This is a genomic window from Halomonas sp. 1513 (assembly GCA_001971685.1).
Taxonomy (GTDB): Bacteria; Pseudomonadota; Gammaproteobacteria; order Pseudomonadales; family Halomonadaceae; genus Franzmannia.
Window position 1 is genome coordinate 2,802,117 of the sequence record CP019326.1, and the last position, 57,433, is coordinate 2,859,549.

Sequence of the window (57,433 nt, forward strand, 5' to 3'; positions counted from 1 at the left end):
GTCATCCGACTGGTGGGTGCCTGCTATCTGATATGGCTGGGTATCCAGATACTGCTATCGGGCCCAGGCCTCGCAGTTGTCGACGCGATCCGGCCCCCCACTCCCTCGATGGAACTGAAAGCGGCTTGCAAGCGTGGACTGCTCACCAACCTGCTGAACCCCAAGTCGTTGCTCTTCTGTTCCGTCCTGTTGCCCCAGTTCCTGAACGCCGAGCGAAGCGACATTCTGCTGCAATTTCTGCTCCTCGGTTCACTCGTGGTTGGCGTTGGGATCCTATTCGACACGCTCTATGCCATGGCCGCTTCGCTGCTCAGAGAGTGGCTGACCAGCCATCCAATGATGCAGCGTCTACAGCGCGGGGTTTTCTCTGCTTTGCTCATCGGCTTCGGCGCACAGCTGATGGCTTCCTGAGCGAAGAACTCATGCACGGCATCACTGGTTAGAGCACTCAAACGCGGTTATCGACGAGAATCGCGGCAAGAGCCAGCCGTGGCAGGCGGCGTAGTCTTTCGAGGGCCGTATCACCTCGCCAGCAGGGCCGATCCCGGCGCAGCGTTAGGGCCCACCAGACAAGCCGTGCCAGCGATGAACGACACGACCTCAAGCTTAGTTTAGACATCCCTACTTGTCGTACGACTCTCCCTCCAGCCCATCGAGCAGCTTGCCGAGCAGTTGGCCGAGCGCTGCCTGCTCTTCACGGGTCAACGCCGCCAGCATGTTCGCCTCGTTCGCCACGTGTAGCGGGACGAGCCGGTTAATCAGCGCCAGTCCATCGTACGTCAACGACACCAGGGTGCCACGACGGTCGTCGGGATTGGGATTACGCCTGATCAGCCCCGCCCGCTCCAGGCGATCCAGCCGGTTGGTCATGCCCCCGGACGAGACCATCAGCGCGCCGAACAGCTGGGTCGGCGTCAGGGCATAGGGCGCCCCGGCGCGGCGCAGGGTCGCCAGCACGTCGAACTCTCCCGGCTGCAGGTCATGCGCCTTGAAGAAGGCCTCGAGCCGGTTGCGGGTATGCAACTGGCTGGTCTTCAGGTAGCCGACCACCTCCATCGGGAGCAGGTCAAGGTCAGGCATCTCGCGCTGCCACTGGGTGATCGCCGATTTCACTCTGTTCATTGCCAACCACCTATCTTGGTACTAAGATATTTTATCTCGATGACAAGATACTTTTTGAAGAGATACTTTATGTCGAGATTTAGGAGGAATGATGTCGAATGCACGACTGCCGCGCAAGGGTGCGGACCAAAACGGGCTCTACGCCCTGGGCTGCCTGCTGCTGGTGGGTACTTTCCTGGCGCTGTCGCTGGTAGTGGCCAAGCTGGCCGACGGTGCAGGAGCACCGCGGCTGACCTTCCTGATGGCCGCCATGACGGGTGCCGGCCTGGTGCTGAGCGTGATCGGAGCGATACAGCGTCAGACGATGAGGATCAATCTGCGCAACCTGGAGTATGCCGCCGTGGCGGGCGCCTTGTTCGCCGTACCCAACGCCTTGGCCTTCCTGGCGATACGCCACGTCGGGGCCGGGTTCATCTCGCTCAGCTTCGCCTTCCCGATCCTGATCACCTGGGTGCTGGCCGTTTGGCTGAGCCTGGAGCGCTTGCGCGCCCTACGCCTGCTGGGCGTGCTATTAGGGCTCTCCGGCGGGCTGGTGCTGGCCACGGCCAAGGCCGGTGGCGCAGGCGATGCCCAGGGCTGGGTGCTGCTGGTATTAGCCATGCCGCTACTGATCGCGCTGGGCAACATCTACCGCACCCTGCGTTGGCCGACAGGCACCTCGCCGGTGTTCCTGGCAGCCCTGATGATGTTTGGCGGCGCCACGACGCTGCTGCCCTTCGTGCTGCTGTTCGAGCCCGGCGAGTACCGGGCACTGCTGACAAGCGGGGCCGCGATGCGTCTGCTGCTGGTGGAAATCGCCGTATTCTCGGTGCTCTACCTCTTCTATTTCGTGCTGCAGAAACTCGCCGGCCCTGTCTACCTGAGCCAGATCGGCACGGTAGCGGCGCTGGTCGGCACGCTGATCGCGGTACTGGCGCTCGGCGAGGCGCCGCCCCCCAACCTGGGCCTGGCCGCGCTGCTGGTGGCGCTGGGCACCCTGCTCTTCCATCGCGGCGTCCGCGCCGCATCCATGTCGAGGGACGCAACGCCCACATGATGGCGTCACCCTCGCAATTCCCTACACGGAGTAACCCATGAACCTCATCGATGCCTTGAACTGGCGCTATGCCACCAAACGCATGAACGGCAAACAGGTGCCCCAGGCACAGCTCGACAGGATCCTCGAGGCAGTGCGCCTGGCGCCCTCCTCCTACGGCCTGCAGCCCTATTCCGTGCTGGTGATCGAGGACCAGGCGCTGCGCGAGCGGATCAGCCCGGTGGCCTTCGGCCAACCACAGATCATTGAGTCCTCGCACCTGCTGGTATTCGCCGCCTGGGAGCCCGTGGAGGAGGCCCACGTCGACGACTTGATCGAGCTCACCGCCGAGACGCGTGACCTCCCCGCCGAGGCGCTGACAGCGTACGCAGGCGCCATCAAGGAGACCGTCAACGGCTTTGCCTCTGATCAGGACAAGTTTCAGTGGGCCGCCAAGCAAGCCTATCTCGCCCTGGGCACGGCCCTGGCCGCAGCCGCCATGGAAGGTATCGACGCCTCGCCCATGGAGGGCTTCGACCCGGCGGCGCTGGATGATCTGCTGGGGCTCATGGAACGTAACCTGCGCAGCGTCGCACTGATGGCGCTAGGCTATCGTGACAGCGAAGCCGACCGCTACGCCGATCTTGCCAAGGTGCGCTGGCCGCGCGAGAAGCTGTTCATCCAGATGCCGCCAGCGGCACCATGAACCTCGTCTGCAAACGGCGAAACGGCTGATGCCATGGCGCCTCGATGCTAAGCTTTGGTCTTCTCGAAACCCTTGGCAAGGAAGTTCGCATGAAATATCTCGGTGCCCACGTCAGTGCCGCCGGCGGACCGGATCAAGCCGTGCTGCGTGCGGTGGAGATCGGCGCCGATGCCTTCGCACTGTTCACCAAGAACCAGCGCCAGTGGAAGGCCAAGCCGCTCACCGACGAAGCCATCGAGGCGTTCCGCAGCGCCTGCCGCGAACACGGCTTCGGGCCGGAGCAGATCCTCCCCCACGACAGCTACCTGATCAACCTCGGTCACCCGGATGCCGCCGGGCTCGACAAGTCGCGCGCCGCCTTCCTCGACGAGTTCCAGCGCTGCGAGCAGCTCGGCCTCTCGCTGCTCAATTTCCACCCCGGCAGCCACCTAAAGAAGATCAGCGAAAGCGAGTGCCTGACCCGCATCGCCGACTCCATCAACCATGTGCTGGCCGAGACCCGGGGCGTCACCGCCGTGATCGAGAACACCGCCGGCCAGGGCACCAACCTGGGCTGGCGCTTCGAGCACCTGGCCGAGATCATCGACCAGGTCGACGACAAGTCGCGGGTCGGGGTGTGCATCGATACCTGCCACGCGTTTGCTGCCGGCTACGACCTGCGCACGCCGGAGGCCTGCACCGCGACCCTCGATGAGCTCGGCAAGGTGGTCGGCTTCGAGTACCTGCGCGGCATGCACTTGAACGACGCCAAGAGCGCCTTCGCCAGCCGCGTCGACCGCCACCACAGCCTGGGCCAGGGCAACATCGGCCTCGATGCCTTCACCACCATCATGCGCGACCCGCGCATCGACGGTATCCCCCTGGTGCTGGAGACCATCGAGCCGGCGATCTGGGCCGAGGAGATCGCCTGGCTGCGCGCCCAGCAGCACTGATCGCCATGAAACTGATCCTAAGCCGCAAGGGCTTCGACTCCTCGGCCGGCGGCGTGCCCAGCCCCATCTTGCCGGATGGCCGGCTGCTCGCACTGCCGATCCCGGATGCTGCCTCGACGATTCACTATGCGGATATCAACTTCGACGGCGCGCCGCTAAGCCGGCTGGTCGAGCCGCTCACCCGCGGCAAGATCACGGCAGAGCATGGCGCCCACCTCGACCCCGACCTGATCCCCGAGATGCTGCCACGGTCGCCCGGCTGGCGACCGCTGTTCGGTCAGAGCGGCCAGGCCCAGGGGCATCTGCGCAACCACGGCGTCGGCCCGGGGGACCTGTTTCTCTTTTTCGGCCTGTTTCGGCGCGTCGAACGTCATGTCAGCGGCTGGCGTTGGGTGCCTGGTTCGAGGCCCCGGCATGTGATCTGGGGCTGGCTGCAGGTCGCGTCAGTGGTGCCGGTAAGCGCGGTGCGCACGGATGATTATCGCTGGGCGGCCTATCATCCCCATTTTCAGCGCCAGGACGCCCCCAACAACGTGCTCTATCTGGCCCGCGCCCAACCGGCCAGCGGAGGCCAGGAAGATGGCGTATCCCGCGCCGGGGTATTCTCCCATTTTGCGACTCAGCGACAGCTGACCGCAGCGCAGGCAACGCGGGTCTCCCAGTGGCGGCTGCCCCTGTGGTGCTACCCACACGCTGGCCGTACGCCCCTGACCTATCACGCCAACCACCAGCGCTGGCGCCAGCACGCCGACCACACCGAGCTCAACGCCGCGGCGCGCGGACAGGAGTTCATCCTGGATTGCGACGAGTATCCCGAGGCCCTTCCATGGGCAGGTGCACTGATGCAAGGCGGCCGGCCTGTCTAAATCAACGCCCGCGTATCTGCCTGTCCCCACGACGCTTGACCTCAAGTGAAGTCCAGGAACTAGCCTCGCTGACGAACGAGCCGACAACCGGCTCGCCGATATGCGAGGAGACAGCAGATGCGAATCATGATCGTGGGTGCGAGCCAGGGGCTGGGTCGAGCCTTCATCGAAGGGCTGTGCGACAGCGGCGATAGTCTGGTCGGCGTATCGCGCAGCGTGCCGACGAGGCTGATCGAGCGCGCCGGCATCGACATCGAGTGGATTGCCGCCGACCTGGCCTCGCCCGAGACGGCGGCCGCCAAGGTGGCCAAGGCGATGGCAGGGGGCAAGCTGGATGTGCTGATCTATAACCTGGGGCTGTGGGAAAGCCGAGCCTTCGAGCCCGACTACCGCTTCCTGGCAGACAGCCCCGCGGAGATCCAGCGCATGGTCACGGTGAACGTCAGCGGGGCCATCCTGCTGATCCAGGCGCTGCTTCCCGCGCTGCTGAGCTCCGCCGCCCCGCGCATCATCCTCACCGGCTCGACCTCCGCGCTACCCGGCCACGGCAGGCCGGAGGTCACCTTCAGCGCCACCAAGTTCGCCCTGCGCGGCATCGCCGAGGCGCTACGCGAGGGCTTTCGCGACCAGGGCCTGGCGGTCACCTGTTTGCAGCTCGGCTATCTCAATACCGAAGACGACCTTGCCGTGCCCCTCGATCGCGCAGCCCAACGCGACGAGGGCGCGTCCATTCCGCTTCACGACGTGGTCCATTTGGTTCGCACTTTGCTGGCGCTGTCGCCGAACACCTACCTCAGGGAAGTGGTGATGCCGGCCATCGGCGATACGCGCTTCTAGCGGTATTCAGCTCTATTAGTCAACCATATGGTTGACAAACCAGCATCCGCCGACTATTTAAACCATATGGTTGAATTTAATGAGACGCATCTGGACCGGATCTTCCACGCCCTGGCCGACCCCACCCGTCGCCGGCTTCTCGAGCGGCTGGCAGCCGGTGAGCGCAAGGTCGGCAAGCTGGCCGAGCCGTTCGCCATGTCACTGGCTGCCGTTTCCAAGCACGTGCGCGTGCTGGAGCAGGCAGGCCTGGTTGAGCGGCGCATCGAAGGACGCGCCCACTACTGCCGGCTGCAACCGGAGCCGTTGGCTGCGGCGGAACAGTGGCTAAGCTTCTACGAAGGCTTCTGGAGCCAGCGCCTGAATGCGCTGGAAGCGGCGATGAAGGCTGCACCGGATGGCAAGCCGTCAGAGGAGGGAAAGGCAGATGAACGACGCTAACCACGGCCGGCCAATCGCCGAGGACAGCATCCGCTTCGAGCGCCTGGAGGAGGAGTACCGATGCCGCATCATGTCACCCCGCAGCTGATGTTCGACGGCAACGCCGAGCAGGCCATCAGGTTCTATGTCTCGCTGTTCGACGATTCCGACATCGTCCGGCTCGAGCGCTACGGCCCAGAGGAACCGGGCAGGGAAGGCAGCATCAAGCAGGCCGAATTCACCCTGGCGGGCAGGCGCTACACCTGTATCGACAGCCCGGTAAAGCACGATTTCACGTTTACGCCTTCGATATCACTGTTCGTCGAGTGCGAAAGCGCCGGAGAGTTCGAGCGGCTTCTCGCGCAGCTGTCGGAACAGGGCCAGACGCTGATGCCACCCGACGACTACGGCTTCAGCACGCGCTTCACCTGGCTCAACGACCGCTTCGGCGTGTCGTGGCAGCTCAACCTGGCTTGAAGGAGCGGCACGATGACGACCTCGCCCCTGCCTCCGATCGTCTCCGAGAGCGAATGGCGCACCGCCCTGGAAGCGCAAATCGCCCGCGAGAAGGCTCACACAAGGGAACGCGACAGGCTCAATGCCGCCCGCCGCCGCCTGCCGATGGTCGAGGTGAGCGCCGACTACGTGTTCGATGGGCCACATGGTAACACCACCCTGATCGACCTGTTCGAGGGACGCCGCCAGCTGATCGTCTACCATTTCATGTTCGGCCCCGACTGGGAGGCCGGCTGCGACGGCTGCTCCTGGGTGGTGGACGCCATGACCCACCCCGCCCACCTGCACGCCCGCGACACCACCCTGGTGCTGGTCTCGCGGGCACCGAGGGAAAAGCTTCTACGCTATCAGGCACGCATGGGCTGGCAGCACCCGACGTGGTACTCGTCGCTCGGCAGCGACTTCAACCAGGACATGGGCGTGACGAGCTGCAATTGTCATGCTCCCGACACCGATCGCGGCGAGCGGCATGGCATCAGCGTCTTTGTGCGCGACGGCCAACGGGTGTTTCGCACCTACTTCAGCGGCAAACGCAGCGTGGAGTACCTCGGCAGCCTGTGGTCCTACCTGGACCTGACGCCCTACGGCCGCCAGGAGAACTGGGAGGACTCACCGGCGGGCTGGCCGCAGACACCGCCCTACGTGTGGAACCGTCGCCACGATGAGTACGAAACCTGAGCAAGCGGCCCAGCGAGTTAGCAGCTAAGGCCATTCACGCCGAGGAAGCGGTCAAATGGGCACTCGGCGATTAAGGAGTCCCCTGAACGACGCCCATTCGCTTCAGCTAGCCATTGATGAGCCGGTAAACCTGGCCGATTACAACCCTGACTAGCCGGCACGCTACGCCGCGCTCAAGCGCGAGCTCGCCGCCAGCCACCATGAAGATCGCGAAGCCTATACCAAGGCCAGGGGGGAGTTAATCTCCTCGGTGCTGGCAAGCTCCAGATAACCGTACCCTTGCCGCCAGGCTAGAGCGACAAGCAGATCTTGCCGAAATGACGCCCCGACTCTTCGTGACGGAAAGCATCGGCGATTTTTTCCAGCTCGAAGGTGCTGTCGATGATCGGGCGTACGCCAATGGCCTCGATGCCGCGCACCATCTCCTGCTGCTGGGCGCGGCTGCCGACGATCAGCCCCTGCAGGCGCGCCTGCTTGGCCATCAGCTTGATGGTCGGCACCTCGCCACCGCGGCCGGTCAGGATACCGATCAGCGCAATATGGCCGCCGATACGCACGGCATCGATGGACTGCGGCAGGGTGCCGGGTCCGCCGACCTCGATCACGTGATCCACGCCCCGCCCGTTGGTCAGTGCCTGTACCGTCTTGCCCCACTCCGGATCGGTCTTGTAGTTGATGGTGTGGTCGGCACCGAGCTCCTTGAGTTTCTCGATCTTCTCATCGGAAGAGGAGGTGGAGATCACCCGCGCGCCCATCGCCTTGGCGAACTGCAGGGCGAAGATCGAAACGCCGCCGGTGCCCAGGGTGAGCACGGTATCGCCGGCCTTGAGGTTGCCGTCCACCACCAGCGCACGCCAGGCGGTGAGTCCCGCCGTGGTCAGGGTAGCGGCCTCGGCGTGGCTGTAGCCCTTGGGCGCGTGGGTGAAGCAGGTGGCCGGGCGAATCACCTGCTGGCGGGCGTAACCCTCGACGCCGTCGCCGGGGGTGGTCTTGAAATCCGCCACCCGCGCCGGGCCGTCGAGCCAGTAGGGGAAGAAGGTGGAGACCACCGCATCGCCCACCGCGAACTCCTCGACGCCTTCGCCCACCGCCTCGACCAAGCCCGCCCCGTCGGACATGGGGATGCGGCCATCGTCGGTGGGGATCATGCCGGCGGCCACGGCATAGTCATGGAAGTTGAGGGAGCTTGCCTTCACCGCCACGCGGATCTCTCCTGGGCCCGGCTCGCCGGGCGCATCGCGCTCGACGACTTGCAACTGGTCCAGCCCACCGGGGCTGCGCAGTGTCACTACTTTCATGGCGTACTCCTTCTTGAACCTAAAAATGAGCGTGCTAAGAGACTAGCCCAACATGCCGGCGGCAGGTCAAGCAATGGTTCGCTGCATATAACCCGCCAAGGCTTCGACCTGCGACCTGCGCAGCGCCAAAGTCTGGCAGCAGGCCATAGCGACTATACTGGTTGCACCAGCGACAGCACTGGGGTGTGGTCCGTCGCCATATCCCCTCCTAGAGATGACCCAATGCGCCAGTTTTCGGGTATAGCCGCGTCCACCCTGCTTGTACTGATAGTGCCACTCGCCAGCGCCGATCCCATCGCCCAGTCCGCCATCGACAAGGCCGAGGTGCTGGAGCAGGTCATCGCTCCGGACGTGGAGGCCGCACCACCCGAGGCCCCTATCACACGGCCCGAAGCCCAGGCCGTGGATCCCGCCGGCCAGGCCGCGCTGGAAGACCCGCTTACCTGCCTCGCCCGTGCCCTCTACTGGGAGGCCAAGGGCACCCCCGAGGCCGCGAAAGTCGGTGTCGCCCACGTGGTCCTGAATCGGCTGGCGCATCCGGGATTCCCCAATACGGTATGCGAGGTCATCACCGATGGCGCCGAGCAGGGGCCTTGCCAATTCTCTTGGTGGTGTGACGGCCGTGCCAATGACGTGGTAGAAGACGATGCCTACGAGACCGCCAGGGAGATCGCCCGCCAGGCCCTCAACCAGACACTTCCCGATAGCACCGGCGGGGCACTCTATTTCCACGATCGCAGCGTGCAGCCGGGCTGGGCCGCGGTGTTCCCGCTGACCGCAGAGACCGACATCTTCCTGTTCTATCGCCCCAGCGACGGCGCCGCTCGCTAACCGTTGTCAGCAACTGCCACCAGCCGCCAACGGCCACGCTAGCCTCGCGAGCACCTTTATAGCGCCAGGAACCCTCTCGCCCCCAAAGGAGTCAGAGAGGAGGCTGAATCGATAAGGAGATCACATGCCAGAGCACCACAACGACCCCACCCTGCCCAGCCCGCACTTTCCCGGTAGTCATATCGTGATGGACGACCGCTACGCCTTCGTCTCCGGCCTGACCGCCGCGGATATCCACGGCACCGAGGGCGATATCGGCAATATCAAGGAGGAGACCCATCGCGTCATGCGCGAGCTACAGCGCATGCTGGAGATGGTCAACGTGCACATGAGCGACGTGGTGAGAGTCGATGTCCACCTCGCCGACCTCGATGAGATCCACGAGATGGACAGCATCTACGCGGAGTTCTTCGAGGGGCCGGACTATCCGGCGCGCACCTGCACCCAGTCCCCCAAGCTGTTCGGCGGCTGCCGCGTCGAAATCACGCTGATGGCGCGCCGGCCGGACTGATCGCCGTCTCGCCGTCGAGATCCACGCCCAGAAAGCCCCCCGACTGGCGCCGCCACAGCGCGGCATAGAGGCCATCCTCGGCCAACAGCTCGCGGTGAGTGCCGGTCTCGACGATACGGCCCTCGTCGATCACCACCAGCCGGTCGAGCATGGCGATGGTCGAGAGCCGATGGGCGATGGCGATCACCGTCTTGCCCTCCATCAGGGTGTAGAGCTGCTCCTGAATCGCCGCCTCGACCTCGGAGTCCAACGCCGAGGTCGCCTCGTCGAGCACCAGGATCGGCGCGTTCTTGAGCAGCACCCGGGCAATCGCGATACGCTGGCGCTGGCCGCCCGAGAGCTTGACCCCGCGCTCGCCGACGTGGGCATCCAGCCCGCGCCGGCCCTGCACGTCGACCAGGTCATCGATGAAGCTGTCGGCGTGGGCGCGGCGCACCGCCTCCAGCACCTGGGCCTCGCTGGCATGCGGGCTGCCGTAGCGAATGTTGTCGCGCAGCGAGCGGTGCAGCAGCGAGGTGTCCTGGGTCACCATGCCGATCTGCTGGCGCAGCGAGGTCTGGGTGACCTCGCCGATATCCTGATCGTCGATCAGGATGCGGCCCCCCTCCAGGTCGTAGAAGCGCAGCAGCAGGTTGGCCAGGGTCGACTTGCCGGCACCCGAGCGGCCGATCACCCCGACCTTCTCCCCCGGCGCAATGGTCAGGCTCATGCCGTCGAAGACCCGCTGGGCCTCACCGTCCGGCCGCGCATAGCCGAAGCGAAGGTCGTCGAAGCGGATTTCGCCCCGCGACACCTCGAGCGGCCGGGCGCCGGGCGCGTCCTTGACCTTGGGCTCGCGGGCGATGGTATTGATGCCGTCCTGCACCGTGCCGATGTTCTCGAACAGCCCCGCGACTTCCCATAGGATCCAGTTGGACATGAAGCGGATGCGCATCACCAGCGCGATGGCCACCGCGATCACCCCCAGCGACACCGCCTCCAGGTACCAGGCGCCGATGGCGATTGCCGCGACCCCGGCCAGCAGCAGCGAGTTGAGCAGCGTCAGGCTCACCGTCAGCTTGGTGGCCAGGCGCATCTGGCGGTGCACCGTGGCCATGAAGCCCTCCATGGCATCGCGGGCGTAGTGCTGCTCGCGTTGGGTATCGGCAAACAGCTTGATGGTCTGGATATTGCTATAGCTGTCGACGATGCGACCGGTCATCCGCGCCCGGGCGTCAGCCTGCTCCATGGAGACCTGGCGCAGGCGCGGCACGAATACCTTCATGATCGCGATATAGCCGACCAGCCAGGCCACCAGCGGCAGCATCAGCCACGGCTCGGCGCTGCCCATCAGCAGCATGGCGCCGATGAAGTAGACGATCACATAGACCAGCAGGTCCATCAGCTTCATCACCGTCTCGCGAATCGCCAGCGCCGTCTGCATCACCTTCTGCGAGACCCGGCCGGCGAACTCGTCCTGATAGAAAGCCATGCTCTGGCCGAGCATATGGCGATGCGCCAGCCAGCGGCCGATCATCGGGTAGTTGCCGAAGATGCTCTGGTGGGTGATCAGCGACTGCAGTAGCGTCAGCAGCGGCAGGCCGACCACCACCAGCGCCGCCATGCCGGCCAGGCGCCAGCCATACTCGGCGAAGAAGCCCTCGCGCTCGGCGGCCGCCAGCCAGTCGACCAGGTCGCCCATATAGCTGAAGAACAGCACCTCGACCGCCGACACCAGCGCGGTGAGTAGCGACATCACGATCAGCAGCGGCAGCACCGGCCGCGAGAAGTGCAGGATGAAGGCGCCCAGCCCACGGGGCGGCGTCTCGGGCACGCCAGGCGGATAGGGATTCACCAGGTTTTCGAAGAAACGGAACATGTCATCACCTTGTGTGGAGGCGATTAGCAGGGTAAAACCTCAAGTAAACTACAGGTCAAGGAAAATCTCATGTCCCGTAGCATCCCACGCGAACTCAGTGTCGGGGAGGTCGCGGCGCGCAGCGGTGTGGCGGTCTCCGCCATTCACTTCTACGAAGCCAAGGGGCTGATCGCCAGCCGCCGCAACGCCGGCAACCAGCGGCGCTTCACCCGCGACGTGCTGCGCCGGGTGGCGATCATCAAGGTGGCCCAGCGCACCGGCATCTCACTGGCCGAGGTGGGTGAGGCCTTCGCCACCCTGCCCGACCACCGTGCCCCCAGCGCAGCAGACTGGCAGCGCCTCTCGGCCACCTGGCGAGAAACCCTCGATGAGCGCATTCGCTGCCTGACCCAGCTGCGCGACCAGCTCGACCACTGCATCGGCTGCGGCTGCCTGTCGATGGACGACTGCCCGCTGCGCAACCCGCGCGACACCCTCGCCGAGCAGGGCAGCGGGGCGCGCCTGTTGGAGCCGAACTGAATCCTCACAGCAGGCTGTCGAATCGACAAGGCCAGGTTCGACACACGGGGGTACCCACCAGCGAGGAGAGATCGCATGCGCTTCATGATCATCGTCAAGGCCAGCCAGGAGAGCGAGGCCGGCGCCATGCCGGAGGACAGCATGGTCGCCGCCATGGCCGAGTTCCACGAGCAGCTGGCCAACGCCGGCGCCCTGCTCGACGCCTCGGGCCTGCAGCCCAGCGCCAAGGGCTGGCGCATCGAGTACCGCGACGGCGAACAGCTGCTCACCGACGGCCCCTTCAGCGAGGCCAAGGAGCTGATTGCAGGCTACACCCTGATCAAGGTCGCCTCACGCGAGGAGGCGCTGGCGTGGACGCAGCGCTTCCCCAACCCCGGCGGCCCAGGGGGCAACGCCGAGATCGAGGTGCGCCAGCTGTTCGAACTGGAGGATTTCGCGCCCGGCGAAGGGATACAGCGCTTCCGGGCGCTGGGCACGGTTTAATCCGGTACCCTTACCCACCCCTCCATCAGCACCCGGGCGCTGCGGCTCATGGTGACCTGCTCGACCTGCCAGTCATCTCCCGCCCGGCTGGCCTTGGCGCCGACCCGCAGCGTGCCCGAGGGGTGGCCGAAGCACACCGAGTCGCGCTCGGCGCCGCCGGCGGCCAGGTTGACCAGGGTGCCGGGGATCGCCGCGGCGGCGGCGATGGCCACCGCCGCGGTGCCCATCATGGCGTGGTGCAGCTTGCCCATGGAGAGCGCCCGCACCAGCAGGTCGATCTCCTCGGCGTCGACCCGCCGGCCGCTGGAGGCCGTATAGCCTGACGGCGGTGCCACGAAGGCCACCTTGGGCGTGTGCTGGCGGCTACCCGCCTCGCTGACGTCCTTGATCAGCCCCATGCGCAGCGCACCATGGGCGCGCAGCGTCTCGAAGCGCAACAGTGCCGCCGGGTCGCCGTTGATCGCCTCCTGCAGTTCGGTGCCGGTATAGCCGAGATCGGCGGCGTTGACGAAGATGGTCGGAATGCCGGCGTTGATCAGGGTCGCCTCGAGGCGCCCGCCCGCCACCACCTCGGACGGCACCTCCAGCTCATCGACCAGGTTGCCGGTGGGGAACAGCGCGCCCTCGCCGTCGGCGGGGTTCATGAAGGCCACCGGCACTTCCGCCGCCGGGAAGGTCACCCCGTCGAGCTCGAAGTCGCCGGTCTCCTGCACCTGGCCGTCGGTGACCGGCACCCGCGAGACGATGGTCTTCTCGATATTGGCCTGCCAGATGCGTACCTCGACCACCCCGTCGGCGGGAATCCGCGCCGGGTCGACCAGACCGTTGGCAATGGCGAAGGGCCCCACCGCGGCGGAGAGGTTGCCACAGTTGCCGCTCCAGTCGACGAAGGGCGCGTCGATGGAGACCTGGCCGAACAGGTAATCGACGTCGTGGTCGGGGCTCGCACTCGGCGACAGGATCACCGCCTTGCTGGTGCTGGAGGTCGCCCCGCCCATGCCGTCGACCTGCTTTTGATACGGGTCGGGGCTGCCCAGCACCCGCAGCAGCAGCGCATCGCGGGCCGGCCCGGGCGCCTGGGCCGCGGCCGGCAGATCGGCGAGGCGAAAGAACACCCCCTTGCTGGTGCCGCCGCGCATATAGGTCGCGGCAATGCGGATCTGCGGCGTATGGCTCATGCGCTGGCCCCCGCGCTGGATTCGAGGAAGTCCTGGGCGAAGCGCTGTAGCACGCCGCCGGCGGTGTAGATGGTCAGCTCCTCCTCGGTGTCCAGGCGGCAGATCACCGGCACCCGCTGGGTCTCGCCGCTGGTGCGGTGGATCACCAGGGTCAGTGTCGCCTGCGGCGCCGCCGCGCCCTCGACGTCATACACCTCGGTGCCATCGAGCTCAAGGGTGTGGCGGGTGGTGCCCGGCTCGAACTGCAGCGGCATCACGCCCATGCCGACCAGGTTGGTGCGGTGGATGCGCTCGAAACCCTCGGCCACGATCGCCTCCACGCCGGCCAGCGCCACGCCCTTGGCCGCCCAGTCCCGCGACGAGCCCTGGCCGTAGTCGGCGCCGGCGATGATGATCAAGGGCTGGCTGCGCGCCATGTAGGTCTCGATGGCCTCCCACATGCGCGTTATCTTGCCCTCCGGCTCGATCCGCGCCAACGAGCCCTGGCGCACCTTGCCCGCGTCGTCGCGAACCATCTCGTTGAACAGCTTGGGGTTGGCCAGGGTGGCGCGCTGGGCGGTGAGGTGGTCGCCGCGGTGGGTGGCGTAGGAATTGAAGTCCTCCTCCGGCACGCCCATCTTGTCCAGGTACTCCCCCGCCGCGCTGTCGAGCTGGATGGCATTCGACGGCGACAGATGGTCGGTGGTGATGTTATCGGGCAGGATCGCCAGTGGCCGCATGCCCTTGAGGCTGCGCTCGGCGGACATCTTGCCCTCCCAGTAGGGCGGACGGCGGATGTAGGTGCTCTGCGGGCGCCAGGCATAGAGCGGCTCGGTCCTGGCCGCCGCGCTCTTGTCCAAGTCGAACATCGGGATATAGGTCTGGCGGAACTGCTCCGGCTTCACCGCCCGCTTGACGATGGCGTCGATCTCGGCGTCGTCGGGCCAGATATCCTTGAGCGTCACCGGATTGCCGTCGGCGTCGACGCCCAGGGCGTCCTTCTCGATATCGAAGCGGATGGTGCCGGCGATGGCGTAGGCGACCACCAGCGGCGGCGAGGCCAGGAAGGCCTGCTTGGCATAGGGGTGGATGCGGCCGTCGAAGTTGCGATTGCCCGACAGCACCGCCACCGAGTAGAGGTCGCGGTCGATGATCTCCTGCTGAATGACCGGATCCAGCGCGCCGGACATGCCGTTGCAGGTGGTACAGGCATAGCCCACCACGCCGAACCCCAGCGACTCCAGCTCGCCCATCAGGTCGGCCTCTTCGAGGTACATCTTGACCGTCTTGGAGCCCGGCGCCAGCGACGACTTCACCCACGGCTTGCGGATCAGGCCGAGGCGGTTGGCGTTGCGGGCGATCAGCCCCGCCGCCACCATGTTGCGCGGGTTGGAGGTGTTGGTGCAGCTGGTGATGGCGGCGATGATCACCGCGCCGTCCGGCAGCTTGCCGGCCTGCTCCTCGGCGCGGGCGGCGTCGAGCCCCACCGCCACACCGCGCTTGGCGAGCTCGCTGGTAGGCAGGTGGGCGTGGGGATTGGAGGGCCCGGCCAGGGTGCGGGTCACGCTGGAGAGATCGAAGCGCAGCACTCGCTCGTACTCGACCTCGGCGAGGCTATCGGCCCACAGCCCGGTGTGCCTGGCGTAGGTCTCGACCAGCGCCACCTGCTCGTCGTCGCGGCCGGTGAGGGTCAGGTAGTCGATGGTCTGGCCGTCGATGTAGAACATCGCCGCGGTGGCGCCATACTCCGGCGTCATGTTGGAGATGGTGGCACGGTCGCCGATGCTCAGCGCCTCGGCACCCTCGCCGTAGAACTCCAGGTAGGCACCCACCACCCGCTCGCGGCGCAGGAACTCGGTGATCGCCAGCACCATGTCGGTACCGGTCACGCCGGGCTGCAGCTTGCCGGTCAGCTCCACGCCGACGATGTCCGGCAGGCGCATCATCGAGGCGCGGCCGAGCATCACGCTCTCCGCCTCGAGGCCGCCGACGCCCACCGAGATCACCCCCAGGGCATCGGTCATCGGCGTGTGGCTGTCGGTACCCACGCAGGTATCTGGAAAGGCGACCTTCCGGCCGCTGGCATCGGGCTGGACCTGCACCACCGGCGACATCTTCTCCAGGTTGATCTGGTGCATGATGCCGTTGCCGGGCGGGATCACGTCGACGTTCTCGAACGCGGTCTTGGTCCAGTCGATGAAGTGGAAGCGGTCGTCGTTGCGGCGGTCCTCCACCTGGCGGTTCTTGTCGAAGGCGTCCGCCTCGAAGCCGGCGTGCTCCACCGCCAGCGAGTGGTCGACGATCAGCTGGGTGGGCACCACCGGGTTGACCTTGGCCGGGTCGCCGCCCTGCTCGGCGATGGCGTCGCGCAGGCCGGCCAGGTCGACCAGCGCGGTCTGGCCGAGGATGTCGTGGCACACCACCCGCGCCGGGTACCAGGGGAAGTCGAGGTCGCGCTTGCGCTCGATCAACTGGCGCAGCGCATCGCTGAGCAGCGCCGGGTCGCAGCGTCGTACCAGCTGCTCGGCCAGCACCCGCGAAGTGTAGGGCAGCCCGGCGTAGGCGCCGGGGGCGAGGTCCTCGACCGCGGCACGCGCATCGAAGTAGTCGAGCTCGGTGCCGGGAAGCGGTTTGCGGTAGTCGATATTCATGGTGTCACCCCGTGGTCGGTGAGCTCAGTCGCGCTGCTCGATAGGCAACCAGTCGCGGGCGTCGGGCCCCACATAGTCGGCGCTTGGGCGAATGATGCGATTGTTGTCGCGCTGCTCGAAGACGTGGGCGCACCAGCCGGTGACCCGCGAGCAGACGAAGATCGGCGTAAACAGCTTGGTCGGGATATCCATGAAGTGATAGGCGCTGGCGTGGAAGAAGTCGGCATTGCAGAACAGCTTCTTCTCGCGCCACATCACCGCCTCGACCCGCTCCGAGACCGGGTAGAGCACGCTGTCGCCGACGTCGTCCGCCAAGCGCTTTGACCACGCCTTGATGATCGCGTTGCGCGGGTCGGACTCGCGGTAGATGGCGTGGCCGAACCCCATGATCTTCTCTTTACGCTCGAGCATGCCGAGAATCTCGCGCTCGGCCTCGTCGGCGGAGCGCCAGTGCTCGATCATCGCCATCGCTGCCTCGTTGGCGCCGCCGTGCAGCGGGCCGCGCAGCGAGCCGATGGCACCGGTCACGCAGGAGTGCATGTCGGAGAGCGTCGAGGCGCACACCCGGGCGGTGAAGGTCGAGGCGTTGAACTCGTGCTCGGCGTAGAGGATCAGCGACACGCTCATGACCCGCGCGTGCAGCTCGCTGGGCACCTCGTCGCGCAGCAGATGCAGGAAGTGGCCGCCCACCGAATCGTCGTCGGTCTGGGTATCGATGCGCACGCCGTCGTGGGTGTAGCGATACCAGTAACAGATGATCGACGGCAGCACCGCCAGCAGGCGGTCGGCGGCGTCCTGCTGCTCTTCGAAGCGCTCCTCGGTCTCGAGGTTGCCGAGCATCGAGACGCCGGTGCGCATTACGTCCATCGGGTGGGCGTCGGGGGGAATCTGCTCGAGCACCGCGCGCAGCGGCGCCGGCAGGCCGCGCAGGCCCTTGATCTTGGTGATGTAGGCGTCGAGCTCGGCCTGGGTGGGCAGCTTGCCCTTGAGCAGCAGGTAGGCGACCTCCTCGAAGCGCGCCTTGTCGGCCAGCTCGGCGATGTCGTAGCCGCGGTAGGTCAGCCCCGAACCGCTCTGGCCCACGGTGCACAGCGCCGTGCTGCCGGCGCTCTGGCCACGCAGGCCGGCGCCTGCAAGGGGTTTATCAGCCATGACGTGTCTCCTTCTCCCGGGCCCCTGCGGGCCGGTGAATGTGGGATGTTGTTATGGAATCGGTAACGGTCAACTGCTGCGCACGCTAGGCGTTGTTCTCCTGCACGAACAGCGCATCGAGCTTGCGCTCGAAGTCGTGATAGTTGAGGAAGTCGTAGAGCTCGTCGCGGGTCTGCATCAGCTCGACCACGTCGCGCTGGTGGCCGTTGGCGTGGATGCTCTGGTAGACCTTGAGCGCCGCGGCGTTCATGGCGCGGAACGCCGAGAGCGGATACAGCACCATCTGGCAGCCCACCTCGGAGAGTTCCTGCTGGGTGAACAGCGGCGTGGCGCCGAACTCGGTGATATTGGCCAGGATCGGCGCATCGACCCGCTCGCAGAACGCCTGGTAGTCGTCGAGGCTGTGCACCGCCTCGGCGAAGATCGCATCGGCGCCGGCCTCGACGCAGGCATTGGCGCGCTCGATGGCGGCGTCCAGCCCCTCCATCTGGAAGGCGTCGGTGCGCGCGATGAGGAAGAATTCCGGGTCGATGCGCGCGTCGGCGGCGGCCTTGATGCGGTCGACCATCTCGGCCTGGCTGACGATCGCCTTGTTGGGGCGATGCCCGCAGCGCTTCTGGGCCACCTGGTCCTCGAGGTGCACGGCGGCCACCCCGGCGCGCTGCATCTCCTTGACCGTGCGCGAGATATTGAAGGCGCCGCCCCAGCCGGTGTCGATATCCACCAGCAGCGGCACGTCGGTGGCGCCGGTGATGCGGTGGGCGTCCTGGACCACGTCGTTCATGGTGGTCATGCCCAGGTCGGGCAGGCCGAAGGAGGCGTTGGCCACACCGCCGCCGGAGAGGTAGATCGCCTGGTGCCCGACCCGCTCGGCCATCAGCGCGGTATAGGCGTTGATGGTGCCGACGATGGGCAGCGGCTGATTGGCGTTGAGCGCGGCGCGAAAGCGGGCACCGGGAGTGGCATGGCTCATGGGGCTCTCCTTGTAGGGTGGCAGTGTAGTGACGGTCGGTTACGACGCCGGCTGGCCGGCTTCCTGTTCGAGTACCGCGGCGTAGCGCTCGGCGACGTTGGCCCGCGAGGCGCTGACGTGGCGGCGCATCAGCAGCTCGGCAAGCTCGGCGTCGCCGCTCTCGATGGCATCGACGATGCGGTGGTGCTCGACGAAGGCGCGCTGCGGCCGCGTGCCGCTGGCACTGAACTGAGTACGATAGAGGCGCACCAGGTAGTAGAGGTCGTCGCAGAGGATCGTCATCAGCATGCGATTGTGGCTGCCCTGGACGATGCGATAGTGAAAGTCCAGGTCGCCCTCGCGCTGGAAGTAGGCCTCGCCGCGCTTGAGGTCGGCCTGGCGCTCGTGCAGCGCCAGCACCTCGCGCAGCCCGGCGATCTCCTCGGCGGTCATGTGCTCGGCGGCAAGCCTCGCAGCCATGCTCTCCAGCGCCTCGCGCACGTCGAACAGCTCGAGCAGCTCCTTCATCGACAGCTTGACCACCCGCGCGCCGACGTGGGGCACTCGCTCGATCAGGCGATGCACCTCGAGGCGGCGCATCGCCTCGCGCAGCGGCCCGCGGGAGATGCCGTAGGTCTTGGACAGGCCCGGCTCGGTGATCTTGGCGCCCGGTGCCAGGTCGCCGCGCACGATGGCCTCCTGCAGCTGGTTGAAGACCCGCTCGGCAAGGGTGCGAACTTCGGGTGTGTTCAGGTCTGGCGTGGCTTGATTCATGATTAATTGTCGACAATTGGGTTCTAAAGGCACTCTAACCAGCCGCCGCCCAGGAATCAAGCGTAAGCCGCGCTGTGCGGCCTACGCCTTTGGGCGTAGAGCCCGGATAACGCGGGCTCGCCCGGGGCCACATTGTCAACAATGATGCTATTTTAGCATAAGCCGTTGATAGGCCGTCTTCATCCAACGCTCGGCAGATGAGACAAACGCCGGGACGACGCCTAGAATGAGGCGCTCGTTGAGGAAAGCGCCGCGCATGACATCACCACTCGAGATCACCGCCCTACCCTATCAGCCCGATCCGTTGGGCTACTTCGCCGCCCTGCGCCAGCAGCCGGGCGCGGTGCTGCTCGACAGCGGCCGCCCCCACGGCCCCGGCGGCCGCTACGACATCCTCAGCGCGCGGCCCCTGGAGACCCTCGAGATCGACACCCGCGGCCAGGCCCGCGACGCCCAGGGCAAGCCCCTGCCCGGCACGCCCATCGAGGCGCAGAAGGCGCTGCTGGCCAGCCTCAGGGGCGACCCGCCCGACAGCGAACTGCCGTTTCTCGGCGGCCTGATCGGCTTCTGGAGCTACGACTTCGGCCGCTGCCTGGAACCGCTGAACGGCGCCGCCCGCAGCGCCACCGCCCTGCCCTGGAGCCGCGTCGGCCTCTACGACTGGGCGCTGATCCAGGACCACCAGGCCCAGCAAAGCTGGCTGGTGGCCAGCGCCGCGCGCCGCGCCGAGGTCGAGCAGTGGCTGGCCGCAGCGGCGCCCGAGGGCGCACCGTTCAAGATCACCGCGCCGTTTACCGCCGAGCTCGACCGCGACGGCTACGGCCAGCGCTTCCGCCGCGTGCAGGCCTATATCCAGGCCGGCGACTGCTACCAGATCAACCTCGCCCAGCGCTTCAGCGCGCCCTACCACGGCGATCTGTGGCAGGCCTACCTGCGCCTGCGCCGGGCCACCCCCACGCCCTTCGCCGGCTACCTGGCGTGGGACGACAAGGCGGTGCTGTCACTGTCGCCGGAGCGCTTCCTGCAGGCCCACCACGGCCAGGTCGAGGCGCGGCCGATCAAGGGCACCCGCCCCCGCGGCGCCACCCCGCAGGAGGACCGCCGCCTGGCCGAAGCGCTGCTGGCCAGCGACAAGGACCGCGCCGAAAACGTGATGATCGTCGACCTGCTGCGCAACGACCTGGGCCGGGTGTGCCGTCCCGGCAGCGTGCGGGTGCCGCAGCTGTGCGGCCTGGAGAGCTACGCCAACGTCCACCACCTGGTCAGCAGCGTGCGCGGTGAGCTGGCCACGCAGCGCTCGACCCTCGACCTGCTGGCGGCCTCCTTCCCCGGCGGCTCGATCACCGGTGCGCCCAAGGTGCGCGCCATGCAGATCATCGACGAGCTGGAGCCCAGCCGGCGCAGCGCCTACTGCGGCAGCCTCGGCTACGTCGACCAGCGCGGCCATATGGATACCTCGATTGCCATCCGTACCGCGGTGGCCGACGCCGGCCAGCTGCATCTGTGGGGCGGCGGCGGCCTGGTCGCCGACTCCGACGAAGAGGCCGAGTACCACGAGACCCTGGACAAGATCCGCCACCTGCTGGGTGCCCTGGACCACGACAGCGCCACGCCTTGAGATCAACGGCGCTGCTTAGCACGTTACGAACTAACAGAGCGCCCGCAAGCTCGCTTTTCGCTATATAACGACCTAACCAAACGATATTGGGGCGAGGCCCGACGCCTTTGGTAATCTGGCGCCATACACCAGAGCGGCGGCTCTCCGCCTTCAGGAGCTTTTGATGGAACTCGATATCGACAGCATCAACCAGCAGCACGGCCACGACCCCGAGGCCCTCACCCGCTGGGCGCTGAGCCTCGGCAAGCGCGCCATCTGCACCACCAATTTCCGCCCCTTCGAAGCGGTGATCCTGCACATGGTCACCCAGGTGCAGCCCGACATCCCGGTGGTATGGATGGACAGCGGCTACAACACCCCCGCCACCTATCGCTTCGTCGACGAGGTGGTCAAGCGCCTCGGCCTCAACCTGATCACCTACCATCCGCAGCGCTCCCGCGCCCATCGTGAAGCCCTGGAAGGCGACTTCCCCGGCATCGACGACCCGCGCCACGCCGCCTTCACCGAAGAGGTCAAGCTCGAGCCCTTCCAGCGCGCGCTGCGCGAGATGGCCCCCGAGGTGTGGTTCACCGCGCTGCGCGCCGAAGACACCGCCGAGCGCGCCCGCATGCAGCCGGTCTCGCGCAACGCCGACGGCCTGATCAAGGTCGCCCCGGTGCTGCACTGGACCGCCAAGGAGATGTACCAGTACCTGCAGCAGCACGACCTGCCCAACAACTTCGACTACTTCGACCCCACCAAGGTGGAGGAGAAGCGGGAGTGCGGTTTGCACCTTCAGCACTGACCCCCGCACCTATGTCACCAAAAGGCCCTGCCGGTATCCCACCCGGCAGGGCCTTTTGTTATTGCCTGGCGCGCGTTTAGCGCGTCGGCAACTCGATATTCTCGAACAGCTCCTGCTCATGGCGCGGGCCGGCAGCCAGGGCGGCATCTACGCGATTACGGTCGAGGTGGGCGGCGAAGCCCTGCACGAAGTCGTACATATAGCCGCGCATGAAGGTGCCGCGACGAATGCCGATCTTGGTGGTGGAACTGGCGAACAGGTGGCTGGCATCCAGCGCCACCAAGTCGCTGTCGGCCTCCGGGTCCACCGCCATGTGCGCAACGATGCCGACCCCCATCTTGAGCCGCACATAGGTCTTGATCACGTCGGCGTCGGCGGCGGTGAGCACCACATTGGGGGTCAGGCCGCGGGCCTTGAAGGCGTCGTCGAGCTGCGAGCGGCCGGTGAAGCCGAACACATAGGTCACCAGCGGATACTCGGCCAGCGCCTCCAGGGTCAGCGTCTCGACGTCGGCCAGCGGATGCCCCTGGGGCACCAGCACGCAGCGGTTCCAGCGGTAGCAGGGCAGCAGTACCAGGTCGTTGAACAGCTCCAGCGCCTCGGTGCAGATGGCGAAGTCGGCGTGCCCCTCGCTGACCATCTGGGCGATCTGCTTAGGCGTGCCCTGCTGCATGTGCAGCGCCACGTCGGGGTACTTCTGGGTGAAGTCGTGGATCACCGGCGGCAGTGCATAGCGCGCCTGGGTGTGGGTGGTGGCGATGGAGAGGCTGCCGCGACGCTCGTCGCTGTGCTCCTGGGCCACCTGCTTGATGTTCTCGGCGGTGCGCAGCACCTGGCCGGCCAGCTCGATGATCGCCTCCCCGGCCGGCGTCACCCGGGTCAGGTGTTTGCCGCTGCGGGCGAAGATTTCCACCCCCAGTTCGTCCTCGAGCAGGCGGATCTGCTTGGAGATGCCCGGCTGTGAGGTGTACAGGCTTTGCGCGGTGGCGGAGACGTTGAGGTTGTGCCGCGTGACTTCCCAGATATAGCGCAGCTGCTGCAGTTTCATCCCCGAAACCTCTTGCTGATGGTCGGCCATCACGGCCGGTCGGCTAACCCCATAAGGCATAAGCCAGCATGATTAAATTACTTTATAGCATATAAGCCTATCCCTCGAAACGGCTACGCCCGGCCGGGCGAGTGGCCGCTCTTGAGCGCGTCAATAACAAGCCGCTATCACGTCGATCAACCAGGCGATATTTGCCAGCAACGCGGGCTGCCGCTAACATCGGCCAGCTAACCTTGCAAAAAAGCACGCTCGACTAAGCGCAAAGCAACTGGAGATTTACATGGCTAATAACGTCGATGTCACCACTGCCAACTTCGAGCAGGAAGTGCTCAAGGCCGACAAGCCGGTCCTGCTCAAGTTCTGGGCACCCTGGTGCGGCCCCTGCAAGATGATGGCGCCCGTGGTCGATGAAGTCGCCGATGAGCGCGCGGAGAACATCAAGGTCGTCAGCGTCAATGTCGACGATGCCCCGGAAATCGCCGCCGAACACGGCGTGCGTGGCGTGCCCACCGTGATGCTGTTCAAGTCCGGCGCCAAGGTCGCCTCGCTGGTAGGCGCCCAGTCCAAGACTCAGCTCGCGCAGTTCATCGAGCAGAACGCCTGATCGATCGGCTAGTGCCTGCTGGCCGCTACTCGGCGCCCCGTTGATGCTCATCATCGGGGCGCTGTCGTTTCAGGCGCACCCGTCCCGGCAGAATCTCATCGCCCGCGGCACTCTTCTCGGCTCCCGGCCCCAGTAGCCGCGCGATCCAGCGCGTGTCCGGGTGGCTGTCGAGGGCGATCTTGAGGGTCATGGTCAGCAGCACCGATAGCAGCATGCCCACCGTGCCGAGTATCCAGCCCCACACCACCAGCGACAGAAACGCCACGAAGGTCGACAGCCCCAGCGCTCGCCCCATCACCCGCGGCTCGACCAGGTTGCCCATCACGAAGTTGATCGCCAGATAGCAGAGTGCCAGCACCACTGCCGAGCCCCAGCCGGCGTCCGGCGATACCAGCAGCAACAGTACCGGCGGAATCGCCGCCAGCGCCGAGCCGATATTGGGAATGAAATTCAGGCCGAAGGCCATGGTGGCCCACAGCAGCGGGAAGCCCACGCCGACCGCCACGCAGGCGATCCATACCAGCACTCCGGTGATCAGGCTGATCACCGTCTTCACCGCCAGGTAGCGCTTCAACGTCAGGCTGAACTCGCTGAGCCGGCGCAGGCTGGGCGCCGGGTCGAGCAGTGCCTGGCTGATCTTGTCGCGAAAATTGAGCGTCTCGAACAGCATGAACACCACCAGCAGGCCAACGATCGCACTCTGGAACAGCAGGTTGCCGAGATGGCCGAGAAGGGTCGGTATCATCTGGGTGACGTTGGCGTCATCGAACCACTCGGCGAACTGCTCGGGCCGCACCGACATGCCGCGGCTGGCCAGCCAGTTGAGCAGCTCGTAGTAGTAGGCGTAGGCCTGCTCCTCGATATCCGGCAGCGCGGCGATGAAGGTGCTGAAGGTGTTGGCCAGCAGCAGCATCAGCAGGATCAGGAAGGTGCCGATCACCAGCAGGGTGGCGCACACCGCCAGGCGCAGGCTGAGGCCGTGGCGATGCAGCCACTGTACCGGCGCGGTGCACACCACGGCGATGAACAGCGACAGCAGCAGCGGCACCAGCAGCTCGGCGCCCAGCCGCATCCCGCCGATGATCACCACCAGCGCGGCCAGCGCCAGGGTCAGGTTGAGCGGGATGGTACGGGATTGCTGATTCGAATCGGGATCCATGAGCCTTCCTGGCGTTATGATTGCTTTCATGATGGGCGCAGTTGCTCGCCGAGACAAATCCGCCTCGCCGCGGCCACCAAGATTAGGGAAACACGGTGCAGGCGCCCAGCGCCCGGGAACCGCCGACGCACGGCGCGCTCGAATCCTCGTCCACTACCTGCAAGGAGGCCACTCGATGACACTTTCCCGTTCCATGCGCCGCCCGTTCGCCCTGCCGCTGGCGCTGCTGCTGGCTGCCAGCCTCGCTGCCCCGCTGGCGATGGCCGACATGCCCCGCCCCCATGAGTCACGCCTCAGCGTGCAGGCCCAATCCAGCGTCGAGGTGACCCCCGACAAGGCCAGCCTCAGCGCACGGCTATGGGAGCGCACCCCGGCGGTAGCCGCCGGCGACGACCAGCAGACCGACCCCGACGCCCTGCGCGAGGCCCGCGAGCGCCTCGAGGAGCGCACCGGCGCGTTGATCCGCACCCTGGAAGAGGCCGGCCTGGAGCGCGACGCCATCAGCGCCGGCTCGCTCAATGTGCGGCCCGACCATATCAATGCGCCGCGCCAGCAGGACGGCGAACGCGAGACCCTGGTGCGCACCCAGCTCGAGCGGCCGATCACCCTGACCATCGACGACCTCGAGCAACTGCCGGTGATCCTCGATGCCCTCACCGAGGCCGGCGTGAATGCCCTGGACGGCGTGCAGTACGACCTCCACGACCGCGAGGCGGCCACCGACCGCGCCCTGACCCAGGCGCTGGAGAAGGCCCGTCACAAGGCGCAACTGATGGCCGACACCCTGGAGGTGAGCCTGGGCAGCGTGACCAGCGTGAGTGAGGTGCAGTCGCCGGTATTCATGCCGCGCATGATGGCGATGCGCGCCGACACCATGGAGAGCCAGGGCGCCGGCGCCGAGTACCGCCCCGGCACCATCAGTGTCGATGCCGAGGTCAGCGTGAGCTGGGAGATTGAGTAGCTGTTAGCGCCGAGCTCTTTGCTTGGCGCTTGGCGCTTGGCGCTTGGCGCTTGGCGCTTGGCGCTTGGCGCTTGGCGCTTGGCGCTTGGCGCTTGGCGCTTGGCGCTTGGCGCTTGGCGCTTAGAGGTTAATAACCTCGATACCACCCATATAGGGCCGCAGCGCGGCGGGGATGGTGATCGAGCCGTCGGCCTGCTGGTGGTTCTCCATCACCGCCAGCAGGCAGCGGCCCACCGCCAGGCCGGAGCCGTTGAGGGTGTGCAGCAGCTGCGGCTTCTTCTGCTCCGGATGACGAAAGCGCGCCTGCATGCGCCGCGCCTGGAAGTCCTCGCAGTTGGAGACCGAGGAGATCTCGCGGTAGGTCTCCTGGCTGGGCAGCCACACTTCCAGGTCGTAGGTCTTGGCCGCGCCGAAGCCCATGTCGCCGGTGCACAGCGTCACCACCCGGTAGGGCAGCTCGAGCTTCTGCAGGATCGCCTCGGCGTGGCCGCGCATCTCCTCCAGCGCCGCGTAGCTGGTGGCCGGGTCGACCAGCTGCACCATCTCCACCTTGTCGAACTGGTGCTGGCGGATCATGCCGCGGGTATCGCGGCCGTGGGAGCCCGCTTCGCTGCGGAAGCACGGCGTATGCGCGGTGAGCTTCAGCGGCAGCGCCTTGGCATCGAGGATCTCGTCGCGGGCGAAGTTGGTCAGCGGCACCTCGGCGGTGGGGATCAGGTGGAAGCCGCGCTCGTCGTCGAGCTTGAACAGATCTTCGCCGAACTTGGGCAGCTGGCCGGTGCCGGTCAGCGACGCCTCGTTGACCATGTAGGGCACGTAGCACTCTTCATAGCCGTGCTCGAGGGTCTGGGTGTCGAGCATGAACTGGGTCAGCGCGCGGTGCAGGCGAGCGATCTCGCCGCGCATCACCGCGAAGCGCGAGCCGGTCAGCTTGGCCGCCAGTTCGAAGTCGAGGTTGGCGCACTTGGCACCCAGGTCGACGTGATCGAGCACTTCGAAGTCGAAGGTCCGCGGCGTGCCCCAGCGGTGCAACTCGACGTTCTCCTCTTCGCTCTCGCCCTGGGGCACGCTCTCGTGGGGCAGGTTGGGCAGCCCCACGACCAGCGCATCCCACTCGGCCTGCACCTCGGCCAGGCGCGCCTTGGCGGCGTCCAGGCGGTCGCCCAGGTCGCTCACCTCGTCGAGCAGCGGCTGGATGTCCTCACCGGAGGCCTTGGCCTTGCCAATCGCCTTGGAGCGCGTGTTGCGCTCGTTCTGCAGGGTCTCGGTCTCGGTCTGGATCTCGCGACGCCGGGATTCCAGCGCCTCGAGTCGCGCGGTATCGAGGGTAAAGCCACGCGTGGCCAGTCGTTGGGCAACCTGTTCGAGGTCACCACGCAGCAGTTTCGGATCGAGCATGGAATCCTGTCCGTCGCAATTCGGTGGTGGGGGTAAACGCCAATCAGGCGCTTATTGTAGGGAAAAGCCCGGCCTTTCACCACGCCGCCGGCGGGCGCCAGGGTGCGACCCGCCCCCGCCTCGGGTAAAGTAGTGGCACGACTCCAACAGCCCGCGCGGCCAATACGGCCGACGCCCGCGACCGATGGCTTGATATCACCGATGATCGCTCGACTGGATACCGCTGCACCCGACACCCTGCCCGCCCTCGACGACCACTACCTGCGCTTCCTCGAGGCGCTCAAGGCGGCCGGCTTCGAGGGCGAGATCGCCCCGGACTTCGCCAACCGCACGGTGATGGCCACCGACAACTCGATCTATCAGCGCCTGCCCCAGGCGGTGCTTTATCCCAAGGGCGCCGAGGACCTGCAGCGCATCGCCCACCTCGCCGGCCAGGTAGAGCATCGCCGAGTGGTGCTCACGCCGCGCGGCGGCGGCACCGGCACCAACGGCCAGTCGCTCACCGACGGCCTGGTGGTGGACGTCTCCAAGCATATGAACCGGATTCTCGACATCGACGTCGAGAACCGCCGGGTGCGGGTACAGGCCGGGGTGGTCAAAGACCAGCTCAACGCCGCCCTCAAGCCCCACGGGCTGTTCTTCGCCCCGGAGCTCTCAACCTCCAACCGCGCCACCATCGGTGGCATGATCTCCACCGACGCCAGCGGCCAGGGCAGCTGCACCTACGGCAAGACCCGCGACCACGTGCTCGAGCTCGACACCCTGCTGCTCGGCGGCGAGCGCCTGACCAGCCGCCCGGTGGACGACGCCGAGCTCGAGGCGCTGTGCGCCCGCGACGACGCCACCGGCCGCGCCTACCGCACCGCCCGCGAGATCATCGACACCCAGCGCGAGCTGATCGCGGCCAAGTTCCCGCCGCTCAACCGCTGCCTGACCGGCTACGACCTGGCCCACCTGAGAGACGCCCAAGGCCGGCTGGATATCAACAGCCTGCTGTGCGGCTCGGAGGGCTCGCTGGGCCTGCTCAACGAGGCGGTGCTCAACGTGCTGCCGATCCCCAAGCACGCCACCCTGGTCAACGTGCGCTACGCCGACTACATGCACGCGCTGCGCGACGCCAAGGCGCTGATGGGCGATGAAGACGGCTCGCAGGACCGCCCCACCTCCATCGAGACCGTCGACGACACCGTGCTGCTGCTGGCGATGGACGACTTCGTGTGGGACAGCGTGGCGGAGTTCTTCCCCAGCGGCGAGACGCCGGTACGCGGCATCAACCTGGTGGAGTTCAACGACGACGACCCCGAGCGCCTGGCGGCGCGGGTCGAGGCGTTCTGCCAGCACCTGCAGGATGACACCAGCGTCGAGCGGCTCGGCTACACCCAGGCCGTCGGCCGCGAAGCGATCAAGCGCGTCTACGCCATGCGCAAGCGCGCGGTGGGCCTGCTCGGCAACGCCCAGGGCGAGAAGCGCCCCATCCCCTTCATCGAAGATACTGCGGTCCCCCCGGAGCACCTCGCCGACTTCATCGGCGAGCTGCGCGACGCGCTCAGCGCCCGCGGCCTCGACTACGGCATGTTCGGCCACGTCGACGCCGGGGTGCTGCATGTACGCCCGGCCATCGACATGAAGGACCCCGAACAGGCGACGCTGATCCGCGAGCTCTCCGACGAGGTCGCCGGGCTGACCCACAAGTACCACGGCCTGCTGTGGGGCGAGCACGGCAAAGGCGTGCGCTCCGAGTACGCGCCCAAGTTCTTCGGCGAGCTCTACCCCAGCCTGCAGCGGGTCAAGGCGGCCTTCGACCCGCACAACCAGTTGAACCCGGGCAAGATCGCGACGCCGGCCGCTCCAGCACCGGCCACCGGCGACGTACCCGAAGAAGCGGTAAGGCTCGTCGACCCCGGCCTGCTCACCGTCGACGGCGTGACCACCCGCGGCGAGCTCGACCGTACCATCGACGAGCGGGTGTGGCAGGCCTACAACGCGGCGGTGTACTGCAACGGCAACGGCGCCTGCTACAACTACGACCCCGATGACGCCATGTGCCCGTCGTGGAAGGCCACCCGCGAGCGGGTGCACTCGCCCAAGGGCCGCGCCAGCCTGATCCGCGAATGGCTGCGCCAGCAGGACGCCGCCGGCATCGACCTGGTCGAGGAGGCGCGCAAGAAGAAGGCCGAGGGCGCCTGGGGGTTTATCAAGGACCTGCCCAAGCGCAGCCTCAACAGCCTGCGCCGCAAGCGCGAGGCGGACGTCTCCCACGAGGTCTACGACGCTATGGCCGGCTGCCTGGCGTGCAAGTCCTGCGCCGGCCAGTGCCCGGTCAAGGTCAATATCCCCCAGGTCCGCTCGCAGTTCCTCGAGGTCTACCACGGCCGCTACCTGCGCCCGCTGCGCGACTACCTGATCGGCGGGCTGGAGTTCATGGTGCCGAGCCTGGCCCGAGTAGCACCGCTCTACAACGGCCTGCTGGGCACCCGCCTGGTCGACCGGCTGCTGGCCGGGCCCATCGGCATGGTCGACAGCCCGCGACTCTCCCGCGCCAGCCTCAAGAAGCAGCTGGCCGCCTGGGGCGTTGCCGAGGCCACCCCCACCGCGCTGGGGCTGCTCACCGAAGCGCAGAAGGCCAGAAGCGTGGTGCTGGTGCAGGACGCCTTCACCAGCTACTTCGAGGCCAGGCTGGTGATGGATATCGTCGAGCTGCTCAGCCGCCTGGATGTGCGGGTGTTCGTCGCCCCCTACTCGGCCAACGGCAAGCCGCTCAACGTGCAGGGCTTCCTCGGCGCCTTCGAGCGCACCGCCGCCAAGCAGGCCAAGCGCCTGCGCACCCTGGCCGAGCACGGCGTGCCGCTGGTCGGCATCGACCCGGCGATGACGCTCACCTACCGCCAGGAGTACGTCAAAGCGCTGGGCGCGGACGCCGTGCCCGAGGTGTTGATGCTGCAGGAGTGGCTGGTGACGAACGCCCGCCGCCTGGCGCCCAGCGGCGTGCCCCTGGACGACCCCGGCTACCGGCTGCTCAGCCACTGCACCGAGGCCACCAACGCCCCGGGCAGCCCCAAGGCGTGGCAGCAGGTGTTTGCCGCCTTCGGCCTGGAGCTGGAGCTAGTCAATACCGGCTGCTGCGGCATGTCCGGCACCTACGGCCACGAGGCGCGCAACCTCGAGACCTCCAAGGCGATCTACGCGCTCTCGTGGCAGGCTCAGGTGGAGGACCCGGCCAACGCCGGCAAGCTGCTGGCCACCGGCTACTCGTGCCGCAGCCAGGCCAAGCGCCTCTCCGACCAGGCCCTGGCGCACCCGCTGCAGGCGCTGCTCGGCCTGCTGCGCCAGCAGCACTGACAAACGCGACGGCAGATCACCGGAGTTCGATGGCCCATGTTTCAACGCCGCCTGGGAATTGCGCTGTTCACCCTCACGCTGCTGGCGTTGATCCAGGGCGGCATCGCCGTGTGGGCCATCGATGGCGCCCGGCAGAAAGTCGAGCTCGGCCGCCTCTCCAGCGACCTGCATAGCGGTTTCTTGGCGCTCTCCGACAGCAAGCACCGGCTGCAGACCTGGCTGTCTCGCGCCCAACACGACGCCAACCCCGACCTCGAGCAGCGCCAGGCGCTGCTCGAGGAGATGCGTGCGCACCTGGCGCGGCTTCACCAGCTCAGCGAAACCCTGGCCGACCATGCCCTGGTGGAGATGGAGCAGCCCGCCAGCCTGGTCGAGGAGCGCCAGACGGCGCTGAACGTCTTCGATCAGTTCCTCGACACCCTGGAGAGCCAGGAGAGCGTCCCCCCGTTCGATCTCGAGGCCAGCGACCTCAACCAGTTCGAAGGCCGCGACCTGCGTCTGATGATGGCCGACACCCTGTCCCGGGAGCGCACGCTGCTCGCCAAGCAGCGCAACGAAGCCGACCGCTCCCTCCAGCAGCTGGTGCGCACGGTGATCCTGACCACGCTGACCCTGAGCGCCATCATCATGCTGGTGTTCTGGCACTTCGCCCGTGCCCTGCGTCGCCCCATCGGCGAGCTGATGCGCGGCGCCCAGGCCCTGCAGCGCGGTGAGCTCAGCCACCGCCTGGACGACAGCCTGCAGGACGAATTCGGCCGCATCGCCGCGCATATCAACCACATGGCCAGCGAACTGGATCAGCATCGGCGTACCGAGCGCGACCGCCAGCAGCGCCTGGAAGACCTGGTGGAAACACGCACCCGCGAGCTCGAACAAGCCCTGGAACGGCTCCGGCAGCTCTCCCAGCAGCGCCAGCAGTTGCTCGAGGACATCAGCCACGAGCTACGTACCCCGGCCACCTCGATACGCGGCGAGGCGGAGATCGCCCTGCGCGGCCAGCCGCGCAGCGAGAGCGAGTACCGCCAGGCACTACAGCGCATCGCCGGCGATGCCGTTCACCTGAGCGGCGTCATCAGCGATCTACTGACCATGGCGCGTAGCGATATCGCCGAGTGGCAGATCCATCACCAGCCCCTCGACCCGCTTGGCCCGCTGCGCGATGCCATTGGCCAAGCCTCCACCCTGGGCCGGCTGCGCGGCATCAGCGTGACCACCGGCCAGCTGGAGACGGCCACGCTGCTCGGCGATGCCCAGCGCCTCCAGCAGGTCTTCGGCATCCTGCTCGACAATGCCGTCCAGTATTCGCATCCCGGCGGCCAAGTCAGGGTCGAGGCGCAGGTAATCGAGCACCAGGCCGGCAGCGTCTGGGAGCTGCGCATCCGCGACCACGGCATCGGATTGGCGGCCCAGGAGGCATCACGCGTCTTCGAGCGCGGCTACCGCAGTGCCGAGGCGCGCCGCCACCGCCCCGACGGGCAGGGAGTCGGGCTGGCCATCGCCATGCTGCTGATGCGCCTGCATGGCGGCCAGCTGCAACTCGAGAGCATGGACGATGGCGGATGCCTGGCCCTGCTGCGCCTGCCGGTGCATATGCCCGAGGCCGCCGCCATCGAAAGCCCCGCCCCCTCGCCCTCGTCGGCCTGACCTCGGAGCCCATCACCATGCATATCGTCATCGTCGAAGACGATCCCCGTATTCGTGACTTCTTGCAGCGCGGGCTGGCCGCCGAGGGCCACCAGGTACAGAGCTTCAGCGAGGGGCAACCGGCACTGCTGCATCTCGTCCAGGCGGCACGCGACGGCGTGACCGCCTCGCCGCCTGTCGTCATCCTGGACCGCCTGCTGCCGGATATCGGCGGCCTGGAAGTATGCCGCAACCTGCGCACCGCCGGGGTGACCTTCCCGATCCTGATGCTGACCGCCCTCGACAGCGTCGAGGACCGCGTCTCAGGGCTCGAGGCCGGTGCCGACGACTACCTGGTCAAGCCGTTTGCCTTCGAGGAGCTGCTGGCCCGGCTCGGCGCCATTTCACGACGCCACGCGGGGCACGCCAGCGCCGAGCAGCGCATCGTCAGCGTTGGCGACCTGGTGCTCGATCGCGACCAGCGGCGTGTCACCCGCGGCGGCCGGCGGATCGATCTCACCCCGAAGGAACTCGCCATCCTCGAGCTGTTGATGTCCGCGCCCGGCAAGCTGTTCAGCCGCGAACGGATCCTGGCCAGTGTATGGGGCGCCCACGAAGATCCGCTGACCAATGTCGTCAATGTCTATATCCGGCGCCTGCGCCGCAAGCTGGACGACGGAGACACCGAAGAGTCGCTGATCACCACCCAACGCGGCTTCGGCTACCGGCTGGAGGCCTGAGCGTTCACCTTGTGTTAATCCTGGCGGCATTGCTTGTTCATCCCGCGTCGATCGGAACGCAGTGCAGCCTGCGTTACGCTGGCCGGGCTTTTCCATTAGCCCTAACCCGCTTAGCGACAGGAGATGAACGATGAACATAAAGACACTGGTTACCGCGACCGCCCTCGGCCTCAGCCTGGGCACCGCCGGCCTGGCAAGTGCCGCGCCGGTCACGCACCTGGGTGGCGACATCAGCGAAGAGCAGGTGCTGGAGGCACAGCGGGCCTGGGGCGACGCGCTGGTCGCGATCTCCAACGCCTACGAGGAAGAAGGCATCGACGCCGCCCGCGAGCTGGCCCGCGAGGTGATCGACAGCGCCTACGGCTACGACATGGGCGAGGTGCTCTTCAAGCCGACCCTGGCTGCCGCTCCACAGACCTTCCGCACCACCCCGGAAGGCGCGCTGGCGTACTTCGTCGGCCATAGCGACGAATACAGTGACGACAGCGGTTTCGCCCTGAAGGGCTGGCAGGAAGTCAGCGTCGACAATGCCGCCATCCTGATCAGCGGCGATGTCGCCATGACCATGGGCAACGTCTCGATCCTCGATGCCGACGGCAACACCACCACCGTGGACAAGTCCTGGGGCTACCACCTGGACGACGAAGGCGAACTGCGGATCGTGCTGCACCACTCATCACTGCCCTTCAGTGAAGACGAGTAAGCGCTAGCTCTCCCCCAACCGTACCGGCCACCGCCGGTACGGTCTCCTCGTTGCGCTCAATAGCAACGCCACTAATTGACTGGGACAGCCACCGCTATCTGGAAGCACTCTTTGCCATGCCCATGATAGGCACCGGTCTGCACAGGGTGAACGTGCATCTGTCGCCAGGCCAGCCAATTTTACAAAAAGCGTTCGTCTTGACGTACGTACCCTAAAGCGTACACTTGGTGAAAAATCAAACACGCAAGAGGTGCGTCATGACGGGCATCACAGCAACTGAGGCGCGCAGCAACCTTTATCGGTTGATTGACGAAACTGCCGAGTCCCATCAGCCGATCGTCATCATGGGCAAGCGGAACAAAGCGGTCTTGGTATCCGAAGAGGATTGGTCGGCGATTCAGGAAACACTCTACCTCCTTTCCGTGCCTGGTATGCGGGAGTCTATTCGAGAGGGGATCGATACCCCCGTGGACGAATGTGATGAGGAGCTGAACTGGTGACATGGAAGTTGGTTTACACCAAGCAAGCCCAGAAAGATGCAAAGAAGCTGGCTTCCAGCGGCCTTAAACCAAAAGCTCAGGAACTATTGACACTGATAGCGGAAGATCCATACCGCAAGCCGCCACCGTTTGAGAAGCTCATCGGCGATCTTGCGGGGGCCTACTCTCGCCGCATCAATATTCAGCATCGTCTGGTCTACCAAGTGCTCGAAGACGAGCGAGTGGTAAAAGTTCTCAGGCTCTGGAGCCACTACGAATAATACATAACCAGCCGCTGTTGCAGGGCAATTTTTCCACCGCTTCGCGGCTCCAAAATTGCCGCAAAGCTTCGCGGTGATCACCAAATGTGGTGGCCCACGGGAACTCACCGCGGGCCGCTTGCCGTCGAAGCCTCAACGCCCCAGGAACGCACAGGAGGCCGCATGTCGCGCACCCTGATCCTCATTGGCCTGATCATCGTCGCCATCGGCATCCTCTGGCCGTGGCTCTCCAAGCTGCCCTTCGGCCAGCTGCCCGGCGACATCGCCGTGCGCCGCGAGGGCTTCTCATTCTTCTTCCCCATCACCACCATGATCCTGGTCAGCGTGGTGCTCTCGCTGATCATGTGGCTCTCCGGTCGATAGTGCTGCGCCTGCTGGCGCCGCACCACGCCAGCCGAGCCACCATTGGCTAGCACTATCAGAACAACAGCCCAAGGCTATCACCTTTTCCTCAAGGAGCGACTAGACTGAGCTGGCGGCACCTCGCCGTGCGACATAATCATAATTAAGAAGGATCGCCAGCCATGACACACTCACGTCTGATGCCCCTCACCGTAGCCGTCACCGCCGCCAGCCTGCTGCTTGGCGTTGGTATGAGCAGCGCCATCGCCGACGACCATGAGCCCGCCTGGGCCCAGGGTCGCTCGTCCGACATGGCCGACTCGCCGCTAGCGCCCCACGCCACGCCGCTGACCGTGACCGCCGAGGAGGACATTCCCCTCGACCACATCCGCCTGCCCGACGGCTTCAGCGCCGAGATCTGGGCCCACGGCATGCCCGGGGCGCGGATGATGGCCCGCGGCGACGACGGCACCCTGTTCATCGGCACCCGCGGCATCGGCCGCGTCTATGCGGTGCTCGACAACGACGACGGCGAGGAGCGTGAGCACGTGATCATCGCCGAGGGCCTGACCCAGCCCAACGGCGTGGCCTTCAAGGACGGCAGCCTCTACGTGGCGGCGATCAACCGCATCCTGCGCTATGACGACATCGAATCGCACCTCGCCAACGGCGGCGACGTGCCCGAGCCCGAGGAGCTGACCGACGCCTTCGGCCTGCCCGACGACGAGCACCACGGCTGGAAATTCCTCGCCTTCGGCCCCGACGGCCGGCTCTACGTGCCGGTAGGCGCGCCCTGCAACGGCTGCGACGTCGACGAAGACACCCACGCCACCATCCACAGCTTCGAGCCCGACGGCTCCGATATGCGCGTGGAGGCCCGCGGCGTGCGCAACAGCGTCGGCTTCGACTTCCACCCCGAGACCGACGAGCTGTGGTTCACCAACAACGCCCAGGACTGGCTCGGCGAGCACGGCCCCCAGGACACCCTCAACCGGCTGGCGGAGAGCGGCGACCACTACGGCTTCCCGTTCTGCCACGGCCACGGTGTGGCCGACCCCGAGCGCGGCGACCAGGGCAGCTGCAGCGACATCGTGCTGCCCGCGGCGCTACTCGGCGCCCACAGCGCGCCGCTAGGCATGCGCTTCTATACCGGCGAGATGTTCCCCGAGTCGTATCAGAACGCCATGTTCATCGCCCGCCGCGGCTCCTGGAACCGCACCCTGAGCGTCGGCTACGACATTCAGGTCGCGCATATCTCCGACGACGGCGAGCGCGCTGCCATCTCCCCGTTCATGGTCGGCCTGCTCGACCCGCGCGAGAACGACTTCGCCGGCCGCCCGGTGGACGTGCTGCAGATGCCCGACGGCGCGCTGCTGGTGGCCGATGAGTACAACGGCGCCATCTACCGCATCAGCTACGAAACGCCTGACTACGTGGAGGAGTGAGGCCGATGCGGTCAACCCGACGCGCGCCCTGGCGGCGCGCTCTCGTGGCCTGGGGCGGCGCTGCCGCCCTGGGCATCGCCGCGCCCGCCGCCGCCGAGGAAGCCCCGGCGGTGGGCCTGCCCTTCGAAGAGCAGGTGCAGGTGTGCGGCGCCTGCCACGGCAGCGACGGCAACTCCCAGCAGGCCGGCACGCCGTCGCTTGCCGGCCAGCCCGAGCTGACCATCGTCAACCAGATGATCTACTTTCGCGAACGGCTGCGGCAGAACGAGGTAATGACGCCCCAGGCCCGGGGCCTGCCGGATGCAGAGATACAGGCCCTGGCGGCCTACTATCACGAGCAGCCGGTGGCCGCGCCCGAAGGTGACCCCGACCCTGAGCTCAAGTCCCGCGGCCAGGAACTCGCCGCGCAGCAGCGCTGCGCCAGCTGCCACCAGTCCGACTACCGCGGCCGCGAGCAGATGCCACGCCTCGCCGGCCAGCGCGAGGACTACCTAGTGGCGGCCATGGTGGCCTATCGCGAGCGCACCCGTGGCGGCCCCGATACCACCATGATCGACGTGATGCGCGGTGTGCCTGATGAGGACATCGAGGCCATGGCCCACTACTTCACCTACCTGCACGCCGAGGAGTAAGCGAGCACCCACTCAGGAGGCAAAAACCACAAGGGGCAGCCATCTAGGCTGCCCCTTGTGCTTGTCGCCGCGCTGCGCATCTTCGCGCCGTTAGGCAAGCGCCAACTCATCGATCAGCGCTGCTAGCCGCCTGCGCGCCTCACCGTCTACCGCCTTGAGCGGCCGTGGCAGGCACGGCGCCTCGACCAGCCTCAGCAGCTCTGCCGACGCGGCCGTCACCCGCAGGCTGCCGCCGGTCTCGGTGAACAGCTGCCACAGCGGCTGCAATCGATCCGACAGGCGTAGCGCCTCTTCGGCATCGCCGGCCTGGGCCGCGCGGGTGATCGTCAGCATCGTCTTGGGGAAGGTGCCGCCAATCGCCGAATACCACGCCTCGCAGCCGGCATTCAGCCCCATGGCGCCAAGCGCATCGCCGCTGACGCCAATCGTGACATGGGCGGGAATCAGCGCCCGCAGCCGCTCGACCCGGGCCTTGGCCTCGGCGGGGTCGTTCGGCACCCCGGGGATCTTGATCGACGCGACGTTGGGCAGCCGCGCAATCTCGCCGTGTAGCTCATCGCTGAAGGTGAAGTGCGTGGTGCCCGGGTTGTCGTAGACGCACAGCGGCACCGACAGCGCCCGCGTCACGTCTTCGAACAGCCCGTACACCTCCTCATCCGACAGCCGCTGATACGACACCGGCGCCAGCATCACCGCGCTGGCCCCCGCCCGCTGGGCCTCCTCCGCCAACGCCAGCACGTCGCGGGTGCGCACGGAGCCAATACCCACCATCACCGGCGTATCGCCGGCGTGCTCCACCGCCAGCCGCGCAACGCGACCGCGCTCGGCAATCGATAGATAGGCGTAGTTGCCGGTGGAACCCAGCGCCCCAATCGAATCGACCCTGGCCGCCACCAGCCGCTCGATCAAGCGGGCGAACGCCGGCTCGTCGATACCGTTGGCGTTGAGGGGCGTCAGGGGAAAGGCGCTCAGGCCAGTGAACATGGCGGTTGCTCCAGTGTGAGTGGTATGAGGTGTGTTGGTGGACAGCATCGCGTATCGGCATCAATTGCCAGCGTATACCTGGTAGTTCACATTCAACAACGAATCGTCCGGCCCCTGGGACATCAGGAAGATGCTGATCCGGCGATTGCCGTCGATCCAGCTCACCGTCGCTTGGCGTATCGGCCCGGATGCCCTTACCTCTGAGTCGGCTTCCTTACCGTACTGATCGCGCATTGTTTCCGTCAGCGACTCTACGAATTCCAGCATGGAATCGAAATCACGCGTGTCGTTCAGCCTCATGGTCACCTGGGTAAGCCGCCCGTTGAGGAAGAAGAATCGCTGCGTGTAGGCCTCGCCCTCAAGCTCGGCATCATCTCGGCGCACCGCTTCCACCGCGCCGGTCGTCAAGCGATTCTCCTCCAGTTCCTCTATGCGGTAAGCGTCATCGACGACATCCATGATCTCGTCAATCGTCATTCCAGCGCTGGCAGGCCCCCAAAGCTCTGCCGCTAGCGCCGCGGTGGGTAGCAAAAGCAGCAGCAAGATTCCTGCAAGTCGTCTCTTCATCCGTGGCTCGTCCTTGATGGGGTTATTCTCTCGATAAGCGTTAGCAGCTTACTTCGCAACGCGACTTAGGGGGCGAGGACTTTGGTAAAACGGATCTGCCCGTCTTCCAGGTAGCCGCTATCGACCCAGCCTAGGTGCCGATAGAAGCCAGGCGCTCGGAAACCCTCATCCTCACTGGTCGACAGCCACGCCTGCTTGACCCCGGCACGCCGCAAGCCCTCCTCCGCCGCCCTCATCAATGCCCCGCCAACGCCTTGGCCATGAAACCCTGGGCGCACAAAGCAGGCAAAGACATACCCCTCGGAGACCTGCGCCATCGAGAACCCCACCGCCTGACACTCGACCTCGGCAATGGTGGTCACGTAGTCGTCGCTTGCCACCATCTCCCCAACGCTCTCCACGGTGATCCCCAACCCCGCCAGCTCATCGCGCGACTGGTGGTTCTCGGTGACCGAGCAGCGGATATCGAATAGAGTTTCAATGTCGGCGGTGGTGGCTGGGCGCAGGTTCATGTTGGGCTCTCAAGAAGAAACTCGCGAAGGCAGATCCCAAGTAAATACCATCACTGTACACTCTGCCTCGACTTTGAACTCAGTACTGTATCGCAGCGTTTTCTTCCCCGCGATCATCTCGGGCATCGGTTCTCTCCTGTTGGGGAGTTATCGATGCGTGTCCACTGAAGTGGGGGAACTCCATTGTCCGGTGCAGCGCCTGGTTAGGGTTTTTTATTTTCAATATTGTTCTTGCGTTCCAAAATTGATGCTATATTGCCTAGTTGCTTGCTAATCACATCCAGGCTCTTATTTGTCTTTAAAAAAATTGTATTATTTCGTCCCTTCATTGCATCGGCTAAGTCATACGCAGGGCTATTGCCCGCATGCATCTGTGCCATGTACTTAACATCAAGTACTGATACATCTTTGCCGTTCTTTTTTCTGCGCAAGGGAGTCATATAGCTATACGTGATCTCAACAGGAACTTCGTCACGAAGTTCCGAAAGCAAGCCCCCATACTGCCCAGCTTGATACCTCAATGCTTTCCCTGGCGCCAATATCGGAATCTTTATATTCAAGAAGCTTGATCTATCTATGTCGCTCGGTCCTTTAATCCCCCAGCAATTAATAGGGATAGGATTCGAAAAGATTACATCTCTAGCTGTACCACCGCCATGGTTACATATGACAAGATCTATCACTGAGCCAGCATCGTTACTTGGTTCATAATGTGCGATTACGTTTGGTTTTGACTGCCGATAAACTGCTAGATACGCAACAGCTACCGCAAGAAAGGTAGCTATGGGGCTGATTATGTAAAATAGAATCTGAAAGTTTGTTGGATCAGTAAGCATATTAGCACCTACGCATATCATCATTGATGCTTAACGCCTTGCTCACCGGACAATTGGGAGCGCAGCGAGTAATTTTTCCGTGTGCAGCAACTTGTTAGCTCTACTAGCAATGACTAGACCTTTGTAACTGATTTAATACATCCATAGCTAGCTCTTCATCCCTATCAAAACTACTATCCAAATAACTTTGATGTCTTGATTCGCTAAGCCCATGAAGACACGCAAACTCCCTAACAAAGCCATTTCTTGACTTCATAAGGTCTTTAATGCCGGCAGCTGAAGCCAGTTGCATCAACTCTGTATTTATTGTCTCGTAATTATGCTGCACACCGTTAATTACCAGGACAGCCAAAGATTGTTCCACTACAGGACATAAATCAATATCATTATCTATCCGAACAGGTTCGTTTCCTTCAGCTCGAACAAGTTGAGCTGCTGAGTGAGTGGCATTTACGCCCATAGACAAAACATCCGTAAAGTCCCTAGAAGCAACTGCTTCCATTATCTTAGCTATTAAATACATGTCTGGCCGATTTATTAGCATTTCCCCGAATCGACCTAAATTTTCCCTGCCAGATAAGTAAAGAAGTCTCCCTGACAAGTATCTAAGCTTTGGGGTTATTCTCTTTTTAGCATATGGTGAAGACGAACTATCTTCAGTCAACAAGTCCGCCAATCTTACAGAAAAAGACGCCTCGCAATTCCTTGCTTGAGTTAGCAAACCATTTATAGTTATTGATTTTACAGACTTAGTTGCCCACTTATACTTACGCATCCAGTCTTGAAATCTCTGTAAGTAATTTGAATCTTTAACGGCATCCGAATAATCAACAACAGGGATTCGAATATTATTCTTCTGGAAGCTTTGTTGTAACGCATCCTTTTTTAATGGGTTTGCAAGCAAAAACCTCTTTACATCGCTTATCAAGGAAACCCATTCGCTCCCAATAGAGTTGTCAAAATCAAACTCCCCCTCAAGCCATTCTTCACATGACACATGAAAATCCTTATCTCCATCATGAAGCACTAGGTTGAGCTCATTAAATTTCCATTCGAGTTTTTCTCTCAACAAAGAAACTTGTTTAATAGTGCCCACGAAAACAACATCATCAACATACCGCCAATAGTTTCCATTTGAAATCTCATTCATTTCCTGATCAATACGATCAAGTAATAAATTAGCGATCAGATGACTAAACGTCGGACCAGTTAATAATCCCTTTCCAGTTCCATCCTGCTCGCAGACCTTCATGTGATTTTCAAGTAACCTAAGGCCAAGGCGCTCGTAATCGCCATTTAATTCAGACTGTTGGCACGCTCCCTTCCAAGCTGCTACGGCATCCACTGAAGTTATACTTGGATAAAATTTTTTAATATCGGTGTAGAGAACTACACCATTTTCGGTTTCCCAACACGAATCCGATATAGATTTGTGCCTTTCTCTGAAACCATCAAAGTATGGCTTGAATACCCCACTTTTTTCTTTATTAGAAGATAACCGGTAGCTATAAACATAAGGCTTGGGGATGAATACCTCATGTTTAGAAAGCTCTGTAATTAACGCGACTTCAGCCAAAGCTTCGCTTGGTGCCGGAACATATATATCTCTGTGTATAAATTTATCCTCAGAAATATCTTTAAAATGATACATCCTTAAATATCCAAGACTCTCATTTTGAGTCGCAAGCCTAGTACAGACATCTCTAATCCATCGGTTTTGCCGTCCAACAGAACTTTCTACATAATACCGAAGCGCAAGATATGGGAAGATATCCCTCCTGCGATATTGATTAAGAGCCTTAACCGCAAGTTCGGTACTCATCCTTGAGCCTCAACAGGAAGGTCAAACCTCATAACAGTCAATCTCACAGGAAAGCTTCCTTCTTTAATTGGTTGCTTACACATTGCTTCTGTCCGTGCATACCAACTTGAATCTTCTAATTCTGATTGCTCTCCAATCAAGTTTTTAAATGATTCCTTGAGCCACTTGATAGCTCTAGCAAAGAAGGGGACTACATTTGTTCTTTGAGGTTCAATCCAAATCGCAGTACTCAAAGAATCTCTGCTATGTAAGAAAATGTCATCAAATTGAGGTTTAGCCCTTTTCCAGTTACCAGAGCTCTCAAGGAAACCTGTAAAATTTGTCAGCAAGAGCATTCTTGCATGACAATCCTGACTTAAAAGAGTCATTCTCTTTATTAAATCAACTGTACTTACCTTGCTTAAGGTGTCCCATTCCAATATTTCGAAATTTATCCATATTGCTTGATCTTCAATAACCCCTTTCAAATCTTCTAGCTGTTTTTGTAAATACACTCTAGCACTTTCAGATATTTCTCCAGCCATAATAGTAACTTCTAGCGGGTGACGTGGAAGTATGTTATTTTTTCTAAGTTCATACAGGGTGCAAAGTATACTGACAGTTGCTGCGCCAGAGCCGCTTGGAAGATCTGCGACAAAAACCTTATTTCCTGCAAATATTGAAGCATAAGCATCAGAAACTTCTGAAAGCTTTGCCTTAGGATCTAATAAAGACAAAATTACTCGCGCGCACGACCCATTATAACGCCAAGCAAGATGCTTATCGGTATCCTCTTTGGATATACCCCCTTCAAAACCCTTAGGAGCCTTTTCCTGAGCCAAGTCCAAAAGTGAATTTTCATTCAACAGCCCTTTCCATAGATTGACCAGCTGAGTTGGAAGTATAATATTTTCAGACTTATCACACCATAAACTGTCTGGCAGATTTTCTGTCTTTATAAATCGATTTTTCAAATATCCACCCTCGTTCATCCTGACAGGATGATTAACTACGATAAGTCGCTCTTGCCATCTCAGAGAGCTAACGCATAGCTCACCGGAAAATAGGAGCGCAGCGAGTGTTTTTCCGGTGGAGCTACTTGTTAAAAGTTACTTGCAGGTTCCCGGAGCACGACATGCGCATTCCGATGGAACATGACAGGGATGATCTTCACAACGGGCCGCATTGTCTAATCGCTCGGGATACTCCCCAAAGTGAAGCTCATAAAGCTCCTTCGTTTTATCAAATGCCGAAACCAAGTTCTGGTAATCTTCCTCTCCGTAAATTCCGAAGTACGGAAAGTGATGCAGATAGAAGCCAAATACTGCATCACAATCTGCATGATAAGCCACCGTATCTAAGATGTGAGCATGCCAAAATTCATCAAGCAGTTTATTGGGAACCAGCTCAACACCGGGATATAATTTTTTCAGTGTTAAGTAGCGCCTATATTCCTGCTCAGCCAGATCACACTCTTCTTTCGTCATTTTTGCTTCGCCAGATTCACAAAGCTTCCACTTGATTCGGTCGAAGTTGAGTCCCTCGACAGAAGGGTGCAATCCATGGTTGTAGATTTCTTGTGCTAACGCCACGGTTTTCTCCTTAGTTTGATGGTGAATTACTTTTAACGCCCGCAGCACGTGCGGCTTTGTAGTGAAGGCGTAGCCGCAACGAAAAAGCCGTCGCTGTGCCTGCAATTGTTAGCCATTCGCCCACTCTCCGGTATGCAATTTTCGATCAATCTCTTTCCTTACTCGTTCGTCTATCTTTGATGAGTGATCGATTGCATCAGATCGATGACCTACATGATGGTAAGCATATCGTTGCGATGCCAGAGGCCATTGCCACTTGCACGAGTCGTTGATGCAGTAGACAAGACGGCCATCATAATCATCAATATTCAATACGGACTTACAGCTTGGACAGCGAGGCGTTAGCTCATCAAACTTGTAGTCAGCTCGGAATTTGTTCGGCGGAATCCACTTCCAGCTCCAGTCAATTCCTAAAATATGGTCACGCGTGTACTTTGTGAAATTTGGCTCCTTGCCTGGACTCAGCCTGGTAATTGCCGGGATGAACAAGATGAGGATAGGAACACCTGTTATGAGGAGCCAAAGCGGTATTGGAACGTCAGTGGTAATAGTCGACCAAAACCATCTTGCACCTATAGCTACATATCCCCAGAGTCCAAAGAAAAGCTGCCCTATACCAAGAATAACGGCAAGGATTATTCCCGCAATTACCGAACTCCAGACGGGATCCTTCCAAACCTTCTCCAAAGCTTGACCTCCATTCTATTGGCTAACGCCTTGAATAAGCCGCCAATTTGGAGCGGCAGCGGAAAATTGGTCGGCTTGATTCACTTGTTGGGCGGAATTATCCATAGCCCCGGCCTCACCATTACTGACCATCATGCTTATCGAGAAAATCCGATAACAGGCCTTCATGAGCTAACTCCGCCGATAATCGGTATTCTTCAGAGTCCTGTGCCCGTAGCAAGACGTAAGGAAGATCAGATTTACCTCGAATAGCACTTCTTTCTAGGGCACCACCCTTCGGGCTTTGTTTGTCTGTTTTCACAAAGATGAACATGCCACCGACCAGTACTCGGTAGCCGTTCACACCCTCCTGCCTATCAGGCTTCGGCGCACGGTATGCAAAAACATCATCGTCACCCACGTGACGTCTTAGCCGACACACCAAAGCATCGATGCTGCTGGGTATCTGTTGAAGCGAAAACGCTAACCCCTCCATCAAATATTGGTAGGGCCCCAGGTCAATTCTTCCGTTCTCTGTTGAGGCGACGCTATATTTCCAAAGTAGTCCAGCGATAAATCGTAAGATTTCATCACCTGAAACGTCTTTTAGTTTGTACTCACCCAATGAGTCGCCTTTGGACTCTTCCCTAATCTGTCGAAATGCCTTCGCTGCAATGTTTTCCCACTTGCCCAATTCGTTGTCGCAATCCTTACATAGTATGTTGCGCTCATATATTCCCGATTGGGTATGATCAAAGTCATCTGAGTTTCTAGCGTACGCATGTGCTTTTCCCACTTGCACCTCTCGGGCAAGGGTCTTTGGTATGAGATGGGATTTTATTGTGGGGTCACGCCCACAAATCATGCAGCTCATTAAAAACTCTCCTTCATGCTGCTTTCCGCCCAACAGTGATTGGACTGCACATCCTGATATTGGATGAACATACTTGCACGTTCAATAATCTTATCTAGCCTGCCGCTTTGCACCTAACCCATTGATATTTCATAAGGCTAAGCATAGCTAGGCAGCCTATGCACAATTCGCGAGCGTGCTGCATTTGAAGGTTTCAATCATCCTTTTGCTGTTGAACAAACCACTCCAGCCCGTCGTAGGGCCGTTCCTTGAGTGCCGCCAGGCGGCTGTTGAGATCGCCACTGTGGATCTCGAGCTTGTGCCCATCGGGATCAAGGAAATAGAGGGAGTCCCCTTCGCTGCTGTTGTGCTTCCAGATGGGGGCGTTGCTGGCACGGATGGCGTCTGCAGCGTCGTTGAAGGCTTGGCTTGTTACTGAAAAGGCGAGATGGGTGTAATCGGGATGAGGAGCGATGCGTGCGTCGGCATCCAGTGAGAGGCAGATCCAGTCATCGCCGGCTTGTAGGTAGGCGCCTCGCTGCCATTTCGCTAGGGGTGTGAGGCCTAGCACCTGGGTATAGAAGGCGAATGCGCGTTCGAGGTCGCTGACGGCCAAGGTGACGTGGTTGATGCCGGTGATCAATGCTATATCCCCGTCGATGGGAAATCGTTAGGCACGCTACCGCCCCGAGACTGCATAATGTGTTTATGCGGTAGTCCCTTACGTACAAAATTGTTACTACACGCCGTCTCAGCGGCCTTAAGACCTCATACTAGGCAGGGTTAGTCATACCCGCAAAGCGTATAAGCTGTGGCTTATCAACGCTGTTCGCGGGTGATGCTTGGGGTGTGGCTATGGCGGGCGCGGGGCGTAAGTGATGGCTAACTTACGACAACGGGCAGCCTGGGCTGCCCGTTATTGGATGTGCTTGCTGGTGGTGGCTGCGCTTAGAAGAACAGCCGCCGCAGGGCTTCGCCGGGATCCTCTTCACGCATAAAGACTTCGCCGACCAGGAAGCCGTGGATATCGTGCTCGCGCATACGCAGTACGTCGTCGCGGGTGTGGATGCCGGACTCGGTGACCACGGTCACGCCTTCGGGGATATAGCTGAGCAGCTCGAAGGTGGTTTCCAGGCGGGTGTCGAAGGTGTGCAGGTCGCGATTGTTGATGCCCACCAGCGAGAGCTCCAGGCGCAGGGCGCGCTCGAGTTCGCGCTGGTCGTGCACTTCCACCAGGACGTCCATGCCCAGCGCTTCGGCCTGCTGGTAGAGGTCGATCATGCGCGCGTCATCCAGCGCAGCGACGATCAGCAGGATGCAGTCGGCGCCGATGGCGCGGGCTTCGCTGACCTGGTAGCCGTGGGTGATGAAGTCCTTGCGGATCACCGGCAGCGCGCAGGCTTCGCGGGCTTCGATCAGGAAGTCTTCATGGCCCTGGAAGTAGTCGGCGTCGGTGAGCACCGAGAGGCAGGCGGCGCCGCCGGTCTGGTAGCTGGTGGCGATCTCGCCGGGGCGGAAGTCTTCACGCATCACGCCCTTGGAGGGCGAGGCCTTCTTGATCTCGGCGATCACCGCCGGGTCGCCGGCCTCGATACGCTCATCCAGCGCTTTCACGAAGCCGCGCGGCGCGCTCTGGTGGCGCGCCAGCGCCAGCAGGTCGGTCTCGGTCACCGCCAGGCTACGCTCATGTACCTCTTCATCCTTTCGCGCCAGTATCTGCGCCAGGATGGTGGGCATTCCCTGTGTGCTTGTCATCTTGCTATATCCCCGTGGCAGCGGTTCGAGGTGCCGTCAGTCGGCAAACACCCGGGTGAAGTCGGCCAGTTCTTTCATCTTTTCCCGCGGCAGCCCGGAGGCCTGGGCGTCCTGGGCCATGGCCACCCCTTCCTTGAGCGTATCGGCAATCCCGGAAACGTAAAGGGCGGCGCCGGCATTGAGGGCGACGATATCCGCCGCGGGGCCGTCGCCGGCCAGGGCCTCGTGCACCAGCCGCAGGCTGTCCTCGGCGGTGACGACCTTGAGCGGCGTCAGCGCCTGGCGCTCGATGCCGAAGTCTTCGGGGGCGATGGTGTACTCGACGATCTCGCCCTCCTTGAGCTCGGCGACCCGGGTCGGCGCGGCCAGCGAGATCTCGTCGAGGCCATCCTCGGCGTGGACCACCATCACATGGCGGCTGCCCAGGCGCTTGAGCACCTCGGCCATCAGCCGCACCAGCTTGGGGTCGTAGACGCCGAGCAGCTGGTTGGGCGCGCCGGCCGGATTGGTCAGCGGGCCGAGGATGTTAAATAGGGTACGCACGCCCATCTCGCGGCGCGGGCCGATTGCGTGGCGCATGGCCTGGTGGTGCATCGGCGCGAACATGAAGCCGACCCCGACCTGGTCGATGCAGCGAGCGACCTGCTCGGCGTCGAGCTCGATCTTGATGCCGGCCACGGCGAACAGGTCGGCGCTGCCGGAGGAGGAGGAGACGCTGCGGTTGCCGTGCTTGGCGACGTGGGCGCCGCCCGCCGCCGCGACGAAGCTGGACGCGGTGGAGACGTTGAACAGGTTGGCGCCGTCGCCGCCTGTGCCGACGATGTCGACGACGTTCTCGCCGTGCACGCTTACCGGGGTCATCAGCTCGCGCATCACCTGGGCGGCGGCGCTGATCTCTTCGGCGCTCTCGCCTTTCATGGAGAGCGCGATCAGGAAGCCGCCGATCTGGGCGTCGGTGGCCTCGCCGGTCATGATGGTGCGCATTACCGCGTGGGTCTGGTCGAACGTCAGGCTCTGGCCGCGCGTGACGGCGTCGATGGCCTCTCGCATCTGCATGGGGCGGTCTCCGTTAGGCGCGACGTGAAAGAAAGTTCTGCAGGAGCTCGTGCCCCTGGCGCGTCAGAATCGACTCGGGGTGGAACTGCACCCCCTCGATATCCAGTGTCTTGTGGCGCAGGCCCATGATCAAGCCGGGGGTTACGTCGTCCTCATCCACCCAGGCGGTCACTTCGAGGCACTCGGGCAGGGTCTCGGCGGCCACTACCAGGGAATGATAGCGGGTAACCTCCAGCGGCTCCTCGAGGCCGGCGAACACGCCGTGGCCGCTGTGGCGCACCCTGGAGGTCTTGCCGTGCATCACCTGGGGCGCACGCACCACCTCGCCGCCGTAGACCTGGCCGATGGCCTGATGGCCCAGGCAGATGCCCAGTATCGGCAGCTTGCCGGCAAAGTGCTCGATGGCCGCCATCGAGATGCCCGCCTCGTTGGGCGTGCACGGACCGGGAGAGACCACCAGGTGGCTCGGCGCCAGCGCCTCGATCTCTTCTATGGTGATGGCGTCGTTGCGGTAGGTGTGCACCTCGGCCCCCAGCTCGGCCAGGTACTGCACCACGTTGTAGGTGAAGCTGTCGTAGTTATCGATCATCAGCACGGACATGGCCATGACTCTGTGTTCCCTATGATGTGTGCTATCGCTAATCGGCGCCGTTACCCAGTGCTCTCAGGGGCCGCGCCAGCCGTGCAGGGAGTCAGCAGACACAAAAATGCCGCCCTGACGGCGGCATTTCTCACTCGTCAGCGTGCCGCCCCTGATCAGGAGCGCCACCACTGGCGAATACGGCGTGTCGGTTGAAATCGGATCATCACAGAATCATGCCGCCGAGGGGCGCCGGGTGTCAATGCTGGGAGGTCAGGGGTGGCTGAATCGCCCGCCAGTGTTGGCGCTGCCGGAGCGGGAGGAGTAGACGCCAGCACATATAACGCATTGCGTCATATGCTGCCTTGCGTTATACTTCTGCCTAGCTAATGGGAAAATCAGAATGATCAAAAGTGTCAAGGATAAAGAGACGGCCAGCATTATACGCGGCAAGCTCTCCCGAAAATTGCCGCATGATATGCAGCGAAGCGCGCTCAAGAGACTTCGCCAACTGGATGCAGCCGTCAGCCTTGATGACCTTCGCATTCCACCTGGAAACCGCCTCGAGGCCCTTCAAGGTGATCGCGGAGGACAATACAGCATACGAATAAACGATCAGTGGCGACTTTGCTTCCGCTTTCAAGAAGGCAACGCCTATGACGTGGAAATCGTCGACTACCACTGAGGAGAGCATCATGAAGACTCAGCAACTACCCAACATACATCCTGGTGAGATCCTGCTAGAGGATTTTATCGAGCCTATGGGGCTCACCAAGAATGCGCTAGCCAACGCTATCAGCGTACCGGCTACACGGATCGGTGAGATTACCCGCGGCGCACGAGCCATTACCGCCGACACCGATCTTCGCCTGTCGCGCTACTTCGGCACCAGCGAAGGTTACTGGCTGCGCCTGCAAAACGCCTATGATCTTGAGCAAGCACGTCGGGCTGGGCGCTACGAAGAGATACGCCCCCACGCCGCCTGAATAATGGTCGGGTGTCTGCGCAAGCGCCATGCCGTAGCGCAAGATGTACGCCCATAGCCTGGAAACCATGGGGCTTGGCTTCTCCGATGTTGGCGAGGCCCGTGCCCGGCTGCGAAATGAACTGGCGCTACGGCTGAGTGATGCCCACCGGCAGTTCCTGAGCGGGCTGCCCCGGGCGCAGCCCGACTGGTCACTGCTGCAATGTCCGCATGCCGAGCAGTTGCCGGCCCTGCGCTGGAAACTCGCCAACCTGAGCACCTTTCAGAAACCTCGTCCGAAAGACTTTATCGCGCAGGCTGACGCTCTTGATGCAGGGCTGGCCGTCTCCGCCTCCAGGCACTAAGGCAGGTGCCTGGCGATGCCTTCAGTATTGGGCCTGGAAGTGTCTATGAAACCCGGGGCGATTCACTAGGGCTATAGACTGCAGGAGCAACCTCTTTCATACGCGAAAATCCTTGATACTGCCCCCTCTGGAAACCCAGTCTCTTTAGTCAGCCCTAGTCCTATCAACGGTAGAACGCATTCAGTTTGTCCTGATGCTCATGTACCTGCTGGGCAAAGGTTTCATCGTCCATATCCCGCCAGTAGCGCGGCGGGCGCCCGCTGCGCCGATCATGTTCCAGTGATGTGGGATCTAGCGGGCGGAACTCTTCCCACAATGGCGTATCAGGCAGCGGCTGCGAGGTATCCATATAGCGCTGCACCATATCCCAGGCGGCACGCTGCTCTACGTGGCTACTTGTCGCACCGAACATCCCCACCAGGGCCACATGCACTTCCTGACGATAGTGCGCCAGGCTCAGGTTGAACTGCGGTAGGCCCTGATGGCTGGGCGTGCTCTGCAGGTAGCAGTCGAACTCATGAAACGGCAGCTGATGTTCCACCTGCCAGGCGGTACGTTTCTTGGCCGGGTTGGCGAATACCGTGACCATGCCGGTGCGACGATTGAGCTCCCACATGGGGCCTGGTTGGTATCCAGCGGCGAAACTGGGGAAGAGGCGATAGATCAAAGTAGCAATACCCCACATTGAAAAAAAAATAAGTGCAAATACAGCTAAGAAACCCCAATAAAAATTTTCATACACTGTGCTAAAAGACACACCCTCACTAGTATATCCAGCATACTCAAATGCCGTATAAAGAGTAACCAAGAAAGCAATAGGTACAAACAGCCCCCCCCCGACAATTCCTCCCATCCTTATGACTCCGAGAATAAAATTTATTTTTGTCTGACTAGTATAACGTAAGCACTCTTCATCCATACGTATGAGGTGCTTTTCACGATCGCTAGGCCGCGGAGAGTGGTCTGGCTGACTTTCAATATGCCGTAGCTGTTTAGGCGGAACCATTTCGAGTCCGCGTGCTATCGGCGCAACATCCACCGTCGGATGTCGGCGAGGAAGACGCTGCCCACTGGCAGCCGACATACGAAAGCGCCTAGAGTGCTCACTTTCCTCTTGTCGCAGCGTATCAATACGCTCTGCGGTATAGGCTTCAGCGCTATAGGTGATGGGCGTCATATCAGCCATCAGTTGCCTCGCTATCTTGGTGCGTCATTTCATCGGCCCAGTATGGCTGGCCGGCACGCGTGAAATCCGGCGTCATGGGATCGCCGGAGGCCTCCTCGGTAGGAGGCGGTGCCGGTAGCACCCGGGGTAGATCGCTATCATCGTTTTTACGCCACTGCACCCGGACTTTTAGGTGGTGAATATTACGTCGTGTCGTGGCCCTTGTCGTTTCGGGCTCTTCAGGTGCCCAAAAATAGTACTCTCGACCATCCGTCGTCGCGCGCTCGAAGAGCGGCTGAGTGAGCTCGCCCAGCTCGCGGCCCTGCTCCAGCCACTGCGAATAACCCTCTTTATGGTTAGTGTACTTGCGCTGGCTAACGGTCTCGAAACGGAACTTGGCCACTTGCTCCCAGCCTGGGGCCATACCGGGTAGGTTACTATTGACCACCACTCGCGTATTGGCGAAGGGGCCAGGAAACGCATCGAGCGCCTGCTGCTGTATCAGGCGCTCGACATAGGCCATTGGCTCCGAAAAGCTAAGCAATCCGATCGCCGGGCGCTGCTCTACGTCTTGAGCGTTTCATCTCGCTGCATCGGGACCGTAGGCTTCACTAGTGACGGCCCCCTGATGGATCCCCTCATCAACTTCCAGATCATAGAGCCGAGTAGTGGGACCGTCGACGCGACAGCGCTCCTTGACCAAAGAATGCCATTGATTACGGGCGGCACGTTGGCGGGCGTATTTGGCTGTAATGTCGCGGATAAACAAGCATGGATACAAAAAGGCAAGCCCAAGAATTAATATAACTGCACGTGACTTCGGAGTTATTCCTTCTTTAACTGATTGTCGATAGCCCTCTATATTTAATGTGGCTTTTTTTTGTCTTTTCCTGTATCCCTCTAAAGCCGCTTCGCGGTTAGAATTCGACAGTGGGTTACCTTGTTCGTCGAACCAGGGCCCTCTCTCCATGTAACAACGCAAATACTCCCAAAGCATGCCCTGCGTTTCCGCGGTACGCCCCATCGGCAGGTTCAATTGTAGAGCAATCACCTCCTCCGGATACCCATAGCGCTGTAGCAACAACTGTAATGGGGTTTCTGTCATTGCTCCGGTATATTGGGTCACGGTGCGGCTCTCCTGCATCCAGGCCACCGCTTCGTCCCAAGGGACATGGTAGAGCTTGTCCTTGTCCTGGAAATAGACTTCCCTAGTTCGGCGATTAAAGCGAATGGGAGAGGAAGACGGCCAAAAAACCTCAATCAAAAAGACGGCTGTAGTAATACCAAACATTACGGCCATCGTTGTAAATACAAAGGCAACACCTTCCCAATCCTGAAAAACAATGGGGAATAATATTAGGGACATATAAACTGCCCCTAACCCCCACACTCCTGTGAATACCCCCTTCCCCTCTTCCGCACCGCTAGATAGATCCAGATAGTGCTCGGTCTGATCCTGCACCTCACCCAACTGCATGGGCTGCTGTGCAGCCCGGCGCTTGGGAGATAATACAATCAACTCGTCGGCTAGACCTAGCCGTTGGGAGAGATTGGCGAAATACGTCTTGATGCTTTGCATGGCCTAGCCGATCTCGATTTCTATGGGTGAAAGGGTCAGGTCTGGGAACGGGCGATAATAGAGTGTGCCAGCTATCGAGCGAAGACGCTCGCCCTCCTCATTGACGTGGAACACGCGACGATAGACGGGGCGATCATGCCGATGTTGCCCACCGATATCCAGCTCGAAGTCTTCTTCTGTCCAAACGTTCTCCTCTGTCTCGGTACCCCACCACCCGGCCCGCCAGCGCTCTTCAGCCTCAAGGGTAAACATACCTGGGAAGCGCTCGGCAGCAGGAAACTCCACATAGAGCCATACAGAGGTATATCGCGTGTTCAGGCGATGGTTCCATGTGTCCCTGCGCTCCAACCTCATCCGAGGCTGGTAGAGCAGTCGATATAACTCATCCAGTTCCTGCTCAAGATCACCTGCCCAAGCGGCAGGGCGAGTCCCGAAACGAGTATTGCGTAACCACTGCTCCAACGGGTTCTCGCGTGTGTAGTAAAGGCTGACCGCTCCTGCGACAATCAAAAGCGTCAGACCCAGCATCAGCCCCGGCTTACCTGCCCGAGACGCTGTGCTTGCAGCCTGTAAAAACTGACCGGTTCTTAATGCCGCCTGAGCACGGCGGTATTGGATAAACGCCTTTGCGGCCAGTGCCGTCTGCCCGGCACTAAGAGTACTCATGCCCGTCAAGATAGCTGCAGAATCGAGATCACCTTCGCCATAGCGCTCCCAGGCCATACGGCCAAAGTAGACGACATCGAATAGCGCAGTGACACTCAGGGCGACATTGGTGATTTGCCCTAATGTAAGGTAAAAATCAAACCTTCCTCGCCAAGCCGCGGACATCCCTTGGGATAAACGCAGGTCTCGAGCATCAATCTGTGCAAAATGCTGTAGGATCGCCGTAGTTGTAGTCGCAGTACCAAATAGACCAGACCCAAATGAGCTCAGCGTTGAAATTGAACGCTCACCATCATATAGCTTAATACCGGCATCAACTAACATCGCACCACTTAGTACTACCAAAACACTTTTAAGCGGTGCCTCACTTAGCGCACGTGTAAAGGGGTTACCCTGCGCAGGCGCCGTAGCATCGTTGGCGGCCAATCGCAGCGTAGTCAACTGCCTACCTTCCAGATGCTGAAGAAGCTCGGGCCGCAGCCGATAGATCGTGCTTGGCGCCCCTGCTACTCGGGCGCTAGGTTCGTTGAGCCAATCGACCATCTGTCGGAGTGGTACCGCCTCGGCAGTAATAGACTGGCTGCTGCGCGCCAGGGCGGCGGCAAAGTAACCGGCCACCATCAGTTTGTGCAGTGATGTAGCGCCTAACTCCTTGAGAAAAGGCCCAATGGCAGTACCAATGGCCAGGAAGAGTCCTTCTCTCGCTGCAAGCAAGCCACTGCCAAGCTGTGAGGATAACTGATTAAGGCTGTGCGCCCAGGTTTCCCAGTCATTCGCTTGCAGACCATCGGGGACAGTTAGCATACGCTGCACGTCACTTAACTGAAGGTGCCTGGAAAAACCTAGCAGTGCAGCCCAGAGAGAGTGTCCACCATAGTCGAAGGTGGGGCCTTCCTCCGGCTCTAATATGCGCTCGACCATAAGAGCCCCTACTTGACTCTGTACAGCCCCCAACAGAGTGGCACTCCACAACGTTTCCATAGCATCATGGTCGTCATTTCTAGACGGATCAAAGTGACTCTGAGCGGCAGCAAGCGAAGCGGGAGTGCCGCCTGTCCAGAGTGTATCCATCCAACGCTGCCAATCGTTCGTGAGAGAGGCGAGCCGTGCTTCCAGCGCCTCAATCTCTTGATCGTAGCGCTTGGCAGCCTCCTCGATTCTTGGCTGGTTGGCCAAGCTTGGCAGCTTGGCCCAGAATTCACGGTTCTGCCTAGCTAACGCCAGAATATTCTGGGCCAAGACTCTTTCTTCGCCTTCTTGGGCGAACCACGCCTCTCGCTGCGCCAACCCCTGGCGTTGTAAATGGGCAAGCTCAATCACCACTCCCCAAGGATCGTCGACAATAGCAACGGCCTGTACCTCAGCCTGGGTTAGCGTCGGCATCAGCATTTCCCAGCGCCCTAAAGACGCCCGAGGCTCGCTGCTCCAGGCGAAGGCATCATCATCCAAGGCATTCAACTCAGGAATCTCGGTGGCCCACTCCAGGGGACCACTGGATGGAACTTGCGCCGGCGTGAATTCGCGCATCAGTGCTTGGCGCTGTTCGCTATCTGCTTCTATAGCAGCATAGTGTTCATCACTCCATGGCACTGGTGACCAAGCGATGGCAGCAACCTGTCCACATGGTAGAAACAGATAGGGACCACCACCCGGCATGATGGGATCACCTGCCCGTGAGGTCTCTTCGAGGGCTCCGTCTGCTACCTGATATTCAATCAAACGCTGCTGGCTCTCGAGCCAGACATAGCACCATCCGTCACGTAAAGGACGAGCTACATAGCGCAGCGAAATATTGAGCGAGTTATCGCCAGCGTCGATGATTGTGCCCATTAGCTCGGGCAATTCGATGCCATCTAGGCAAGGGCTTTCCAACTCCTCATGCCCGATGGCATAACGAGCAGGAATGATAGCGGCAAGTAGAGGGCATTGAGCGGCACTCATAAAACAGTCTCCGCAGGCGAGAGAGAGGCCAGTTGGCGCTCATTGAAAGTAAACAGAGGGAAAAGCGCATCGTCGTCAGGTTCTTCCCATGCCTGCTTTCCCGATAGCGGCGTCCAGGCTCCTTGCTGTGGGAATAGCTGGAGAGATTCAACTCCCCCCCAAAAGGCATCTGGAAAGACGTTCTTCTCAATCCCCCTCTCCATCACCCGACTATCGGCATAACGAAGCCACAATGTCCGTTCCATAGGGCCGCGTATCAACAATCGGCGTCGCCAGTAGGCTGCTAGCTCATAGGGTGTTAGTGAACTCGTAAAGCACCAGGCATAGCGCAAAGGTGGCTCATTCGCCTTCCAGCGTTCGAGCATCTCGCTATTAGCATTTACACGAGCCAACAGTGGTCCAGCGCCGGCGAGGGCTTCATAGGTGGTGCCTTGTAGTATCGAAATGACTTCTTCGGCCATCCCAGAGGCGTACAGTGCCCGCATGGCGTGAGGGTTCAGCTTTCCGTCTACCATTATCCAGCTACTGGGTTCTGCCATCAGGCTTCTCCCTTGGCGTTACAAACCTCACAGACCCCTTCGCCAAGTTGGGCAGCCTCATGCAGCACATAGTCCTGCTTAAGCAGTGCAGCAGGAGCCTTGAAAGCAACATGTGCACTTTCTTCCGCCACTGCTCTTCCCGGCAGCAGCGGCGTTTCGGCGGACTGGCCGGAGCCCGAGCCGGGGCTGCCGCCGGCGTTGATCTTGACGCTGGGGCCGCTGATGGTCACGCCGCCGCCGTCGAGCTTGAGGAAGCTGCCGCCGGCGTTGAGGGTGAGTTCGCTGCCGGCGTCGAGCACGACCTTGTGGCCGGCCTTGATATGCAGTTCGCGGCCGCTTTCGGTGAGCCAGGCCTGGCCGGCCTTGACGTGCAACGTGCCCTGGACGATCAGGTGCTGGCTGCCCTCGGTGTGCTCATGGCGCTGGCCGTGGACCGTGTGGTGATCGTCGTTGTCGATCTCGCTGATGCGGTCGTTACGCACGCTGAGGTAGCTGTCGTTGCCGACGGCCTCGGTGCGGTCGTTGTTGGTGAGCAGTTCCAGGTCCTTCTGGGCGTGCAGCCAGATCTGCTCCTGGTCGGCCTGGTCCTCGAAGCGCAGCTCGTTGAAGCCGTCGCCCTGGTGGCTCTGGGTGCGGATCACGGTGCGGGTCTTGTGCTCGGGCAGCGTGTAGGGCGCGGTATTGACCGCATGGTAGGTGCGCCCGGTGATCAGCGGCTGATCCGGATCGCCCTCCAGGAAGCTAACGATCACCTCATGCCCAATCCGCGGGATGGCGATGCTGCCGTAGCCGCCGCCGGCCCAGCCCTGGGCGACGCGGATCCAGCAGCTTGCGGTGTCATTAGGTTCGGCGTAGCGGTCCCAGGGGAACTGCACCTTGACCCGGCCGTGTTCGTCGCAGTGGATCTCTTCGCCCTCGGGGCCGACCACGAAGGCGACCTGGGGGCCGTCGACGCGGGGCTTGGGGTCGGGTTCGGGCCGCCAGGCGGCGTCGCCGGGGGTGAGCACGATCTGGTTGTAGTAGCGGGTCATGGCTTCCGAGCCTGCCCGACCCCGCAGGCCAGCGCTATCTGACTGGGTGACACCGTCCTCTTCCAGGGCCTGGGGCTGTTCACCGCGGTGGATGACCCGCACCACCTGCCAGTCGCGGTTGAGGCTGTCGGCGTCGTGGTCGCTCAGCGTGAAGCGGCTGCCGGGGGCGAGCTCGGGCAGGTCGCTCTCGGCCTCGGCGGTGGCGGCGTCGCGGCGCAGCGCGTCGAGACGGATGCGGGTGAAGGGCTCGCCGGAGGCGTCGTGCTTGTAGCGCCCGGGGTAGTCGTAGTGCTCGTACTCTTTATTAACGACGCCACGTTGCGCATGTTCCTCGAGGCCCCCGGCCACCTGTTCGTGAAGCTGGGCCTGATGTATTTGTGAATAGCCCGGCTGCTTGAAGGAGTAGTCCTTGAGGGTGGCGCTGGCCGGGGCGACCCGGGCGACCTGCTTGAGCCGGCGCACATGGCGGGTCGGGGCGCTGCCGCCGGCGCGGCTGTGGTAGCGGCGCTCGCCCAGCGCGGTCAGCATCTGCGGGTCGTCGGCGAACACCAGGCGGTGGGCGCCGCCGACCTCGTCCTCGCCTTTTTCGAAAAACTCGTGAAAGTAGAGCAGCCCCTCTTCGGCGGCCAGGCGCTGGATAAAGGCCAGGTCGGTCTCGCGGTACTGCACGCAGTATTCGCGCTCTTCGGGCTCGCGGGTGACGGCGAAGGCGACGTCGGTGATGCCGCGCTCCTCGCACAGGGTGTTGATGATGGTCAGCGGCGAGACCTGCTGGAAGATGCGCGAGTTGTGGCGCAGCGAGAGGCGCCACAGCGCCGGGCGGATCACCAGCGAGTAGAAGGTGCGGCGGTGGCCGCGGTCGCCGCGGCTGAACTCGGCGGCGATGCCGTGGATGCGGCGCAGCGCTTCGCCGTCCTGCCAGATCGTCAACGTCAGCTCGCGGTCGAGGAAGGCCTCGGGGCTGAGGTCGGGGTCGCGGCTGGCGAACTCGACCGCGAGGCGGAACGGCGCCGAGAGCGACTCCTCGAGGGTGAAGTCGATCACCGCCAGGTCGAGGGCGTCGTCACTGGCCTGGGCCAGGGTGAACTGCAGTCCGGTTGCGTGGGCCATGGGTCCCTCCAGGCGAGTAATGAGGCGTCAGCCGGCGCGCCGTGCCACCCGGCAGGTTACCGTTCGCCGGGCAGCACGCAAGCGGCCCGGGGCAACTGTCGTCGATCACTGATACGGCGTATGGGCGATCGCTTACATATGCTGATGCCAGGGCTATAAGCGAGCCCTGGCATCAGGTCTTGCACGAAAACTGGCTGCGCTCGTCGAGTTTTCGAACAAAACCTGGCACGTCGATAAGGCATGGCGGTGCTCGGGTTGCGAGCCATCGGGTGAGCCCCGCCATGCCCTCGAGGCTTACGACTCGAGCGGGGCGCGCCAGTCGTCGGACCCTGAGGTGCCGGCCACGGTGTGCTCCCAGTCGATCTTGCGGTAGGAGAGCGAGACGTCCATCAGCTGGGTGAACTCGGCACTGTTGGCGTCCTGGGCGTGGGGCATGCGCA

54 protein-coding genes and 2 pseudogenes (2 of these 56 only partly in view) are annotated in these 57,433 nt (G+C 62.5%); 30 read left to right on the top strand and 26 right to left on the bottom strand.

Annotation, left to right across the window (positions count from 1 at the left end; genetic code table 11):
• On the top strand, window positions 1-411 hold the 3' portion of the coding sequence (locus BWR19_12750; GenBank protein APX93735.1) for a lysine transporter LysE. It extends 210 nt beyond the left edge of the window; 411 of the gene's 621 nt are visible here — the last part of the coding sequence; its start codon lies off the left edge, out of view; the stop codon is at window positions 409-411.
• Window positions 412-621: 210 nt separating this feature from the next.
• On the opposite strand, the gene BWR19_12755 is transcribed toward BWR19_12750, so the two are convergent.
• Window positions 622-1,122 carry a MarR family transcriptional regulator gene (locus tag BWR19_12755; GenBank protein APX93736.1) on the bottom strand — a complete coding sequence of 167 codons (501 nt, stop codon included), beginning with the start codon at window positions 1,120-1,122 and terminating at the stop codon, window positions 622-624.
• 91 nt (window positions 1,123-1,213) lie between these two features.
• Here BWR19_12755 and BWR19_12760 point away from each other — a divergent pair, with 91 nt between their 5' ends.
• From BWR19_12760 to BWR19_12800, 9 genes and pseudogenes are all read left to right on the top strand, one after another.
• Complete coding sequence (locus tag BWR19_12760; protein APX93737.1) at window positions 1,214-2,158, top strand: hypothetical protein; 945 nt, start codon at window positions 1,214-1,216, stop codon at window positions 2,156-2,158.
• A gap of 37 nt (window positions 2,159-2,195) precedes the next feature.
• Complete coding sequence (locus BWR19_12765) at window positions 2,196-2,843, top strand: NAD(P)H-dependent oxidoreductase (protein ID APX93738.1); 648 nt, start codon at window positions 2,196-2,198, stop codon at window positions 2,841-2,843.
• An 89-nt stretch (window positions 2,844-2,932) separates the two neighbouring features.
• Window positions 2,933-3,775: a deoxyribonuclease IV gene (locus BWR19_12770; GenBank protein APX93739.1), complete on the top strand. Its 843-nt coding sequence runs from the start codon at window positions 2,933-2,935 to the stop codon at window positions 3,773-3,775.
• A gap of 5 nt (window positions 3,776-3,780) precedes the next feature.
• Window positions 3,781-4,641, top strand: coding sequence for a hypothetical protein (locus BWR19_12775; GenBank protein APX93740.1), 861 nt, complete (start codon window positions 3,781-3,783; stop codon window positions 4,639-4,641).
• 117 nt (window positions 4,642-4,758) lie between these two features.
• Window positions 4,759-5,478 (top strand): dehydrogenase, encoded by a 720-nt coding sequence (locus BWR19_12780; GenBank protein APX93741.1) that lies wholly within the window; start codon window positions 4,759-4,761, stop codon window positions 5,476-5,478.
• A 66-nt stretch (window positions 5,479-5,544) separates the two neighbouring features.
• Entirely contained in the window at window positions 5,545-5,916 is a 372-nt protein-coding gene (locus tag BWR19_12785; GenBank protein ID APX93742.1) for a transcriptional regulator, read from the top strand.
• Window positions 5,917-5,976: 60 nt separating this feature from the next.
• A complete protein-coding gene (locus BWR19_12790) occupies window positions 5,977-6,372 on the top strand; it encodes a hypothetical protein (protein APX93743.1) in 396 nt (131 codons plus the stop codon).
• Window positions 6,373-6,384: 12 nt separating this feature from the next.
• Window positions 6,385-7,089, top strand: a complete 705-nt coding sequence (locus BWR19_12795) for a hypothetical protein (GenBank protein ID APX93744.1) — start codon at window positions 6,385-6,387, stop codon at window positions 7,087-7,089.
• A 157-nt stretch (window positions 7,090-7,246) separates the two neighbouring features.
• Window positions 7,247-7,345, top strand: a pseudogene (locus BWR19_12800) (hypothetical protein).
• Window positions 7,346-7,379: 34 nt separating this feature from the next.
• On the opposite strand, the gene BWR19_12805 reads toward BWR19_12800, so the two are convergent.
• A complete protein-coding gene (locus BWR19_12805) occupies window positions 7,380-8,387 on the bottom strand; it encodes an NAD(P)-dependent alcohol dehydrogenase (protein ID APX93745.1) in 1,008 nt (335 codons plus the stop codon).
• Between the two features lie 222 nt (window positions 8,388-8,609).
• Here BWR19_12805 and BWR19_12810 point away from each other — a divergent pair, with 222 nt between their 5' ends.
• Window positions 8,610-9,218: a cell wall hydrolase gene (locus BWR19_12810; protein ID APX93746.1), complete on the top strand. Its 609-nt coding sequence runs from the start codon at window positions 8,610-8,612 to the stop codon at window positions 9,216-9,218.
• A 124-nt stretch (window positions 9,219-9,342) separates the two neighbouring features.
• Window positions 9,343-9,729 carry a translation initiation inhibitor gene (locus tag BWR19_12815; protein ID APX93747.1) on the top strand — a complete coding sequence of 129 codons (387 nt, stop codon included), beginning with the start codon at window positions 9,343-9,345 and terminating at the stop codon, window positions 9,727-9,729.
• On the opposite strand, the gene BWR19_12820 is transcribed toward BWR19_12815, so the two are convergent.
• A complete protein-coding gene (locus BWR19_12820; GenBank protein APX93748.1) occupies window positions 9,701-11,587 on the bottom strand; it encodes a multidrug ABC transporter ATP-binding protein in 1,887 nt (628 codons plus the stop codon). The genes BWR19_12815 and BWR19_12820 overlap by 29 nt on opposite strands.
• Window positions 11,588-11,656: 69 nt before the next feature.
• Here BWR19_12820 and BWR19_12825 point away from each other — a divergent pair, with 69 nt between their 5' ends.
• Complete coding sequence (locus tag BWR19_12825) at window positions 11,657-12,106, top strand: redox-sensitive transcriptional activator SoxR (GenBank protein APX93749.1); 450 nt, start codon at window positions 11,657-11,659, stop codon at window positions 12,104-12,106.
• A gap of 75 nt (window positions 12,107-12,181) precedes the next feature.
• Entirely contained in the window at window positions 12,182-12,589 is a 408-nt protein-coding gene (locus tag BWR19_12830) for a dehydrogenase (protein APX93750.1), read from the top strand.
• On the opposite strand, the gene BWR19_12835 is transcribed toward BWR19_12830, so the two are convergent.
• The 5 genes from BWR19_12835 to BWR19_12855 form a co-directional block, all read right to left on the bottom strand.
• Window positions 12,586-13,767: a putative methylaconitate Delta-isomerase PrpF gene (locus tag BWR19_12835; protein APX93751.1), complete on the bottom strand. Its 1,182-nt coding sequence runs from the start codon at window positions 13,765-13,767 to the stop codon at window positions 12,586-12,588. The genes BWR19_12830 and BWR19_12835 overlap by 4 nt on opposite strands.
• Window positions 13,764-16,397, bottom strand: coding sequence for a Fe/S-dependent 2-methylisocitrate dehydratase AcnD (locus tag BWR19_12840; protein ID APX93752.1), 2,634 nt, complete (start codon window positions 16,395-16,397; stop codon window positions 13,764-13,766). Before BWR19_12840 ends, BWR19_12835 begins: the two co-directional genes overlap by 4 nt.
• Before the next feature lie 24 nt (window positions 16,398-16,421).
• Complete coding sequence (locus BWR19_12845; protein APX93753.1) at window positions 16,422-17,549, bottom strand: 2-methylcitrate synthase; 1,128 nt, start codon at window positions 17,547-17,549, stop codon at window positions 16,422-16,424.
• Between the two features lie 85 nt (window positions 17,550-17,634).
• On the bottom strand, window positions 17,635-18,522 hold the full coding sequence (locus BWR19_12850; protein APX93754.1) for a methylisocitrate lyase: 888 nt from the start codon (window positions 18,520-18,522) through the stop codon (window positions 17,635-17,637).
• A gap of 39 nt (window positions 18,523-18,561) precedes the next feature.
• Complete coding sequence (locus BWR19_12855) at window positions 18,562-19,275, bottom strand: GntR family transcriptional regulator (GenBank protein ID APX93755.1); 714 nt, start codon at window positions 19,273-19,275, stop codon at window positions 18,562-18,564.
• Window positions 19,276-19,531: 256 nt separating this feature from the next.
• Here BWR19_12855 and BWR19_12860 point away from each other — a divergent pair, with 256 nt between their 5' ends.
• Complete coding sequence (locus tag BWR19_12860) at window positions 19,532-20,893, top strand: aminodeoxychorismate synthase, component I (GenBank protein ID APX93756.1); 1,362 nt, start codon at window positions 19,532-19,534, stop codon at window positions 20,891-20,893.
• Between the two features lie 163 nt (window positions 20,894-21,056).
• Window positions 21,057-21,677, top strand: a complete 621-nt coding sequence (locus tag BWR19_12865) for a phosphoadenylylsulfate reductase (GenBank protein APX93757.1) — start codon at window positions 21,057-21,059, stop codon at window positions 21,675-21,677.
• 76 nt (window positions 21,678-21,753) lie between these two features.
• Here BWR19_12865 and BWR19_12870 read toward each other — a convergent pair whose 3' ends face one another.
• A complete protein-coding gene (locus BWR19_12870; protein APX93758.1) occupies window positions 21,754-22,725 on the bottom strand; it encodes a transcriptional regulator CysB in 972 nt (323 codons plus the stop codon).
• Window positions 22,726-23,005: 280 nt separating this feature from the next.
• Between BWR19_12870 and BWR19_12875 the strand changes: the two genes are divergently transcribed.
• A complete protein-coding gene (locus BWR19_12875) occupies window positions 23,006-23,329 on the top strand; it encodes a thioredoxin (GenBank protein APX93759.1) in 324 nt (107 codons plus the stop codon).
• 25 nt (window positions 23,330-23,354) lie between these two features.
• On the opposite strand, the gene BWR19_12880 is transcribed toward BWR19_12875, so the two are convergent.
• Window positions 23,355-24,488 carry an AI-2E family transporter gene (locus tag BWR19_12880; protein APX93760.1) on the bottom strand — a complete coding sequence of 378 codons (1,134 nt, stop codon included), beginning with the start codon at window positions 24,486-24,488 and terminating at the stop codon, window positions 23,355-23,357.
• A 175-nt stretch (window positions 24,489-24,663) separates the two neighbouring features.
• On the opposite strand from BWR19_12880, the gene BWR19_12885 reads away from it, so the two are divergent.
• Window positions 24,664-25,449, top strand: a complete 786-nt coding sequence (locus BWR19_12885; GenBank protein APX93761.1) for an SIMPL domain-containing protein — start codon at window positions 24,664-24,666, stop codon at window positions 25,447-25,449.
• Between the two features lie 120 nt (window positions 25,450-25,569).
• On the opposite strand, the gene BWR19_12890 is transcribed toward BWR19_12885, so the two are convergent.
• Window positions 25,570-26,847 carry a serine--tRNA ligase gene (locus BWR19_12890; protein ID APX93762.1) on the bottom strand — a complete coding sequence of 426 codons (1,278 nt, stop codon included), beginning with the start codon at window positions 26,845-26,847 and terminating at the stop codon, window positions 25,570-25,572.
• Between the two features lie 201 nt (window positions 26,848-27,048).
• On the opposite strand from BWR19_12890, the gene BWR19_12895 reads away from it, so the two are divergent.
• The 9 genes from BWR19_12895 (at window position 27,049) to BWR19_12935 (ending at window position 36,431) form a co-directional block, all read left to right on the top strand.
• Window positions 27,049-30,186: an FAD-binding oxidoreductase gene (locus BWR19_12895; GenBank protein APX93763.1), complete on the top strand. Its 3,138-nt coding sequence runs from the start codon at window positions 27,049-27,051 to the stop codon at window positions 30,184-30,186.
• 36 nt (window positions 30,187-30,222) lie between these two features.
• On the top strand, window positions 30,223-31,830 hold the full coding sequence (locus BWR19_12900) for a hypothetical protein (GenBank protein APX93764.1): 1,608 nt from the start codon (window positions 30,223-30,225) through the stop codon (window positions 31,828-31,830).
• Window positions 31,831-31,847: 17 nt separating this feature from the next.
• Window positions 31,848-32,549 (top strand): DNA-binding response regulator, encoded by a 702-nt coding sequence (locus BWR19_12905; protein APX93765.1) that lies wholly within the window; start codon window positions 31,848-31,850, stop codon window positions 32,547-32,549.
• Between the two features lie 130 nt (window positions 32,550-32,679).
• Window positions 32,680-33,252, top strand: a complete 573-nt coding sequence (locus tag BWR19_12910) for a phosphoribosyl-AMP cyclohydrolase (protein ID APX93766.1) — start codon at window positions 32,680-32,682, stop codon at window positions 33,250-33,252.
• Between the two features lie 257 nt (window positions 33,253-33,509).
• Window positions 33,510-33,752 (top strand): antitoxin, encoded by a 243-nt coding sequence (locus tag BWR19_12915; protein ID APX93767.1) that lies wholly within the window; start codon window positions 33,510-33,512, stop codon window positions 33,750-33,752.
• Window positions 33,749-34,012 carry a toxin of toxin-antitoxin system gene (locus BWR19_12920; GenBank protein ID APX93768.1) on the top strand — a complete coding sequence of 88 codons (264 nt, stop codon included), beginning with the start codon at window positions 33,749-33,751 and terminating at the stop codon, window positions 34,010-34,012. Before BWR19_12915 ends, BWR19_12920 begins: the two co-directional genes overlap by 4 nt.
• A 162-nt stretch (window positions 34,013-34,174) precedes the next feature.
• Window positions 34,175-34,375, top strand: a complete 201-nt coding sequence (locus BWR19_12925) for a hypothetical protein (GenBank protein ID APX93769.1) — start codon at window positions 34,175-34,177, stop codon at window positions 34,373-34,375.
• Window positions 34,376-34,554: 179 nt separating this feature from the next.
• Window positions 34,555-35,799, top strand: a complete 1,245-nt coding sequence (locus BWR19_12930; GenBank protein APX95017.1) for a sorbosone dehydrogenase — start codon at window positions 34,555-34,557, stop codon at window positions 35,797-35,799.
• 5 nt (window positions 35,800-35,804) lie between these two features.
• Window positions 35,805-36,431: a hypothetical protein gene (locus BWR19_12935; protein APX93770.1), complete on the top strand. Its 627-nt coding sequence runs from the start codon at window positions 35,805-35,807 to the stop codon at window positions 36,429-36,431.
• 90 nt (window positions 36,432-36,521) lie between these two features.
• On the opposite strand, the gene BWR19_12940 is transcribed toward BWR19_12935, so the two are convergent.
• The 8 genes from BWR19_12940 to BWR19_12975 all read right to left on the bottom strand — a co-directional run bounded on the left by BWR19_12940 (window position 36,522) and on the right by BWR19_12975 (window position 47,654).
• On the bottom strand, window positions 36,522-37,415 hold the full coding sequence (locus tag BWR19_12940; protein ID APX93771.1) for a dihydrodipicolinate synthase family protein: 894 nt from the start codon (window positions 37,413-37,415) through the stop codon (window positions 36,522-36,524).
• A gap of 60 nt (window positions 37,416-37,475) precedes the next feature.
• Complete coding sequence (locus BWR19_12945; protein APX93772.1) at window positions 37,476-37,982, bottom strand: hypothetical protein; 507 nt, start codon at window positions 37,980-37,982, stop codon at window positions 37,476-37,478.
• Between the two features lie 65 nt (window positions 37,983-38,047).
• The gene (locus BWR19_12950; GenBank protein APX93773.1) at window positions 38,048-38,494 is read right to left on the bottom strand and encodes a hypothetical protein; all 447 of its coding nucleotides are present in this window, start codon (window positions 38,492-38,494) and stop codon (window positions 38,048-38,050) included.
• 3,746 nt (window positions 38,495-42,240) lie between these two features.
• On the bottom strand, window positions 42,241-42,723 hold the full coding sequence (locus tag BWR19_12955; GenBank protein ID APX93774.1) for a hypothetical protein: 483 nt from the start codon (window positions 42,721-42,723) through the stop codon (window positions 42,241-42,243).
• Between the two features lie 1,733 nt (window positions 42,724-44,456).
• A complete protein-coding gene (locus BWR19_12960; GenBank protein APX93775.1) occupies window positions 44,457-44,885 on the bottom strand; it encodes a glutathione transferase in 429 nt (142 codons plus the stop codon).
• A 305-nt stretch (window positions 44,886-45,190) separates the two neighbouring features.
• Complete coding sequence (gene trpC, locus BWR19_12965) at window positions 45,191-45,997, bottom strand: indole-3-glycerol-phosphate synthase (GenBank protein APX93776.1); 807 nt, start codon at window positions 45,995-45,997, stop codon at window positions 45,191-45,193.
• A 36-nt stretch (window positions 45,998-46,033) separates the two neighbouring features.
• On the bottom strand, window positions 46,034-47,053 hold the full coding sequence (locus BWR19_12970; protein APX93777.1) for an anthranilate phosphoribosyltransferase: 1,020 nt from the start codon (window positions 47,051-47,053) through the stop codon (window positions 46,034-46,036).
• Between the two features lie 13 nt (window positions 47,054-47,066).
• Window positions 47,067-47,654 (bottom strand): anthranilate/aminodeoxychorismate synthase component II, encoded by a 588-nt coding sequence (locus BWR19_12975; protein ID APX95018.1) that lies wholly within the window; start codon window positions 47,652-47,654, stop codon window positions 47,067-47,069.
• A gap of 382 nt (window positions 47,655-48,036) precedes the next feature.
• Here BWR19_12975 and BWR19_12980 point away from each other — a divergent pair, with 382 nt between their 5' ends.
• From BWR19_12980 to BWR19_12990, 3 genes and pseudogenes are all read left to right on the top strand, one after another.
• A complete protein-coding gene (locus BWR19_12980) occupies window positions 48,037-48,318 on the top strand; it encodes a plasmid maintenance system killer (GenBank protein APX93778.1) in 282 nt (93 codons plus the stop codon).
• Between the two features lie 10 nt (window positions 48,319-48,328).
• Entirely contained in the window at window positions 48,329-48,619 is a 291-nt protein-coding gene (locus BWR19_12985) for an addiction module antidote protein, HigA family (GenBank protein APX93779.1), read from the top strand.
• Window positions 48,620-48,713: 94 nt separating this feature from the next.
• A pseudogene (locus BWR19_12990) lies at window positions 48,714-48,962 on the top strand (hypothetical protein).
• 163 nt (window positions 48,963-49,125) lie between these two features.
• Here BWR19_12990 and BWR19_12995 read toward each other — a convergent pair.
• From BWR19_12995 to BWR19_13025, 7 genes are all read right to left on the bottom strand, one after another.
• Window positions 49,126-50,148 carry a hypothetical protein gene (locus tag BWR19_12995; GenBank protein APX93780.1) on the bottom strand — a complete coding sequence of 341 codons (1,023 nt, stop codon included), beginning with the start codon at window positions 50,146-50,148 and terminating at the stop codon, window positions 49,126-49,128.
• A complete protein-coding gene (locus BWR19_13000) occupies window positions 50,141-50,650 on the bottom strand; it encodes a hypothetical protein (protein APX93781.1) in 510 nt (169 codons plus the stop codon). The genes BWR19_12995 and BWR19_13000 overlap by 8 nt, the downstream gene beginning before the upstream one ends.
• 57 nt (window positions 50,651-50,707) lie before the next feature.
• Entirely contained in the window at window positions 50,708-51,706 is a 999-nt protein-coding gene (locus BWR19_13005; GenBank protein ID APX93782.1) for a hypothetical protein, read from the bottom strand.
• A 3-nt stretch (window positions 51,707-51,709) separates the two neighbouring features.
• Window positions 51,710-54,313, bottom strand: a complete 2,604-nt coding sequence (locus BWR19_13010; GenBank protein APX93783.1) for a hypothetical protein — start codon at window positions 54,311-54,313, stop codon at window positions 51,710-51,712.
• A complete protein-coding gene (locus tag BWR19_13015) occupies window positions 54,310-54,852 on the bottom strand; it encodes a hypothetical protein (GenBank protein APX93784.1) in 543 nt (180 codons plus the stop codon). The genes BWR19_13010 and BWR19_13015 overlap by 4 nt, the downstream gene beginning before the upstream one ends.
• Window positions 54,852-56,993 (bottom strand): type IV secretion protein Rhs, encoded by a 2,142-nt coding sequence (locus tag BWR19_13020; GenBank protein APX93785.1) that lies wholly within the window; start codon window positions 56,991-56,993, stop codon window positions 54,852-54,854. The genes BWR19_13015 and BWR19_13020 overlap by 1 nt, the downstream gene beginning before the upstream one ends.
• Window positions 56,994-57,287: 294 nt before the next feature.
• Window positions 57,288-57,433: the final stretch of a hypothetical protein gene (locus BWR19_13025; protein APX93786.1), read on the bottom strand. Its footprint extends 373 nt past the window's final position; only the last 146 of its 519 coding nucleotides appear in the window; the start codon falls outside the window, past its right edge; the stop codon is at window positions 57,288-57,290.

Coding starts and splice junctions, on each gene's coding strand:
- BWR19_12810 (APX93746.1), top strand. CDS start 8,610: ATGCGCCAGTTTTCGGGTATAGCCGCGTCCACCCTGCTTGTACTGATA.
- BWR19_12870 (APX93758.1), bottom strand. CDS start 22,725: ATGAAACTGCAGCAGCTGCGCTATATCTGGGAAGTCACGCGGCACAAC.
- BWR19_13020 (APX93785.1), bottom strand. CDS start 56,993: ATGGCCCACGCAACCGGACTGCAGTTCACCCTGGCCCAGGCCAGTGAC.
- BWR19_12945 (APX93772.1), bottom strand. CDS start 37,982: ATGAAGAGACGACTTGCAGGAATCTTGCTGCTGCTTTTGCTACCCACC.
- BWR19_12910 (APX93766.1), top strand. CDS start 32,680: ATGAACATAAAGACACTGGTTACCGCGACCGCCCTCGGCCTCAGCCTG.
- BWR19_12905 (APX93765.1), top strand. CDS start 31,848: ATGCATATCGTCATCGTCGAAGACGATCCCCGTATTCGTGACTTCTTG.
- BWR19_12785 (APX93742.1), top strand. CDS start 5,545: ATGGTTGAATTTAATGAGACGCATCTGGACCGGATCTTCCACGCCCTG.
- BWR19_12805 (APX93745.1), bottom strand. CDS start 8,387: ATGAAAGTAGTGACACTGCGCAGCCCCGGTGGGCTGGACCAGTTGCAA.
- BWR19_12845 (APX93753.1), bottom strand. CDS start 17,549: ATGGCTGATAAACCCCTTGCAGGCGCCGGCCTGCGTGGCCAGAGCGCC.
- BWR19_12790 (APX93743.1), top strand. CDS start 5,977: ATGCCGCATCATGTCACCCCGCAGCTGATGTTCGACGGCAACGCCGAG.
- BWR19_12975 (APX95018.1), bottom strand. CDS start 47,654: ATGTCCGTGCTGATGATCGATAACTACGACAGCTTCACCTACAACGTG.
- BWR19_12980 (APX93778.1), top strand. CDS start 48,037: ATGATCAAAAGTGTCAAGGATAAAGAGACGGCCAGCATTATACGCGGC.
- BWR19_12825 (APX93749.1), top strand. CDS start 11,657: ATGTCCCGTAGCATCCCACGCGAACTCAGTGTCGGGGAGGTCGCGGCG.
- BWR19_13015 (APX93784.1), bottom strand. CDS start 54,852: ATGGCAGAACCCAGTAGCTGGATAATGGTAGACGGAAAGCTGAACCCT.
- BWR19_13000 (APX93781.1), bottom strand. CDS start 50,650: ATGGCCTATGTCGAGCGCCTGATACAGCAGCAGGCGCTCGATGCGTTT.
- BWR19_12840 (APX93752.1), bottom strand. CDS start 16,397: ATGAATATCGACTACCGCAAACCGCTTCCCGGCACCGAGCTCGACTAC.
- BWR19_12895 (APX93763.1), top strand. CDS start 27,049: ATGATCGCTCGACTGGATACCGCTGCACCCGACACCCTGCCCGCCCTC.
- BWR19_12915 (APX93767.1), top strand. CDS start 33,510: ATGACGGGCATCACAGCAACTGAGGCGCGCAGCAACCTTTATCGGTTG.
- BWR19_12855 (APX93755.1), bottom strand. CDS start 19,275: ATGAATCAAGCCACGCCAGACCTGAACACACCCGAAGTTCGCACCCTT.
- BWR19_12930 (APX95017.1), top strand. CDS start 34,555: ATGCCCCTCACCGTAGCCGTCACCGCCGCCAGCCTGCTGCTTGGCGTT.
- BWR19_12760 (APX93737.1), top strand. CDS start 1,214: ATGTCGAATGCACGACTGCCGCGCAAGGGTGCGGACCAAAACGGGCTC.
- BWR19_12950 (APX93773.1), bottom strand. CDS start 38,494: ATGAACCTGCGCCCAGCCACCACCGCCGACATTGAAACTCTATTCGAT.
- BWR19_12860 (APX93756.1), top strand. CDS start 19,532: ATGACATCACCACTCGAGATCACCGCCCTACCCTATCAGCCCGATCCG.
- BWR19_12755 (APX93736.1), bottom strand. CDS start 1,122: ATGAACAGAGTGAAATCGGCGATCACCCAGTGGCAGCGCGAGATGCCT.
- BWR19_13005 (APX93782.1), bottom strand. CDS start 51,706: ATGCAAAGCATCAAGACGTATTTCGCCAATCTCTCCCAACGGCTAGGT.
- BWR19_12890 (APX93762.1), bottom strand. CDS start 26,847: ATGCTCGATCCGAAACTGCTGCGTGGTGACCTCGAACAGGTTGCCCAA.
- BWR19_12970 (APX93777.1), bottom strand. CDS start 47,053: ATGCAGATGCGAGAGGCCATCGACGCCGTCACGCGCGGCCAGAGCCTG.
- BWR19_12835 (APX93751.1), bottom strand. CDS start 13,767: ATGAGCCATACGCCGCAGATCCGCATTGCCGCGACCTATATGCGCGGC.
- BWR19_12815 (APX93747.1), top strand. CDS start 9,343: ATGCCAGAGCACCACAACGACCCCACCCTGCCCAGCCCGCACTTTCCC.
- BWR19_12940 (APX93771.1), bottom strand. CDS start 37,415: ATGTTCACTGGCCTGAGCGCCTTTCCCCTGACGCCCCTCAACGCCAAC.
- BWR19_12875 (APX93759.1), top strand. CDS start 23,006: ATGGCTAATAACGTCGATGTCACCACTGCCAACTTCGAGCAGGAAGTG.
- BWR19_12775 (APX93740.1), top strand. CDS start 3,781: ATGAAACTGATCCTAAGCCGCAAGGGCTTCGACTCCTCGGCCGGCGGC.
- BWR19_12795 (APX93744.1), top strand. CDS start 6,385: ATGACGACCTCGCCCCTGCCTCCGATCGTCTCCGAGAGCGAATGGCGC.
- BWR19_12765 (APX93738.1), top strand. CDS start 2,196: ATGAACCTCATCGATGCCTTGAACTGGCGCTATGCCACCAAACGCATG.
- BWR19_12995 (APX93780.1), bottom strand. CDS start 50,148: ATGGCTGATATGACGCCCATCACCTATAGCGCTGAAGCCTATACCGCA.
- BWR19_12820 (APX93748.1), bottom strand. CDS start 11,587: ATGTTCCGTTTCTTCGAAAACCTGGTGAATCCCTATCCGCCTGGCGTG.
- BWR19_12925 (APX93769.1), top strand. CDS start 34,175: ATGTCGCGCACCCTGATCCTCATTGGCCTGATCATCGTCGCCATCGGC.
- BWR19_12780 (APX93741.1), top strand. CDS start 4,759: ATGCGAATCATGATCGTGGGTGCGAGCCAGGGGCTGGGTCGAGCCTTC.
- BWR19_13010 (APX93783.1), bottom strand. CDS start 54,313: ATGAGTGCCGCTCAATGCCCTCTACTTGCCGCTATCATTCCTGCTCGT.
- BWR19_12935 (APX93770.1), top strand. CDS start 35,805: ATGCGGTCAACCCGACGCGCGCCCTGGCGGCGCGCTCTCGTGGCCTGG.
- BWR19_12770 (APX93739.1), top strand. CDS start 2,933: ATGAAATATCTCGGTGCCCACGTCAGTGCCGCCGGCGGACCGGATCAA.
- trpC (APX93776.1), bottom strand. CDS start 45,997: ATGACAAGCACACAGGGAATGCCCACCATCCTGGCGCAGATACTGGCG.
- BWR19_12880 (APX93760.1), bottom strand. CDS start 24,488: ATGGATCCCGATTCGAATCAGCAATCCCGTACCATCCCGCTCAACCTG.
- BWR19_12865 (APX93757.1), top strand. CDS start 21,057: ATGGAACTCGATATCGACAGCATCAACCAGCAGCACGGCCACGACCCC.
- BWR19_12900 (APX93764.1), top strand. CDS start 30,223: ATGTTTCAACGCCGCCTGGGAATTGCGCTGTTCACCCTCACGCTGCTG.
- BWR19_12985 (APX93779.1), top strand. CDS start 48,329: ATGAAGACTCAGCAACTACCCAACATACATCCTGGTGAGATCCTGCTA.
- BWR19_12850 (APX93754.1), bottom strand. CDS start 18,522: ATGAGCCATGCCACTCCCGGTGCCCGCTTTCGCGCCGCGCTCAACGCC.
- BWR19_12830 (APX93750.1), top strand. CDS start 12,182: ATGCGCTTCATGATCATCGTCAAGGCCAGCCAGGAGAGCGAGGCCGGC.
- BWR19_12885 (APX93761.1), top strand. CDS start 24,664: ATGACACTTTCCCGTTCCATGCGCCGCCCGTTCGCCCTGCCGCTGGCG.